A 55,727-nucleotide genomic window follows, 5' to 3' on the forward strand; every position below is an offset into this window, starting at 1 on the left:
CGGCGCTTGTCGTGAGCGCGTGGGTGGGGGAAGTCTCCTACCGTCTGGCTTGCAGAAGCGGGTCTTGTCCCTCCACCCCCGACAGGTTCCTACCCTAACGCCATACAAGCGGGCCATGCCCGCGATCCGCCGGCAGGGCCGGCGCTTGCCTTGGCTCCTGTGTCGATTTTGTATCGCTGCTTTGACTTGTTTGTTTCCGCGCCGCTTCGGCGTACGCGCGGATTCTTTGTTTCGCCCCCTCGGGCGACCTTCTTTGGCAAACGCCCCAAAGAAGGCAAAGGTCTTGCCCCGGACATCCGGTTTTTCGCTTAGGCGACAAATTCCCTCGTTGAAGCGAAGTTTCAGGGGCACGAACTAGGCGTCCCCCTCGACGGGCCATCCCTGGCCCGACAGCGCTCTCGCGGCATCCATGCCGCTCAACCCCTGAAACTCCGCTTCAACGAGGCCTCCTGAACGGGGCATTCGGCGTGTGCGGGCATTTCTCTGGAAGACCTTAAGCGCCAAAGCCAAGGCCAAAGTTGGGGGCTTCGTAGGAGCGAGCTTGCTCGCGAACCACCCTGCACCGAACTTCCCATGAAGCCCGAGTCATCAGCGCAGTGGCGCGGTGCCCTGCTGGCTGTTCCCGCCGTCGTCGATCCACAGGTAGCGTACTTCGCCGGCGCTTGCCGGCAGAGGCTGGGTTGGCGACAGCGTGCGCTGCGAGAACGGCGGTAATAGTTCGGGCGGCAGCAGTGAGCCGGCGTTGCCCTGGCGCGCTTCGGCGCCGGCCAGGGTAATGAAGTAGGCGGTGGGGTTTTCCACCTGCACCGCATTGCCGGCCCTGCGGAAGAGCAGTTTGCGCGGAGCTTCCTCGGCGTCTTTCACCAGGGCGCGAGGGCGATAGATGACCTTCATTTGCGTGCGCAACGTAACGGTCAGACGCGACTGTCCCTCGGCCAGCGGCTCGCTGGATTGCGGCGGAATTTCGTAGAGGTTGAGCCAGTACAGCGACTCGCGGTCCTGTGGCAGGGCCACGCCGGTGTAGAGCAGGCGAAGGCTGCGCTGCTGGCCGGGGTTGAGGCGGAATACCGGCGGGAGGGGCATGATCGGCGCCTCGGCGGTCTGTGGTGCGGTGTCGAGATCGCCGTCGTCGATCCAGGCCTGCACGATGACCGGGTAATTGTTCTGGTTCACCAGCGCCAGCGAGGCTTCGCGCTGGCCTGCGTCGAAGATCACCCGTGTGCGTTCAGCCGTCACGCCGGCGTGCACCTGCGCGCTGGCCAGCAGCCCCAGGCCGAGCAGCAAGCCGAGCAGCCGTTTACTGCACACGAATCACCACCTGCGCGGTGGCTTCCACGCGACCCGGGGTGACGGTGGGCATGGTGCCGAGACTGAGCTTTTCCAGGCGAGCGCGGAAGGTCTCGGTGTACTGGGAAATGCCGCTCACCTCGCCAGTCTTGTTCGAGGCGCTGCCGATGGCGGGGTACCAGCCGACGGCCGCGGCGTTGCTGCCCTTGGCGGAGTCTTCGTTGGCCAGCAGGTTCATCGCGCTGCCATCGCGCAGCAGACGGATGCCCACGCCCTGGGCCACGCCGGGTTGGCCATAGCGGTCGGAAACCAGGTAGGACAGGCCGCCGTTGGCGTTGATCAGCCCCAGGCCCGAGGACGCCGCCAGCGCCCCGGCGGAGACCTTGATGCCCAGCGCCGTGCCGTTGGCGGCGGTGCTGTTGATCACGCCGGTCTGGCATTTGAAGTCGACCTGGAAGGGCATTTCACGATTGGCCCCGGCGTTGATCTCGCCGATGGAGATCGAGGGGAACACCACATTAGGCGTGACGTTGGTGACGGCGCAGGTGGGGTAGCGCTTGAGCGTCATCTTGTTGTAAAGCCCGATGGCGCCCGGCCAGTTGTAGTGCCAGCCAGGGTAGTTGCTGATGTGGGTCTGACCGACGATGGGGTAGGCCAGGCCGGGACCCTTGATGGCGATGTAGCCGGCCGGCTGGGTGTAGAGGTAGGCCTGGGAGGCAATGGTCGGCGAGTAATAGCGGGTGCTCTCCAGCGGCGCGCGGAACAATTCGGCGCGCACCGCGCTGAGGTTCTTCGCCTTGACCAGCTGATAGCCGCGCGAGTCGATATCCAGCCCGCTCAACTGGCGTTCGCGCCAGATGTCGGTGAAGTACGCGCCGGTTTCCACATGGGTCAGGCGCAGTAGCACGTTGGGCCAGGCAGTGCGGTAGGCAGACTGCAGGCCGATGGAATTGCCCACGCTGTCACCACCGTTGTAGTAGCCGCTGTAGAGGTCGTCGGCGTTGCTGGAGAACATCTCGTACACCACATCTTCCGGGGCGCAGCGGAAGAACACCCGTTCCGGATCGTGGCCGGCGGTGGCGCCGTACTGCGTAAAGGGCGCCACCGAACTGGCGATGATGCTGCCGTCTGGCTGGAAGCTGGCGTCGCTGACGTTGATCACGCTGGGCAGGCCGAGGGAGCCGTTACAGGTATCGCAGGCGCCATCCCCTGGCCAGGCTCCGGCCACGCCTTCGCCCGGGCGGATCTGGTAGGTGGCGGCGGTGGTGGCGGTGCCAACGCTGGTGACCTTGTAGCAGGTGGCCCAGGCGCTCGGCGCGAGTAGCAGGGCGAGCAGCGGCAGGCTGCGCAGGATAGGGGTCATGAAGCCTCCGGTAGGCAGGTTGCCTGCAGGCGGACCAGTACCTGGTCGACGTCGGCGCCCTTGAGGTCATACGGCAGCAGGCAGCCGTCTTCCGGGCGTTCGCCCCACTGCACGCGCAGGCGGCCTTTCTCGCCTTCCGCGCGGGCGTAGACCTGGCCGCCCTGGCCGACCATGCCAATGTTCACGCCCTGGCCGTCGAGCACGTCGGCGCCCAGCGGCAGCGGTTGACCATCGGGCAGCTTGGCCTGGATCAGCAGGGGGTGGCCGGTGAGGGTCTTGAACTCGACGCGCACGGCGGCGCCGGCGTAGGGCGCGATCTTGCGTTCGGTCTCCACCAGTTCGGCGTTCTCGTCGATGCCTTGCGGGTCGAGGCTGATGGGGTTGTAGCGGTAGGGCGACAGCGACGGCACCACGGCGTAGCCGTTGCTGTCCACCCGTGCGCCCTGGCCGCCGCGTACACCGGCGCCGCTGGCGCCCTTGGCTTCCACCAGGGCAAAAGTGTCGCCGACGTAGGGCCCGAGGGTCAGTCCGCCGCTGTGCAGCACCGCCGCACCGCGCATGCCGCCGTTGATTTGACGGTAGCTTGAGCTTTCGGCGTAGCCGGCGTTGAAGGTGGCGACCGAGGTCTGCTGCTGCACGCTGCCGTTGAAGTCGGTGCCCTGGCCTTCGCTGTCGCGCCCGGCGGAGAGGGCGTAGCTCAGGGTGCGGTCTTCGCCCAGGGTGCCGTTGAGTCCGGTCTGGTAGGTGCTGCCGCTGCTGTCGCCGGAGCGCCGCGAGGCCATGGCACTGAGGTTCGGTGCGCGGCTGGTGGAGCCCAGCGGCATGGAGAGGCTCAGGGTCAGGGTGTTGTTGCGGTTGCTGCCGTGCTGCAGGTTGTACTGCGGTGGTTGGGACGGGTCGTAGTCGTCGTTCACGTCGCGGTACCAGGTGGTCTGCTGGCGCGAGTAGGAAAGGTTGTAGCTGAGCTGGCGCCAGACGTTGGAGTAGCCGACCTGCAGTTGCGTATCGCGGCTCTTGCCGTCGTAGTAGTCGGCGGTGGAGCCGGACAGGTAGAGGTTGCCGTACTGCCCCAGGCCCTGGTTGACCAGCAGGGTGAACTGGTTGCGCTGCTTGTAGCTGCTCGAATCCCAGTTGTCGCCGTGTTCGTCGGCATCGCGCGCGGAGAGCGCATCGCCCAGGTCGCGATAGCCCTCGGTCGAGTAGCGGTAGCCGGCCAGGGTCAAGGTGGTCTGGGTCGGCTGGAAGGTCCGGCTGTAGTTCAACCCGACGCGCCAGCCCTGCTTGCGTTGGTTGTTCTCCACGGTGGCGCTGGAGAAGGTGGTGTTCATGCCGAAGGCGCCGTAGGGCGTGGCCAGCACGCCGCCGCCGAGCACGGCCAGATAATCCTCGGCGACACGGGTGCCGAGGTTGGCGGTGAGGGCGTTGGTCAGGCCGCGCTGGTAGGTCAGGTCGCCGAACAGGTCGTTGCCGTCGCCGTACTGGCGCGCCTGGCCGACCGTGGCGCTGTAGCGCGACAGGCCTGGGCGCATGGACTCGGGCACGGCGGAGAAGGGCACGGAGAAGCGCGAGACGCTGCCGTCGGCCTCGATCACCTGCACGTCAAGGTCGCCGTCGTAGGCAGTTCCGTAGAGGTCGTCGATGACGAAGGGGCCGGGCGCCACGGTGGTCTCGTGGATCTTCCGGCCGTTCTGGCTGATCACTACCCGCGCATTGGTGGTCGCGGTGCCGCGTACTTGCGGGGCGTACTGGCGCTGCGAGTCGGGCAGCATGCGGTCGTCGGTGGCCAGGCGCACGCCGCGGTAGCCCATGCTGCCGAACAGGTTGCCCTCGGTGTAGCTGTCGCCCAGGGTCAGTTCGCTGCGCAGGTCCGGCACTGCGCGTTGGGCGTAGGTGCGGATGCTGTTCCAGTCGCTGCGGGTGTTCCCCGCGTAGCTGGAATAGGTGTAGTTGGACTGGTGGCGCAGGCGCCACAGGCCGAGGTTCACGCCGCCGTTCAGGCCCAGGTAGCCGTAGTCCGAGTCACCGCCGCTGCCTGAGCCTTCGAAGGAGGAACGGTACAGGTTAGCGTCGTAGTTGACGAAGCCCATGGTTGTACCGGCGTCCCATTCGTCCGGGCTGACATAGCCGCGCGGCTTGATGTCGAGCAGCGCCTGGGGCACCGAGAGGTCCAGGCGCAGGCGTGCGGTGTCGAGGTTCCAGGTCGAGTCCGGCAGGCGCTCGGTGAGCCAGTGACAGATGCCCTGGTCGTCCTTGCCGGCCTTCGGGTCCGGGCGCGCACCCAGGCTCTGGCGCAGAAAACGCTCGCTGAAGCAGGGCTCGGCGCGCTCGCCGTGCTGGCGCATTTCCACTTCGGCGCGGGTGGCGTACTGGCCATTGAGATAGAGGTCGACGTGGTAGGTGCCGGGGTCCACCTGATCGGCGCGGTTGAAGCGCTCCAGGCTGCCGCCGGCCAGACCCGAACCCATCAGCAGGCTATCGTCGAAGCGGTAGTCCGCATCCCCCTGCGCCAGTCCCGCGACCACCATGGCGAGGGAACCGAGGGCGAAGGGCAGCAGCGGTCCACGGTGAGGGTCAACGCGACAGGTCATGGCGAAGTTCCACTCTTGCGCCGTAGTCGTTGATCAGCAGGGCGGACAGTCGCGGCGTGCCGGCGGGCAGCGCCGAAGGCTCCTGCGCCTGCCACTGGGCCTGGCCCATGGGCGCGATCATGCTCGGCTGCAGCTTCCATTGACGCGCGCCGACACTGAGCGTCGCGCCGCCGAAGGAGGCGTGGTAGCCGGTGGGGTTCTCCACCTTGACGCTCCAGCTGCTGCCGCTCTGCACCAGGGAGAAGCGCAGCTTCTCGGGCAACTGCTCCGGGCTGCCGGCAATGGCTGCCGGGCGATAGAACAGCTTCAGGCGGTTGCGCAGCATCAGCAGCATCTGGTTCTGGTCGGCCTTGGCGGCGTTGCGTGGCGGGATCTGCAGCACGTTGAGATGGAACAGCGATTCGCGGTCCTGGGGCAGGCCGGAGCCGGTGAAGAGAATGCGCAGGGTCTGGCCGCTGCCGGGTGCCATGCGCGACACCGAAGGGTTCACCACGAAGGGCGCCTTGGCGGTATCGGGTGTGGAGGCTGGGTCGTCGACGTCGATCCAGGCCTGGATGACGTTGGGGAAGCCGTCCTTGTTGGTCAGCTGCACGGTCTTTTCCCGCGCATCGCCGGGATAGATGACGCGGGTGCCGGTGATCACCACGCTGGCCTGTGCGAGCGGGGCGGTGAAGGCTGCCAGCAGGGCGAGCGCAAGCGTCGCCGCGCGAAGCGGGCGCAGTGGGAGGGCGTTCATCCGGTTCACCTGTCCTGCCGGATCGTTCGGGGCTCAATCACCTCGACCGACGCGGCGCAATGCGAAAAAGCGGCACCGGGGGGCGGTGCCGCGGGGTGTCACTCGTAGCGCAGGGTGTAGGTCACCGAGCCGAGTACCGGACCGGGAGTCACGGTGGTGGCTTCGGAGATGTACTGCACCGCGTAGTCGTAGCTGGCGCTGGTTTCACCGTCGGCGAGGACGATGTCACCGGCGGCCACGGCCGCGCCGCCTGCCAGGTTCACCGGGGTGCCTGCCGGGCCGTCGAGCAGTTGCAGGGCGACGCCGGTGGCGCCACTGGCAGCGGTGTTTGTCAGGTTGCCCGAGGCGGTGGCGTTGGTAGCCTGGAACAGGGTGGTGAAGTGCTCGGCGGCACCGCTGGGAGCGGCGCAACCAGTCAGTTGCAGGGTGAAGCTGGTCTCGCCGGTGGTCTGGCCAACGGAACCGTTCAGGGCACTGACCGGCACGCTGTCGAGGATGACGGTCGGGTCGGTGTTGCCGTCGACCACGGCCGAACAGGTCTGGTCGGTCACTTCGCCACTGAAGTTGATGGTGTTGGCAGCGAAAGCAAAGCCCGGCACAGCGAGGGCAGCTGCGACAGCGAGGGCGGTTGCGTGAAGTTTCATTTCTCTTGAGCTCCATGGTCAGGGGTTTTTCCCCACGGCCATCTTCGCCACGTCCCGCCCGTAAGGCTCTGAGACGAATCTGAAAGCGCTGGTGCGCCGCTGACGAACGGCGGAAATGACGGTTGCAGAGCGTTTCGCCGCGTCTGTCCGAGGGACCGCCGGAGCCTGCGAGGAAAAAATCTTCACCCGGCTGTCGATTCCTGGCCGCGCGCTTCGACTAGGAGATAACAGCCAGCGCGATGCGGGAGACGAGCATGAAGTACCTCTGCCTGATCTATGTCGATGACCAGCGCCTGTCGAGCCTGTCCGATGTGCAATACCGTCATCTGATGGATGAGTGCTTCGCCAACGACGAATACCAGCGCCGGGCGGGGCGTGTGCTGGCGTCCGAGGCGCTGGAAGCGGTGGAAAGCGCTACTACGCTGCGTCATGGCGCGGCGGGGCTTTCGATCACCGACGGGCCCTTTGCCGAGACCCGAGAGTACCTGGGCGGCTTCGTACTGATCGACGCCCGCGACCTCAACGAGGCGCTACAGATCGCCGAGCGAATTCCCAGCGGCCGTCTCGGCGCCGTGGAGGTCCGCCCGGTGCGCGACTGGAACCGATACTTCGCCGGGCGCTGAAGCCCGGCGCTTCTAGAGAAAGCAACGTCAGGAGAATGGAATGCTCAAGTGGATTGCGTTGGTGGTGGTACTGGCTGTGGCGGTGGTCCTGGTGCTGGCTGCGAATCGGCCAGGCACCTTCCGCGTGGAACGGACGCTTCACGTGCAGGCACCGCCGGAGAAGGTCCAGGTTTACATCGAGGACTTCCACCTGTGGTTGCAATGGTCGCCCTTCGAGAAGCTCGACCCGCAGATGCAGCGCAGCTTTTCCGGCGCCGACAAGGGCCCAGGCGCGGTATACGCCTGGGAAGGCAACGGCAAGGCAGGGGCCGGGCGCATGCAGATACTCAAGAGCGACCCCGGCAGCCGCGTGACCATCGCTCTGGACTTCTTCAAGCCGTTCAAGGCCAGCAACACCGCCGAATTCACCCTGGTGCCGCGCGACGGCGGCACCGACGTGACCTGGGCGATGTTCGGCCCGGTGCCCTTCGTGGCCAAGATCATGCACCTGTTCTTCGACGTGGACAGCATGGTCGGCAAGGACTTCGAGGCGGGCCTGGCCAACCTCAAGGGGCTCGCCGAGAAGGGCTGATTTCACCCGCAGCCAACCGTGGAGGTGAGCCATGTGCCCACTGTGCGTATCGACCCTGACGCTGGCGGTGACCAGCGTCCTTTCCGCCGGCGGCGTCAGTGCCTTCGCCGTCACCCGCCTGCGCGGCAAGCGCCGCGCCCGGCTCAACGAGCAACGGGAACATCCCCAGGAGCGTGCGACATGAAACTGGCCAACCAGCATTCCTCATTCCCGGATATGCCTCGCGTGGTATCCCAGGCCGCCTGGCGACAAGCGCGTATCCGCCTGCTGGAGCAGGAGAAGGCCGCCACCAAAGCCCGCGACGCGCTCAACGCCCAGCGTCGCGAGCTGCCGGTGGTGCGCATCGACGAGGACTATCGCTTCGAAGGCGCGCATGGCCCGCTACGCCTGCTCGACCTGTTCGAAGGGCGGCCGCAGCTGATCGTCTACCACTTCATGTTCCACCGCGACACGGGGCTGGGCTGCGAGGGCTGCTCCTACCTGATCGACAACCTCGGCCGGTTGGAGCATCTGCACGCCCGTGGCACCACCTTCGCCATGGTGTCCCGCGCGCCTCTGGAGGAAATCGCGCCATTCCGCGCGCGTATGGGCTGGCAGTTCCCCTGGTACTCGTCGTTCGGCAGCGACTTCAACTACGACTTCCATGTCAGCGTCGATGAATCCGTCGCCCCGGTGGAATACAACTATCGTGACAAGGCTGAGCTGGAGCGCCTCGGCCAGGGCTACCACGTGCGCGGCGAGCAGCCGGGCATGAGCGTGTTCCTGCGCGACGGCGACCAGGTCTTCCACAGCTACTCGACCTACGGCCGTGGACTGGAGGCGCCGCTGTTCACCTACCACCTGCTCGACCTCACCCCGCTGGGACGAGGCGAAGGCTGGGGCGGCATGCCCGATTACCAGGGCAAGGGCATGAACTGGACGCGCTTCCACGATGAATACGACGATGCCGCACCGGCGCACAGCTGCTGTGGCTCCTGACCCGTGACGCGGAGGAAAATCCTCATGACTGCCGCTGAAAAGAACGCCACCCACAGTGAACTGCACGCGCTGCTGGAGAGCTGGCTGAAGTCCGTGCGCGCCTCTGACGTGGACGGCATCACCCGCCACTACACCCAGGACATCCTCGCCTTCGATGCGGTGAAGCAGTTGCAGTTCAAGGGCGTGGGGGCCTACGCCAGTCATTGGCGCGACTGTACGCAGATGTGCAAGGAACCCACTTTCGAGATCCATGAGCTGAGCTTCGAGAGCAGCGGCGATACGGCCTTCGGGCACTACCTCGCCTACTGCGGCGGCACCGACGACAAGGGGCAGCACAACGCCTCCTGGGCGCGGGTGTCGGTCGGGCTGCGGCGAGAGGCAGGGCACTGGAAAATTGCCCACGAGCACTTCTCGATTCCCTTCGATCCGGCGACGGGGCAACTGCTGTTCGACGCCAAGCCCTGACCTCGACCTCTGCACGAAACCTGGCCTGGGCCTCGACTTGTAGGAGCGAGCTTGCTTGCGAACCGCCTGACGCCATGGGTGCCACGTGAGGTTCGCGAGCAAGCTCGCTCCTACGAAAGGCCACCATTACCGGCTGATGCGATGGCGCTGATCTGCCCTCGCGCCAGCTCGGCATTCCCGGCCCAACGAAACACCCCGCAACGATCCCCCGTCGCATCCGTCCGGCCACCTCCCACCCCGACGCGAATCCGTGCAGGATAGGCAGACCTCTCCACGCCAAGGACCTTCGGCCCATGCACGAGTACGCCCCCCAGCCCCTGCGCGATGTGGTGGACGAGGTCTATCGCCGTGAATCGCGCCGGGTACTGGCTACGCTGATCCGCCTGCTGGGTGATTTCGACCTCGCCGAGGAGGCGCTGCACGAGGCCTTCGTTGCCGCCGTGGACCAGTGGCGGCGCGATGGAGTGCCGGCCAACCCGCGTGCCTGGCTGGTCTCCGCCGGACGCTTCAAGGCCATCGACGGCCTGCGCCGGCGCTCGCGCTTCGATGCCTCGCTGACACAGATCGCCGAGCAACTGGAGATCGACGCGCAATCGGTGGAAGAGCTGGCCGACGAGAGCGTCGAGGACGACCGCCTGCGGCTGATCTTCACCTGCTGCCACCCGGCGCTGCTGCCGGATTCGCAGGTGCCGCTGACCCTGCGCGAAGTCTGCGACCTGAAGACCGAGGAAATCGCCCGCGCCTACCTCGCCACGCCCTCGACCATCGCCCAGCGCATCGTCCGCGCCAAGGCGAAGATCCGCGACGCACAGATTCCCTACCAGGTGCCGGAAGCCGCCGAGCTGCCAGAGCGTCTGGCCAGTGTGCTGCGGGTCATCTACCTGGTGTTCAACGAAGGCTATTCGGCCTCGGCCGGCGATTCGCTGACCCGCACCGACCTGTCCGCCGAAGCCATCCGCCTGGGCCGGCAATTGCTCGAACTGCTGCCCGAAGCCGAGGTGATGGGATTGCTGGCGCTGATGCTGCTGCACGAGTCGCGGCGCGAGGCGCGCACCGGCGAGGACGGCGAACTGGTCTTGCTGGAAAACCAGGACCGCGCGCTCTGGGATCGTGCGTTGATTGCCGAGGGCCAGCAACTGATCGGCGCTGCGCTGGCTACCCGGCGTGTCGGCCCCTACACCCTGCAGGCGGCGATCTCCGCTGTGCACGCCGCTGCTGCGGACATGGCCAGCACCGACTGGGCGGAGATCGTCGGTCTCTACGACCTCCTGCTGGCGATGCAGCCCTCGCCGGTGATCGAACTCAACCGCGCGGTGGCCCTGTCCATGCGCGATGGCCCGGAAGCGGGGTTGGAGCAGGTCGATGCCATCCTCGCCCGTGGCGACCTGCAGGATTACCACCTGGCCCATGCTGCGCGCGCCGATTTTTGCCGCCGGCTGGAGCGCCGTGAGCAGGCGCGTGGCGCCTACGAACGCGCACTGGAACTGGCGAAGCTGGAGCCGGAGCGGCGCTTTCTGGAGCAGCGGATTCGCGAGCTCGACCGCTGAGTTGCAGCGCACTCTCCAGCGGTCAGCCGGCCTGGCAGCCAGACGGCGTCACTGGAGCTACGTTCTACAGGCTGCTCACCAGGTGCCCGCCGTCCACGGCGAGTACCGCGCCGGTCATGAAGGCACCGGCGTCGCTGGCCAGCAGCAGGAAGGGTCCTTCCAGCTCCTGGAGCTGGCCCAGGCGGCGCATCGGTACCGTGTCGCGGATGTAGGCCTGGCCCTTGTCGCTGTCAAAGTAGGCGTCGTTCATCTCGGTCTTGAAGTAGCCCGGTGCGATGGCGTTGACCCGCACGTTGAAGCGCGCCAGTTCGAGCGCCAGGGATTTGCTCAATTGCACCACGCCAGCCTTGGCCGCGCAGTAGTGGCTATAGCCGCCGCCCACGCGCAGGCCGAGGATCGAAGCGATATTGACGATGCTGCCGCCGCGCCCGGACTTGGCCAGACGCTGCGCCGCGCACTGGGCGACGCGCCAGACGCCGTCCAGGTTGGTGGAGAGCATGCTGCGCCAGTCTTCCTCGCTGACTTCAAGCGCCCGCTGGCCGTTGCCGATGCCGGCGTTGTTGAGCACTACCTCGACCACGCCGAACTGCGCTTCTGCGCTGTCGAAGGCGGCCTCGACGCTGGCGCGGTCGGTCACATCCAGCGCCACGGCATGGGCTTCGCCGCCATCAGCGCGGATGGCTTCGGCCAGTTGCGCCAGGCGGTCGGTACGCCGGGCCGCCAGCACCACGCGGGCACCCGCACGGGCGGCCACACGTGCCAGGTGTGCGCCGATGCCGCTGGAGGCGCCGGTGACCAGCACGGTCTTGCCGGCGAGAGAGAAGAGGTCGTTGCTCATGGCTGCACCTTGTTCATCAGAGCGAATTCGCTGACCGCCAAGGTTATCCCGAGGCGCCCTCAAGGGCGTGCAGGGTGCGCCATTCGCAGCGCGAATGACGGGCGCTCCTACACAAAGCTGAAACGAAAAAGCCCGGCGGATGCCGGGCTTTTCATGACGCGGGAAGTGAATCAGGCAGCGAGTGCGCGAGCCTGTTTCTTCTTCACCTGCGCACGGCAAGCATCGCCGAACGCCTGGAAGATCTTCACCGAGTCCGGGTTTTTCGCCGCCTGCCATTCCGGGTGCCATTGCACTGCGAAGAGGAAGGGGGAAAGCGTCGGGGCGTGGATGGCCTCGACCAGGCCGTCTTCCGCATGGGCGATGGCTTCGATGCCCTTGCCCAGGTTCTTCAGACCCTGGCCATGCAGCGAGTTGACGCGGATCTCGTCACCCAGCAGCTGCTGCAGCCAGCTGCCCGCTTTCGGGCGAACGCCGTGGGCCGGGCTGTACTGCACGTCGACCGGGTCTTCGGGATTCTCGCGATGATCGTTGAAGCCGGGTTCGGCGTAGACCTTCTGGTAGATATCGCCGCCCAGGGCCACGTTGATTTCCTGCATGCCGCGGCAGATGCCGAAGATCGGCAGGCCCCGCGCAATGGCGGCCTTGATCAGCGGGATGTCGAAGTTGTCGCGGTCCTTGTCCTGGCCTTTGCCGGGAGTCTCGTTCTCCTGGCCATACAGGGTCGGATCGATGTTGCTGCCGGCGCCGGTCAGGTACACGCCGTCGGCCATGTCCAGGTATTGCTCAAGGTCTTCGATGCCGCAGCAGGTCGGTACCAGTACCGGCACGCAATCGGACTGTTCGACCAGGGGCACGATGTATTTGTGGGTCATTACCTGATAGTCGTGGCCTTTGCGCTCTTGGCTGCCCATGGACATCAGGACGACGGGTTTACGGAGAGTCTGTTTCTTGTTGCCAATGTTGCTGTTGGACATATGTCACCTTTGGACGGGCTGCAGCCCATCGTTTTTGTGCAGGCGCGCAGCGGAAAGGCGCGCTACCTGAGGTCCCGAGCACTGCCGGGAGCGCACAGAAGGCGAAGTTTCCCGGTCGAAACCTGCCTACCAGCCTGCCAGAGCCGTTAAATATGTCAAACGAATTCGGTGAAGGGCGTCAAAAATATTGGCCGAAATCCTGTCTAACAATTCCTCTATCTAATTGTTTTTAAAGGATTTATTGAAATATCCAGGCGTGCTGAAAAGTCCATTATTTAAAACGCAGAGTCATAATGGTGAAAAATTCTGCACGCTTTTTCATGGGAGGCGTTCAGGATCGGCAACGCCCTCGCAGGCGGCACGCTCTGCCGCGCGGGTTTGCCCTCAGTGGCACTCGATGCGGTTGCGACCGTTCTGCTTGGCCCGGTAGAGCGCGCTGTCGCTGCGGGACAGCCCGGCCTCGGCGGAGGCGTCGCTGGCTTCCAGCGAAGCGATACCGATGCTGATGCTCAGCGGGATGCGCTGGCCTCCCTGCATCAGCGGTTGCTCCAGCAATTGCTGCTGCAGGCGTTGGGCGAAGACCTGCGCGGCGGCGACGTCGGCATCCCCCAGCACCACGGCGAATTCTTCGCCGCCCATGCGCCCGGCGAAATCCACGCGGCGGATGTCACGCCCGAGGATGCAGGCGAAATGGCGCAGCGCCTCGTCGCCGACGGCGTGGCCCCAGCGGTCGTTGATCGCCTTGAAGTGGTCGATGTCGCACATCAGGATCGCCGCGCGGTGTGTCGTCGAGCGCTGCACGCGGCCAAGCTCTGCCTCGATCAGGCGCATGAAGTGGCCACGATTGGGCAACTGCGTGAGGAAGTCTGTGGTAGCCAGGACCTGCAACTCGGCTTCGATGCGCTTGCGTTCGGTGATGTCGGTGATGAAACCATGCCAGATCAGGGTGCCGTCCTCCATCCGCTTGGGATGCGCGTTGCCCTGGCGCCAGAGCGTGCCGCGCCCGGCGATCTGCACGCGGTATTCGTGGCGCCAGGGTTGCAGCAGGGTGGCTGATGCTTCCAGCGAGGCGAGGCAGGCCGGCAGGTCCTCGGGGTGGATGAGGTCGCGCAGGAACACGGAGTTGTGCGCCATTTGCTCGGCAGGAATGCCGTAGATATCCATCACCCCGGCGCTGACGTAGGGGAAGGTGCCGGTGCCGTCGGGCAGGCGGCGGAACTGGAAGACCATGCCGGGGATTTCATTGGTCAGGTCGGTGAGCAGTTCCACGCTTTCGCGCAGTTGCTCTGCCATGCCGCGCAGAGCGGTAATGTCGGTGGTGGTGCCGAGCATGCGCACGGCGTTGCCGGCGGCGTCGCGCTCGACCACCTTGCCGCGGCTGCAGACCCAGAGGTAGTGGCCGTCCTTGTGGCGCAGGCGATGCTCCACCTCATACGCCTCGGTGCGCCCCTCGAAGTGATCGCGCATGGTGTTCTGCACGTACTCGAGATCGTCAGGATGCACACGGGTGTAGGCGTCCTCGATACAGCTACCGATCTCCTCCTCGGTGTAGCCCAGCAGGGACTTCCAGGCGCTGGAATAGTGGATCTCGCCGGAGGGCACGTGGCGGTCCCAGATGCCGGTTCCGCTGCCGTCCACCGCCAGGGCCATGCGCTGCGCGTTCTCCCGCAGCGGTGCGCGGGCGCGGTCGAGCAGGGCCTCGCCCAGCTCCAGTACATCGGCCAGCAGCGTCTGCTGTTCCGGGCTGAGCGCCTTGTCGCCGTTGCCCAGTAAGAGCAGGCGCGCCTGGGGGAAGCCTTCCTGGTCGCGCAACGTCTGGCTGGCCAGCAGGTTCAGTAGCTGGCCCTGGTGGCTCAGAGGGCTGGTGGCGGCGTTGAGCGATAGCAGGGTGGCCAGGGAGAGGGCGCCGGCACCGTCGATGCCGAGCTGGCCGAGCAACTGGCCGCGCATGTCGATGAGCAGGACGGCGCAATCGCCACCCGCGTGGCGGGCGAGACGCAACAGGCCGTCGTATCGCCCGTACTCCTTTACCCCAGGATTACTGGAAGTTCGCATCCGATAGCAGCTTCTTCAACGGAGGATGGGCGTGATTCTGGAAGGTGCTCCGCGCCGGACATGCGGCAGGCGGACGCAGCTGGCTTTATGAAATCACGGCAGTTGAGCGGCCACAATCTCCAGCTGCGACACGGGCGACGAGCGCGCCTCGCCCGCCGGGTTTCCGGCGGGCGAGAAGGGCGTCAGTTGATGAGTTGGTCGATCAGCACGGCGTTGGTGTAGATCAGGCTGCCGTCGCGGGCGGCGTGGCCGACCAGGTGGAACTGGCCGCGCCGTTCGGCACCGCCCAGATACACGCGGAACATGCAGTCGGCCAACGGGCCGATGCTTTCGGGCATGTGCAGGTCGAGGGTGTCGAGATCGGCATCGACCATCATTTCCCGCTGGCCGTTTTCCTGCAGGTAGACCTCAGCCTGTTCCAGGTGCAGGCGATCGTCGTTGGTCAGGTAGAAGCGGATGTCTTCCAGTGGAGTGGGCTTTTGTTCGGCAGTGGTCTTGCACCAGCCTTCGAGGGTCATTGCGCTCATGGTGAGGTGCCTCCGTGGTTCGCGCGGGAATACAGCGCGTCGTCGCAGAGTAGGACCGCTTCGCTGGGCGGTTCGATCATTTTTTGTTCAGATCGTTTTTCAGGCGATTGTTGGGACGACCAATGCCGGGCATAAAAAAAGCCGCTCCAGAGGAGCGGCTCGAAGGACGTCGAAGGAGCAATCACAATATCAACGTCAGGAGTTGTCTTCCGCAGGGAAAGTGCGGAAGCGGGAAGATGGGGTAATTCTAGAAAGTTGCAGCGGCGGGATAAACCTTTATTCCGGGAAGAGACTTTCTGCACGGGCGTAATAATCTCACCGGGACACGGGGCAAACTTTAAGACGAATCCGAAAGTTGCCCCGGTCAATAATTCCGCCAGATATCCGTGCTGAATTACAGGATCGACAGCGGATATTCGACGATCAGGCGCAGCTCGTTGTTGTCGGCTTCACCCTGGTCGGCGTTGGCGCGGTGGAAGGCCTGACGCACTCGGAAGGAGAGGTCCTTCGCCGGGCCTTCCTGGACTACGTACTTGGCTTCCAGGTCGGTCTCGTGGTGGCTGCCGTCTTCGCCGTACATGCCGGCGTAGCTGCCATCGACGTCGGCGTGGCTGCCGTCGATGCCGGTCCCGGTGATGTAGCGGGCCATGAAGCTCAGGCCCGGTACGCCGTAGGTGTCCATCGCCAGATCGTAGCGTACCTGCCAGGAGCGCTCGCCCGGACCGTTGAAGTCGGAGTACTGCACGGAGTTGGCGAGGAACACCGAGTCACCGGTGGCGCCATCGCCGTCGTCGCCGAAGCCGACATAGTCGAAGGGCGTGTCGCCGTGGACCTTCTGATAGGCCAGGGTCACGGTGTGCGCCTGCAGGAAGGAGTAGGCGGCTGCCAGCGACCAGGTGGTGTTGCTGATCTCACCGGCCTTGGCCTGGCCTTCGTCGTTGGTGCGGTAGATGTTGAAGTCGAACGCCAGCGACTGGTCAGCGGCGACCGGCAGCACCCAGTTCAGGTTGCCGTAGTACTGGCGCCAGATGTCCTTGAACTCGGAGCCGTACAGCGAAACGCTGAGGTTGTCGTTGATCGCGTACTTGCCACCGAGGAAGTCGACGTCGCTGGTCTCGCGGCCGGCGTAAGCCGCCCACAGGCCGCCGTCGCGGGCGGTGGTGACCGGGCTGGTGCCGGAGGTGAAGTGACCGGCTTCCAGGTCCAGGCCTTCGATTTCGCTGCTGAACAGGTTGAAGCCCGACGCGGTCTGCGGGATCAGGCGGGTGCCGCCGGCGGCGAACACCGGAGCGGTCGGCTGCATGTCGCCGAATTTCAGTTCGGTCTTGGAGATGCGCACCTTCAGCGCGCCACCGGCCTTGCCGTAGTCGTCATCCGGCTTGCCGTCATTGCCGACCGGCAGGTTGCCGGTGCCCGCGCGGCCACGGCCGGCGTCGAGCTTGATGCCCAGGTAGCCGAAGGCGTCCACGCCGAAACCGACGGTGCCCTGGGTGTAGCCCGAGGAGAAGTTCGCCAGGAAGCCCTGGGTCCAGTCGCGGTTGTCGGCTTTGCCGTTCTTGCCGTCGTGGTCGTAGTAGTAGTTGCGCAGCAGGACGTCGAACTTGGCGTCCTCGACGAAACCCTTGGCATCGGCCTGATCGGTGACGAAGGGTTCGGCGCTGGCGAACTGGCTGGCGGCGGCGGAAACAGCGAGCACGATGGCGCTGCGTTTGAGGTGCTTCATGGATATTGCCCCTAGAGTCTTGGAGGACCGGCTCGATGAGTTGCGTGAGAACCGGACGTTTTTATAGGCAGGCACAATGAATCCGGACGTGGATTGACCACGGCGGAAAGTCGCAGGAAGTTGCGTTGGCATTGTTGCAGTTAACTGGCTTTGTATTCCCCCACGAATTGCTCCAAGCATGGGGGAGCCGACGTCATAATGCCGAAAGAGTTCGCCGTTTAAATCACGGATTATGAAAAGGTCTATGTCTCAAATTGTAATAATCCGGACTTTTGTCCAATTGCCATAACGCATTCGGAAGTTTCTTGTATATCAGCAATGTCGCTATTTCCGTGGGCTGCGGGCACGGTGACATGGCGCGAATCGGGGCGATGCGGCTAAGCTGCGCGACCCGGCCGCCGCACCCCATGCGGCGACGTGCCCCATTCACCGACAGCAGAGATTTGTCCCATGACGCCTACCTTCATCCCCGACGCGGACCCCGAATCCATCTCCTCCGACGTCGCCGGCTTCGGCGGCCTGCTGGTTTCCACGCAGATCCCCACCCTCGAGGACGGCAGCCTGGAACTGGGCGACATCAAGGCCCAGAGCGTCGCAACCCTGCGCAGCCTGCAACTGGCCCTGGAAAAGGCCGGCAGCGGCCTGGACCACGTACTGCACCTGACCATCTACCTCACCAGCATGGCCGACCGCGCTGCGTTCAACGAGGTGTACTGCAGCTTCTTCGCCAAGCCCTACCCGGTGCGCGCCGCCGTCGGTATCTCAGAGCTGGCCGTCGAAGGCATGAAGGTGGAAGTCACCGCCATCGCGGCGAAGCGCGCGGGCTGATCTTCCCGTTCTGCAGGAAAGGGCCGCATTGCGGCCCTTTCTTTATGTGTTCCGCTTCTTTGACCTGAGCACGTCTCTGGTTCGCGAGCAGGCTCGCTCCTACAGGTCCACGCCATGCTGCTCTGCGTAGGAGCGAGGGGGACGCCTAGTTCTTGCTCGCGAACCGCCCCCGCTCCGGCCCTCCCGAATGTATTGCTTTGTATCCGCCGCTCCCTGAGCGGACACACGCATACAAAAGCCTTCTGTCGCCGATACGCCCGCGATACATCGCCAGGGCGAAATAGCCCTACCCGAACGACACGGCGCTTCGGCAGGGCAACCTCCAGCGCTTCGTTCCAGGGATTCGCCCTTGCGGCATGACCCGGCGCACAACGCGCCACAGTATCTGGAGAAAAACCATGACTCGTACTCTGCGCTCGAAATCCCAACTGGGCCTGCTCGCCGTCGCACTGGCTGGCGGTTTGAACCTCGCGTCCTCCGCCTTCGCCGTCGAAGCCCTGCCGCAGGGCTACCAGCTGGCTTCCGCCGCCAAGGCCGGAGAGGGCAAGTGTGGCGAGGGTAAGTGCGGCGCCGCCAACGAAGCCAAGACCAAGGCCAAGGCGAACCAGGGCGAGGGCAAGTGCGGCGAAGGCAAATGCGGTGCCGACGGCGCCCAGGCTAAGGCCACCGGCGCCGAGGGCAAGTGCGGTGAAGGCAAGTGCGGCGATGCCTCCTTCGCCCGTACCGACGCCGATCACGACGGCCGTGTCTCCCGCGCCGAACTGCTGGCCGTGGCACCCAAGGCTGGTGCGGAGTTCGACGCCATCGACGCCAACCACGATGGCTACCTCTCCGAGGCCGAGGTCTACCAGTTCCGCAAGAACCAGTTCGATTCCAACGGCAAGCCTTTCCCGTCCGACTTGTACAGCAAGCTGAGCCAGGCCAAGAACTGAGCCACGCCGATGCCTCCCCGCGCCATCAGCCGGGGAGGGCACCTCGCCAAAGGAGATCGCCATGACCACTACCGCATCCCTGCAGGGAGCCGGCCTAGGCCTGCGCCGCGCGATGCTGCCCGACCTGCTGACAATGGACGATTCAGCCGTGGACTTCCTCGAAGTGGCGCCGGATAACTGGATCGGCGTCGGCGGTACCTATGGCGAAGGGCTGGCCCGCCTGGCCGAGCGCTTCCCGCTGTCCTGCCATGGCCTGTCGCTGTCCCTGGGCGGCCCCGAACCGCTGGACCATGTATTCCTTGGCCGTATCCGCGAATTTCTCGATCAGCACAGGGTGCCGCTGTTCAGCGAACACCTGAGCTACTGCTCCGACGAAGGCCATCTCTACGACCTGATTCCCATGCCCTTCACCGACGAGGCCGTGCGCCACATCGCCAGTCGCATCCGTGAAGTGCAGGATGTCCTCGGCCGCCGTATCGCCGTGGAGAACATTTCCTACTACGCCGCGCCCTACCAGGCGTTGAGCGAGATCGACTTCCTCCGCGCCGTGCTCGACGAGGCCGACTGCGATCTGCTGCTGGACGTCAACAACCTCTACGTCAACGCTCACAACCACGGCTACGACGCCGCCGGCTTCCTGGCCCGCATACCGGCCGAGCGCGTCGTCTGCCTGCACGTCGCCGGCCACTACGACGAAGCGCCGGACTTGAAGGTCGACACCCATGGCGCCGCGGTGAAGGGCGACGTCTGGAGCCTGCTGGCCAGCGCCTACCAGCACCTGGGCAGCGTCCCGACCCTGCTGGAGCGCGATTTCAACCTGCCGCCGCTGGCGGAGCTGCTCGGCGAAGTGGCCACCATCCGTCACCTGCAAAGATCCGCGCGCCAACCGGAGGTGCGTCATGGCTGAGACCTTGCGCGAACAGCAGTTGCGCATGACCCGCTACATCCGCGATCCGCAGGCCAACGAACCGCTGCCCGGCATCGAGGCGCGGCGCCTGGCGGTCTACCGGCAACTGTTCTTCGGCAACCTGCAGGGGTTGCTCGCCGGCAACTTTCCTGTGCTGCACGCCAGCCTGCCGTGCGAACAGTGGCAGGCGCTGACGGAAGACTTCTACGCTGGCTTCCGCTGCCAGACGCCGCTGTTCACCGAGGTTGCCGGCGAGTTCGTCGACTACCTGGAGGGCCGCGCCGAGCAGCCTGGCTGGATTGCGGAACTCGCGCACTACGAATACATCGAGACCTCGCTGCTGCTCAGCGACAACAGCGAGCCGGCCCATGACCCGGACGGTGATCTGCTCGAGGGTGTGCCGCTGCTGTCCGCGCTCGCTACACCGCTGGCCTATGCCTGGCCAGTAAGTCACATCGGTCCCGGGCACATCCCGTCGCAGGCGCCGGCCGAACCGACCCTGCTGCTGGCCCGCCGGGATACCGACCTGAAAGTGTACTTCTCGCGCCTGGCCCCGCTGGCCCATGCCCTGCTGGTGTGGCTGCAACAGTGGCAGCTCACCGGGCGCCAACACCTCAAGGCGCTCGCGGAAATCGCCGGTGTGGAACCGGCCGCCATCGAAGGGCAGGGCATCGCCCTGCTGCGCAGTCTGAAAGAACAGGGCGTTGTGCTCGGCACCCGCCCGAATTGCACCACTCCACGTCGTCCCCCCTTGCATCGCCCCTGAAGGAGAAGCGTCATGACCGACACCCTGGCAACCGTGATCTACACCGCCCACACCCACACCACCGGCGGCCGCGACGGCCGCGGCCAGACCACCGACGGTGAGCTGGACCTGCCCCTGAGCCCGCCCGGCTCAGGCCGCCCCGGCACCAACCCCGAGCAACTGTTCGCCATCGGCTGGTCCGCCTGCTTCATTGGCGCCTTGCGCCGCGCCGGGCAGAAGCTGAACGTGCGCCTGCCGGCCGATGTGGCGGTGGACGCCGAAGTATCCCTGGGCAACACCGCCGACGGCGGCTTCGCCCTGGCCGCCCAGCTCACCGTGCATCTGCCGGGGTTGGACGCCGAGGACAAGGCGAAGCTGGTCGAAGAGGCTCATCAGATCTGTCCGTATTCGAAGGCGACTCGCGGCAATATCGAGGTGGGGTTTGTGATTCCCTGATTGATCCCTTGTCCACAGCGCAGCCCGCGCACCGTCATCGGTGTGCGGGCTTTTTTATGTCCTATCGGCGCGCGAGGTGCTTCCCTGTGGGAGCGGAGCTTCTCCGCGACGTTCTGGCTCTAGCTTGGGGTTTGGTGTGTCTACGCCGCTTCGGCGTACGCGCGGGATTCTGGTTTCGCCCCCTCGGGCGAGTTCCTTTTGGCAAACGTCGGATAGCCGCCCTCCCAAAAGGAACCAAAAGGTCTTGCCCCGGACATCCGGTTTTTCGCTTAGGCGACAAATTTCCTCGTTGAATCGAAGTTTCAGGGGCACGCGCTGAGGGGCCGTCCCTGGCCCGACAGCGCTCTCGCGACATCCATGTCGCTCAACCCCTGAAACTCCGCTTCAACGAGGCCTCCTGAACGGGGCATTCGGCGCACGGACGTTTCTCTGGAAGTCTTTGAAGCCAAAGCCAAAGCCAAAGCCAAAGCCAAAGCCAAAGCCACACGTAGGGCGAATAAGCCGGAACGGGTTATCCGCCGCTTGCTCTGCGGCGCGGAAGGAAAACCGCACGCCTTGCAGGAGCGGACCATGCCCGCGAACAACGGACAAAGTCCGTGTTCACCCCCCTGCACCGACTTCCCGCAGACAAACAAAAACGCCCTCTCCAAAAGGAGAGGGCGTCGTGGGTCGATCAGATGAATCGCTGGCCGATCAGACGTTCCGCGAAGCTCCCATTAACCGCCGCACCAGCCCATCCACACTCAACGCGCCCGAGCCCTTGAGCATCAGCGGCACCAACGCCACCAGGTAGATCAGCGGCAGCTTGTAGTTACCGAAGCCATGGTCGGTGATGGAGTAGCCCTGGGCCAGTTCCGCCAGGCTCGACCACTGTGCCGGCCAGTGCACCGCGGCGATGGCGACGATGGTGACGACGATCAGCGAGGCCGAGGCAAATCGCGTTGCCAGCCCCAGGAGCAGCAGCACTGGCGCGATCAGCTCGGCCCACATCGATACCTGCCAGTCGAAGCCGGCGGAGAAGTGGTTGAAGGGGAAGGGGAAGTTGGCGTGGATCTGCTCGAACCAGTTGTCGCCGTGCCATTTCTCCAGGCCCGATTCGAAGAACTCCCAGGCCAGGAACAACCGCAGCGGGATGTCCCAGCCCCAGGCGGCGAGGCGGTCGAGTTGGTCGAAAACGGTCTTGAGCGGGTTCAGGGTCAGCAGGGTCATGGCGTACCTCGTGGGCAAGGTTGGGGGCAATCGATCGTGGGCAAGATTTTGTGCAGCCGGACGCGGGGGCGCCCGGTGGCGGAGAAAGTCGGGGTCAGGCGTTCGGCAGCGCCGGGCGCGCGCTACGGCGCAGGTGCACGGCCAGCTTGGCGATGAACTTGAAGGCGATGGCGCTGAAGATCAGGCCGAAGCCCAGCGGGTACCAGGAGCCCATCGGCAGGCGCTTGTAGAAGGACAGGAAGAACACCCCGGCGATTACCCAGGTGCCGGTGCTGTGCAGGCCCTTCCAGACGCGGGCACCGAGGAGCTTCATCGCGTAGGGGAAGGAGGTAAGGGTCAGCAGGATGATGAACAGGTAGCCGACCGAGCCGGGAATGTTCGCGGCGACACTGCGGCCGTGCCAGAAGGTTTCGGGGAAGAACTTCACGTAGAGAATGATCAGCACCGCGTGCACCGCATGGGAGAAGGCGAAGGCCAGCCCGAGGAAGCGCCGCTCACCCAGCAGGCCGCGGGTGAAGTTGCTCGGCACCAGCGCCGCCAGGGACGAGGCGAGGAAGGTGGCGAGGAACAGCGCGAAAGAAGTGCGGGCGGTGACGCGGATCGAGCTGCGCAGAGCCTCTACCCACTGCGGCTGGGACCACAGGGCCAGCGCGGTGACGATCAGGACTAACAGCGACAGCAGGGAAAACAGGCGCCAGCCATGCAGGCGGGCAGATTCGGCGGGACGGTTCATGGCGGGCTCCTTTGGCGAACGCGGCGGGCGGGGGGCCGCCGCTGTTCATGGAGCCATCTTGTCGACGGGCCTTATCCCGGATGTGTCCGGGGAAGGCCGTCTTGTATCTCTGTGTACAGGTGTTTAGTTGGCCGGGCGCAGTTCCAGTTGCACGCACAGTCCGCCGCTGGTGCGGTTGGACAGGGTCAGCGTGCCGCCCAGCGCCTGGCTCAGTTGCTGGGCAATCGCCAGCCCCAGGCCGGTGCCGCCGGTGCTGCGGTTGCGCGAGCTTTCCACCCGGTAGAAGGGTTTCACCACTTCGGCCAGTTCGTCCTCGGGGATGCCGGGGCCGTCGTCGAGTACACGAACACACACAGCGCCCTGGGCATCGCGCCCGACTTCCACCTGGGCGGAGCCACCGAACTTCAGCGCGTTGTCCACCAGGTTGGTGAGCACCCGGCGCAGCGCGTGGGGGCGGGTTTCCAGCACGGCGTTGCTGATGCCCCGCAGCTCCACGGCCTGGCCGCTGTCCTGGTAGTCGAGGACGAGGCTGTCGAGGAAGGCGTCGAGGTTGACCTTCACCGCCGCCTCGCTGGCGCCGTCCATGCTGCGTGCGTAGGCCACGCCTTCGCGGACCAGATGCTGCATTTCTTCCAGGTCGCTCCACAGGCGCTCGCGCTCGGGTGAGTCATCCATCTGCTCGACGCGCAGCTTCATCCGCGTGATGGGCGTCTGCAGGTCGTGGGAGATGGCGGCGAGCAGTTGCATGCGTTCTTTCAGGTACGAACCGATACGGCCCTGCAGCGCATTGAAGGCACGGGCGGCGTAGACGACTTCGCTGGGGCCGCGTTCGTCCAGCTCCGGCGCCGGGGCGTCCGGGTCGAGATCATCCACCGCTTGCGCCAGTCTGGTCAGCGGGCGGATCGCCAGGCGCACGGCGATCCAGGTGCAGAACAGCAGCAGCGCCAGTTGCACCACCAGTACCCAGGGCAACCACTGCGCCACGGGTACGCCTTTGGGCGTCACGTCGATGGTTAGCGGGCTGCCGTCCTTGAGTTTCAGGTGCACCTGGAAATGCGGGATGGAGCCGGGAATGTTCTCGAAGCGCAGCGGGTAGCGCGGCCCGACGACATCGGCGATGGACAGGGCGGCCATCGGCGCCTGTGCCATATTCATCGGTTCGCCCGGTTCACCACCATCCAGCCGGTAGCGGTAGTTGGGCCGCTGCACCATCGGTAGCCAGGCCTCGCGCTCGTCCCTGGGCAGGCGGTCGAGCAGGGCGACGGCGGTGCTGACATCGGTCTCCAGGTTGCCCAGCATCATGCTGCGCGCACTCTGGTAGCGCTCGTAGAACTGCGAGCAGAACGACAGGCTGTAGGCAAACACCAGCCCGGCGAGGAAGATCAGCGCCAGGCGCGCGGCCAGCGTGCGTGGCCAGTGCAGGACGGATTTCATTCGTTGGGCTCGAGCAGTTCGACGGCCAGCGCAAAGACGTAGCCTTCGCTGCGTACCGTTTTGATGTAGGCCGGCTCGCGGGCGTCATCCAGCAGACGCTGGCGCAGGCGGCTGACCAGCAGGTCGATGGAGCGGTCGAAGATGTCCGCCTCGCGCCCCTGGGTGAGGTTGAGCAACTGTTCGCGGCTGAGCACGCGCTGCGGGTGATCGACGAACACGCGCAGCAGGCGGTACTCGGCCCCGCTGAGGGCAACCAGCGTGCCGTCTTCGTCGAGCAGGTGGCGCGCGGTGGTGTCGAGCTTCCAGCGGCCGAAGCCGATCAACCGGCTGGCCTCGCTGACCTGCAGGTTCGGCGGCAGCATGCGGGTGCGGCGCAGCACGGCGTTTATCCGCGCGAGCAGCTCGCGGGCGGAGAAGGGCTTGGTGAGGTAGTCGTCGGCGCCCATTTCCAGGCCGATGATGCGGTCGGTCTCGTCGTTGCGCGCGGTGAGCATCAGCACCGGGGTCGACTTGTGCTTACCCACACGCAGCTCACGACACAGCTTCAGGCCGTCGTCGCCGGGCATCATGATGTCGAGGACGATCAGGTCGACGCTGTTGGCATCGAGGAAGGTGCGCATCTGCCTGCCGTCTCCCGCCAGGCTCACGCGAAGGCCGTTCTTCTTCAGGTAATTGCCGACCAGCTCGCGGATCTCGCGGTCGTCGTCGACGATCAGTACGTGATCGACATGGTCCATGCCGGTTCCTCATTCGTAGTGGGTTGAGGCGAGTTTATAGCGCCGCGCCGCGCTTGCCTGCCGTGCTTTGTATTCCACTGTATCTACAGCCGCCGCCGATACCCGGCGCGGCAAACCCTGGCCTTGCGCGACACAAGCCCGATACCTCCTGAACGTGAAATGGGCACCGACGGCGAGGCACACAGTCCCCGCCGGCCAAACCCGACACAGGACAGGAGAACCACCATGAAAGCCATCCAACTCGCCAACGCTTGCCTCTTCGCTGCCGTCGCCGCCTTCGCCAGCTTTGGTGTACAGGCTGCCGATTCCCAGCCCACTGAGACTTACCACTACGGCCAGAAACTTGACGTGAAGCGCGTCCTGGCCATTCACGAAGAGAACGCCTCGCCGTTCGACTGCGGCATCGTCAACGCCCGCATGGACTACCTGGATTCCAGCGGCCAGCCGCACAGCCTGGCTTATCGCAAGTTCGCCACCAACTGCAACGAGGGCGGCTGATCGCCCTGGGCTGCGGCCATGGACGGCTGCGGTGCTGATTTTCCCGGCGCTCATTCATCGCGACCGTACGGGCCATCGGCCCACTGAGGTTTCCATGTTGCTCATCGCCTTTCTCGGCGGGGCGCTGACCCTGCTCAGCCCCTGCATCCTTCCCGTGCTGCCTTTATTGCTGCAGCGCGCCGGCGGCCCGGCGTGGTCGCCGTGGGTCACGCTGCTCGGTCTGGCCAGCGGCTTTGCCGTGCTGGCGAGCCTGGCGACCGTCTCCAGCAATTGGGTGATCGCCGCCAGCGAGTGGGGCCGGTACTTCGCCCTCGCGCTGCTGTCGGTTTCCGCCGTTGCACTGCTCTGGCCGCGTTTCAGCGACGCACTGGCCAAGCCCTGGGCGTGGATCGGTGATCGTCTGCACGGCGAATCGCGCCGCTTGCCGCCGGCATTGTCTGCATGGATGCTGGGCTTCGCCGCCGGCCTGCTGTGGGCGCCCTGCGCAGGGCCAGTGCTGGGGCTGATTCTCTCTGGCGCCATGCTGCAAGGCCCGAGCGCGCAGACCAGCCTGCTGCTGTTCGCCTACGGCCTGGGGAGTGCCTCGGTGCTGGGCGTCGTGCTCTTCGCCGGCCGCCGGCTGATGCAGCACCTGCGGCCGCGCATGGCCGTTATCGAAGGCCTGCGCCGCGCTACCGGCGTACTCGCCCTGCTGGCCGTGGTCGGCATCGCTAGCGGCACCAGCGCGCAACTGGCTTCCGGCAGCTCGTCCACACTGGTGAACAGCCTGGAACGCAAGGTCATCGACGGCGTACCTGCGCTCGTCAGCCAACTGATGCCCGGCGACATGGCCCACGGAGCCGAACGCCTGCCGGACCTCGGCCCGGCTCCGGAGCTGCAAGGTGCGGTGGAATGGATCAACAGCCCCGAACTGAACCTGCGTGATCTGCGCGGCAAGGTCGTGCTGGTCGACTTCTGGACCTACGACTGCATTAACTGCCAGCACAGCCTGCCGTACGTGAATACCTGGGCGAAGAAGTACGCCGACCAGGGACTGGTGGTGATCGGCGTGCACACGCCGGAATACCCGTTCGAGCGCGTGCCGGCCAACGTCCGCGCAGCGGTGAAGCAACACGACATCCACTATCCGGTGGCGCTGGATAACCAGTACCGCATCTGGAACGCCTTCGCGAACCAGTACTGGCCGGCGCACTACTTCATCGACGCCCAGGGGCGGATTCGCCACCTGTCGATCGGCGAGGGAGGGTATGAGGAGCAGGAGCAGGTGATCCAGGCGTTGTTGAAGGAGAGGGATGGGGTGAGGGCTGGGGCCTGAGTGAGCGAAGGGGCGGGTGGTGCATCCGTCTCTTTTCTCTTTGGCGAACAGGTTCCAAGAAATGCCATGCCGGGCTTGGTTTAAATTCAGACCGAATTCAGGCTATAGTGTTCAGGCCGAGGGCGCCCTGGACTGACGCTCTTCACCACCGGAGGAATGTCTCATGCGTGTCGAGACTATTAGTTACCTGAAACGCCATGCTGCCGACTTGGACCTGAGCGAGCCCATGGTCGTTACGCAGAATGGTGTGCCTGCCTATGTTGTCGAGTCCTACGCCGAGCGACAGCTGCGCGACGAGGCGATTGCCTTGGTCAAGCTCCTGGCCATGGGATCGCGGCAGTATGCCGACGGTAAGCACTGCTCAGCTGACGATCTGAAGGCCCGGCTTGCCAAAAGGTTCTCGCAGCCTGACTGAGGATCGATCGTGTCCGAGTTGGTCGCTCGATTTACCCATACTGCAGAGCAAAGCATCCAGGATCAGATTCATCATCTGGTTCCTTTCATAGGGCAACAGAGTGCACTGGATTCGCTGCTCGAACTGATCGTCGAGGTGGAAGAGAAGCTACCGCAAGCGCCGGTTGGTTACCCGGTCAGTGAGCAGGCCAGTCTTCTGGGGGTGCTTCATTACCGCGAGTTCAATACGGGGCCATACCGGGTGTTCTATGAACTGCATGAGCACCGGCGCGAGATCGCAGTCATTCTGGTTTTGCGGCAGAAGCAGAGTGTCCAGCAGCAATTGATTCGGTACTGCCTTGTCGGGCCCTTTGAATAGGCTGTCAGCTCACGACTTGATTCCGCCCCTGCTTTTTTGCTTCATATAGCGCCGCATCAGCCCTTGCCACCAGCGCCTCGGCAGAGGCTTCCTGCCCCGGCAACGCTGCTGCAATGCCGATGCTCACACTCACCCGCCCCAACGGCGAAAGCTCGTGGGGCAGGGCGAGGGCTTCCACCGCCTGCAGCAGCTTGTTCGCCATTCCACGCACTCCGGTGAGGTCGGTCATCGGCGCGAAGAAGACGAACTCTTCACCGCCATATCGCGCCACCAGATCGGTCGAGCGGCTGACCGTCGTCGCCAGCGCCTGGGCAATTTCGCGCAGGCAGGCGTCGCCGGCCAGGTGGCCGTAGTGGTCGTTGAAGCGCTTGAACCAGTCCACATCGACTACCGCCAGCGCCAGGGACTCGCCAGAGCGACGCGCATGAACCCATTCCTGTTCCAGCACCTGATCGAAGCGGCGGCGGTTGGCGATGCCGGTAAGGGCGTCGGTCAGGCTCATGGCTTCCAGCTGGTTGTTCAGCTCGCGCAGCTCATCGGTGCGCTCGGCGACGCGCAGCTCCAGTTCGTGCTCGGAGGTGCGCAGGTTATCCACAAGCTGCTGCTGGGTGCGGATCAACTCCTCCTGCACCCGCGTCTTCTCCCGGCGCATCACGTTGAAGCGGTCGGCGAGGGCAAAGGCCAGCACGATCATCTCCATCGCCGAGCCCAGTTGCAGGCCGTCCACGGTGAACAGATTGGTCGGCACGATGCCCATGGCGCGCAGTGAGGTCATCGCCCCGCCCAGCATCAGCAGCGCGAAGGCGGCGAGGAAGAAGAACGCACTGCGCTGGCGCTTGAAGGCGCAGATGATGGCCGCCGCCAGCAGCACCACTGCAGTTGCGAAATTCAGCATTATCCCGGCGCGAGAGACATACGGCAGTGCGAACGCATAGGCGACCAGGCTGAGCAGGTACAGCACGATCATCCCGCGCAGCACCCAGTCCAGGCGCGGCAGGATGCGCTCGAGCTGCATCATCCGCCGCGCGAATAACAACAGTGCAGCGAGGGCCAGCGACACGCCGGAGTAATAGACGATGTTCGAGTTGAGCGGCACGGCGAAGATCGCCCAATCCGGAGCCAAGCCGTTCTTGATTGCCAGCGCCGAGGCCGTGCAGCCGACGAAGGCCACGTAGAGCAGATAGATCGGGTCGCGCAGCGCGAACAGCAGCATCAGGTTGAAAAGGATCATCGCCATGGCGATGCCGAAGTACCACGCCTTGCCTGTGTAATCGTCGCGCTCATAGGCGTGGAACACCTTCACCGGCCACAGCTGCAGCGGCACCAGCAAGCCGATGCTCGACTCCACACGCAGGTACACCACCTGCTCGGACTGCGCCGACAGGTTCAGCGGAAAGACGAAATTACGATTCGGGTAGACCTTGCTCGACTGCGGCACATCGCTGCCGGTGTTGATGGTTCTGTACGAACCATCCGCCTGCGGGATGTTCGCCTGCACATGGGAAACGCGCGGGTTTTCCACCACCAGCAAGCGCTGCAACGGCGCGTCACTGGAGTTTTTCAGCTGCAGCTTCAACCAGAACGCCGAGCGGGTGAACCCCATCGCCAACGCACTGCCTGGCGGCTGGTCGCCCTTGAAGCGCGCCTGCTGCTCGGGGGATTGCACGTCCGCCAGCGTCAGATTGCCGGTTGGGTCCTCAAGGACGGACACGTAGGTGGTTAGTGTCAGCGGCTGCGTGGTGACGCTGGCAGCGTCGACCATCTGATCGGCCCAGGCTGGGCAGAGCAACAGAAGAAGGAGAGGGAGCAGAAGCCAGGACAGGAATTGCCGGTGCGGGGCGAGGGCGGGCATGCGGCGGGTCCGGGGATGTAGGTGTGCCACGGAGTTTACAAGACACGCTTTGGTGACGCCAAAAACACAAAAGCCCCCGGCAATTCAGGTTGCCGGGGGCTTATGTTTGGGATTCTGGAGCGGGCGAAGGGAATCGAACCCTTGAGAACAGTGCTTTGATGCATCGCTATGTGTGCCAATGCTACTGCTTCCGTCCCTTCGGTGACTCGTTCCGTGCCTTTCTGTGCCATTGATTTCGACACATTTTCGACAAGTGTCGGATGACCGCAATCGGGCAGAAACGGACACGCGCTATTCCCAGAATAGTACATAGCATGACGCTGAATGCGGACTAATACTTCGAGATGTCGGTGCCGAAGACGCTTGAATTCGTGCTGGCGAACACCGGCATCGTGGTCTCGGATCGTGTCCGCGTGGGGGATAGAGCGTTGCCGCTTCTACTCCAGTACTCCAGACATGTTCACCTGCGCTGGCAACGGCGGCAATCTAGCGCTGTACACCACCTCCATTCGCGACTACATGCAGAACCGCCCAGCTGAGGACGAGTGGGCAGTGCGACGAAAACGATCTCGAAGCTCCTTACTTGACCAACGCCTTTCCGCTTATGACTTTGCCATCGGCTGACATCACTGGGAAATCTAAGCCGGGCGCGTACACCTGGCGGTAAACCGACCCCAACATTGCAGAGTTGAGACTGGCCACAATAGTTCGTGTCGCCCCCATCTCCGCTTGACGCTCAGAAAACTGCCCGAGGAGGGAGACATGCTTCGAAACGGGGAAGTAGAGGTAGGTCTTGTCTAAGCCAAAGCCCGGAGACCTGCGGTAGAAGGCGGGGATCTTTTCCGGCTCCTCAAACTCCAGTACGACCGGACGATCAGTAGTAATGAAGGAGCCGCTGTCATTATCGGAGCGAATCAGAGACCAGTTGCGTGCCGAAAGCAGAGGGACAATGGTCTGGAGCATGCCCATTTCCATTCGAATGTGATGCTCCCTCGCCACTTGGATTGTGTATGCCTTGCTCTCATGGAAACGTTTTACATCTTCGTAAGTGACGCTATCGAGGACTTTTCCCCCACTCGCTCGCAAATCTTCGATTTGAGAATCCCAGCGTTCTTTCGAGTCCAAGCTGAGATCCATCATCTGCTCAATGATCTGTGCTTGAAATGCACGCATCTGCTCGCGCCGCTGCGGTGAGCGCACCGCAAGCAGTCCGATGAGATGTAGGACGATTTCCCGCCTTTCTCCTGAGAAATCCTCCCCTTCGACTAAGGCCTTTATCGCTGTTGCGGCTTCTCCTTCAAAATCAGCTAGCGATTTTTCAAGGATGTTCTGGTCAACGCCTTCAGCGTCTATCCTGTTGAAGTCGCGTATCCCGCCGACATTCCTCGGCTTCGTTTCGAAGTGGGTCCCATCCGCGACGTTTATGACCCTAAGGTTTGATTTCTTACCCCCGTTATTGGTGAAGCCTCGGAGATAGCATTGCGAGAGAAAGTGATGATGCCTTGCCGTCATGCAACCCCCTGGATGCGAGTGTCCTGAGCCAATCTCAACCGAGCTAGCTACGACAGAATATTAGGCAGCTTCGCGTAGTTTTAGAAATCGCGGCTCAGCGTCCACTCCAGCTATTTCCCCTCTCGGAAGGATCCGTTAAGCCGTCAATGCCGTTTCTCCGTAGGAGCAGCAATCGGCCAGTAGCAGACGTGCCAAGAGCGATAAATCCTTGCTTTGTAGGAGTGGCCGTGCTCAGCATTTTAGATGTAATTCGCTTAGCTTTTCTGACAGCAAAGAAATTGGGTCATGCCCTATTGCTAGTAAGTCAATAAGTCTGATCAAATCATTCTCGTCTAGTACAATTATCTCATCATGCTTGCTAAGCATTCTATAGAGTATGTGGGTTTTTGCATTTTCTTTAACTCCTTTTCGGCTGATTATTATCCCGAAACTTCCAAATCTTGGTTGCTCTTGGATATAACTAAAAAACGTATCTAGGTCATTGGTGGCGAGGGGCTTCTCATAGTTTTTGGCGTCGAATAGTATATATTTTACGCCGCTTTTCCTAAGGTCGGCTAACCATGGGTGTTTGGGAGAGATATTATCTATTATGAAGTCTCTGCGACGAACTCCTTGGTGGGTAGGGACTTGTTTACGTAGTTTTAAGTTGTCATAGGCTGAGGAGAAAATATAGGCCAGAATTTCTTCGCAGATGCTCTCAAATGCTAATCCGTCACTTAATGGCGTTTCAATTAGTCTTTTTTTCAGTAGGTAGGGCGTGGAGTCTTCTCCGGGATTCAGAGTTTCTATTATGTTTAGAATGGTTGATGTTTTTTTAACGCCAAGCGCCTTCTTGTAAATGAAGTCGCTGTGGGTGAACGCTGGAGGGATTGAGAGGGCTGAAATTAAGTTGTAGCGATTAAAAGATGTTTTGTGTGTTTTGCAGAAATAAGTTATGTTTCCGATATGGTCTGGTTTGTATGAAAAATTATCTACGTCGAAGTCGTCGGAAAAAAATATTAAGGAGTTTTCCTTAAGGGTCGTAGCGAAAATCCCACTTGTTGTATCGAATTTTATTGAGCTGTACTTTATAATTGTATGGTCTTCTTTTCCTTCTATGCTGAAGTGCTTGTAAAGTGCTGATATAGATTGTAGGAAGTATGAGGCTAAATCTCTGTAGCTTAATAAGTCGGCGACAAGGTATAAGAAGGCGTATCTGGCTAGCTCTATTGCGTACGGTTCTACGTGAGGAGTGTTAGTGGATATGGTGATTATTTCTGTTTTGTTTCCTTCTGAATCTGTGTGAGATAGTGTGTGTTTGTGTTGATTGGTGCTGCCTTCTTGGAATGAGTAGATTAGTTCGAGGCTTTGGAGGAATGCCTTCTGCTTTGGTATGAGTTTAATAAGTGATTTTCTAATTGAGTTGAATTTTTCTGATTCGATTTTCACTGATTCTTCTCATTTTGTTTGAATATGTGCTCCTCCAGAGTTTGGCGCTCACGTTGCCGATCCTCGTCCGTAAAGGAGTTTACATCTATACGGCCATTGTTCCCTCTCGTTAACGACTCTACCCATTTTGCAATCTTTTCAATGTTAGTCGCAATTTTGTAATTGGGAGATCCGCCACCGATTTCAATTACACCTCGGAATGAGGACATGTCAATTAAGATTATGTCTTTGTATGGGGTGTCTTGCATGTCTGTATAGCTTATTTCTATTGAGAACTTCGTGGAGAATACTGCTTCTTCTCCAATTTCCGAGAGGACGTCTAGAAAGCTGAAAACAAAAGTTTTATAGACCTGTTCTATTCCTAGGTGCGAAATTCCATTTGAGATTGCGCCAAGTCCAAGGATGCTGTTAATTATTGGATTTTTAGTGGGTTCGTTATTGTTTCTGTGCTGGTTTATTATTTTGAATTTTATGTTTTTAGCAATCCCTCTCCCGTAGTTTGCTATTTTTAGTTCGATGAAGTGTATGCCTACAATACTGTGGGTCAGAGAGAGGTCTATGTGTGGTCTTATGCTCTCTCGCTGCATCTCTGCGATCTGCTGATTCTGAGCGGCGCGTAAGTACCAGGTTTCTTTCGCAAGAATAAAGGTAAGCACAGCTATTGCGGCAGTAGCAATGGCGGATATCCACGATGAAATAGAGTCAGCAGTTAGCGTGAGTTCAGTTTGAAGAGAGTTTGCTAATACCATTCCAGCCATGAATGCCATTGGCAGTAGTAATGCTAATATTACTATTGCTAGTATTTTGCTGTTTTCATTTTTCATGATTTAGATTGCGCCGAGGGTAGCGAGTGTTGATATATAATAATGACATTCCGAGTGGGTTGGGTATCTTTTGGTTTGTCAGATCGCCTCTCAAGACTCTTCCTTCTCTTTTTATCAACTCCATTTGAATTTCCTTTGCTCTTTCGCCTTTACCGATCCTTTCGCCGGGCAAACCAGCGTCTAGTTACTTCTTTGGTAATCGCTATCCCGTATGCTGATCGGTCAATTTTGAATTCGCTTCGTCGTATTCGGGACTTGTTTGTCCTATCTCCGGGGCTATATCCCCACAAATAAGCCACAGCCGATAACTTGGGAACAGAGCTTGAAGCACCTCTAGTTCCTCAGTGCTCATTCGGACGCTTTTAAAGCGGACGCTGTGCCAGCGTTGGAAACCAATTTCGCTTTCCTTCACCAGCCTATCCATGCCTGCTTTAGATATTAATGTTCTAGCTCTGCTTTGTATTGATTCCATAAAGATCTAACAAGGCTCTTGTGAAATAGTTTCACTGGAAAATATAGTGGCAATACTCCAGTGTAATTATTTCACTGGATATGTTTAGCCATTGGAATGAATAGTGACGGAACAAGCATGGAACTGGAAGAGCTGAACCCCAGCGCCCTGGTAGGGCCGCAGCAAGATTTGGAGCGCATCGAAAAGTGGGCTGACCGAAACGGCATCAGCTACGGCATCGCCCGGGCGTGGGTGTACCGGGGCATCCTGCCTTCGGTGAAGCTCGGCAAGCTGCGCGTGGTGAACAGTGCATTGCTCCGCGCCTGGCTGCTGGAACAGGAGTGGACGGCATGAACGACAGAAAGGGAGAACGACTGTGAGCAAGGACAAATGGAATCTGGACCTGTGCGGCATAACCCTCTTCGCGGAGATGTGTGGCGTGACGTATGACGAAGCGGCCCAGTGGGCAGAAGACGGCACAGTCCCCAGTATTCAAATGGGGTGCTTCCGCATGATCAACCTCGCCCGTTTCCGCGACGATATGGATCGCGGAAAAACCATCTTCAGAGCAGGAGGTTACGGCGATGACTAACTCTCCCATCACCCTGGATGCTCAGAGCGCAGTGCGCTACCTGGGTCAGACCGTACTGATGGAAATGGTGTGGGACGAAGAACCGGAGCCCATCTGGCGTTGGGTCCGCGTTGTCGGCGTCGTCCTGCCTGCGGAAGGTCTGCGCGGCGGTCCGCACTTCCTCACTCTCAAACTCGGCACAGACAAAGCATTCGCGGATGAAGCGTTCTGGGAAAACATCCGCACGATCCGGGTGATGCGGTACCGCGACCGGCAGGGTTCCGGCAACGTACTGGGCCGCGTCACCCACCCTGACGACTCGCGCTCAAGGGCCGCGCTCCCGGCTCGTCGGAACAGCTCCACCGTTCCGGCGAACGGAAGCACGGGCGGAGCGAACCCTTGAACGCTTGCCCCTCATCAGCCTCGGCCGGTGAGTGTGGGGCAGCTTCTCCGCCCCGCGCTCCCGAGCCCTCGGCGGCAAGAGCGGGATGACAAGGGCAGCGCCCTTGGTGTGTTGGTGGCGTCAGCCATCAATGAATTTGATGACTCGGAACGCCTGCTCGTGACCTCGAATGTCGTTTCGTCACTATTCGTTCCAGTGCGTCTAGAACGGGCTTTCAGCCATCAAATCAAACGATTAGTCGCGCTGCCGGCTGTTTGATTCAATACCCATATCCCACTGCAAAACCTCAATAGCGCAGATGAACCGGCGAGCGCGCCCGTTTATCCGTGCCGGGCCAACTCATGCCTGCGAAAAGGTAATGGAGGCAGCGCGATGCAACTACCCGATTGGACCTATGACCTTGTGCTGGTGGCGCTGGCCTACCTGCTGGGCGCGCTCTCGGCCCTGGGTTCTTCCTCGCCTGCGGTGGCGTTTCCCTACTGATGAGCATGAGACGGGCGTGGGCCGCGACGCCGGCCGGGAGCGCAAGGCACGAGCGGTAGGCCGAAGGCGCGGCCGACGCCCCTGTAACACGTCGGATAACCCACTGATCACTGTTTCATTACGTAGCTATTTGGAGCACTTCAATGACCAAGCCAAAGCATCAAGTCCGTGTCACGGTTAAGTCCGCTGGCGAAATTTACGAGTCGCCCGAGGGGCGCCTGTTCTTCGACGACAAGCTGGCCAAGTTCACTGATCTGTCCGGTGTGCGCCTGCTGCGCTGCGGCGTCGATACGGTCCGTCAGTTGTACAACGGCATGATCCGGTTGGAAGTGATGGCGTTGTTCGATGAGCCGGAAGACATCGTGGAGTTCGCTGGCTACCAATGGGTCAAGGGCAGGGTAGGGCGCGACTCCGGCTACCAGTACCGCCTGCAGAACGCCGATACGGGCCTGATCCTGCTGATCAAGAATCACAACGTGAAGCTGGAGAACATCGGGCCGCACCTCAAGATCGAGGTGTCTCCACACGCCTTGGACGGAGCCGATCCTGCGATCCTGCAAGGCATGCTCGATGACCTGGCGAGCGCCGTGCTCGCTCACTGCGAAACGAACCAGTGCGCCGTGCATCTCGCGCTGGATGTGCAGGGCTGGACGCCGTCCGCGGACATCGTGGAGCGCATGCGCTGTCGTTCGACTCGTGTGCGGCAGATCAGCGGCATCGACCGTATCGAGTTCCACGGCAACGCCTCGGTGTATGGGCGTGGTGAGACCTTCATGTTCGGCTCGGCCAACGGCATGCAGCTCTGCATCTACAACAAAACGCTCCAGGCACGCGCCACCGACAAGCTCGATTACTGGAGCAACGTATGGGCGTCACTGAATGGCGATCCCTTTGGTGATGGGGAGCCCGCCTACAACCCGGAGGAAACGGTGTGGCGTATCGAGTTCCGCTTCCATCACTCGATAGTCCAGCAGTTCTCTGAAGGCTCCAAATTGTCCTCGGGTGAGGTGATCGGTTGCCGTACCTATGCCGGCCTATGCCCGCACCTGCAAGGCCTGTGGGAGTATGCCTGCGACAGCTTCCGCCTCCTGCTGAAAGACCCGAAGTGGTACGACCCGTTCTGGTCGCTGATCACCCTGGATACCAAGGTCCAAGTAGAGGCTGACCCGCTGATTGAGCGCACCGAATATCGCCGCTACTACAAGACCGCACAGGGCTTCTCCGGCAAGAACTGCGAGATGTTCCTGGGCCAGTTCGCCAGCCTGATTGCGCGGGAGCGCATCCCCTCAAAAAAGGCACTTGAGGTCGGGAGAACGCTCCCCTTCTGGCATGTGATCGAAGACCACTACACGGCCAAGGGCTACAGCACTCGCGACCTCGAAAAGCATATCTGCGGTTTGATCAATGATCGCTACTTGAGGCGTGGATACGCCATCTGATGAGCATCACCAAGCTCCCCGATGGCCGTTGGTTCGTCGATGTCGAGCCGATCAAGGGCAAGCGTTTCCGAAAGCGGTTCAAGACCAAGATGGAAGCGCAGCAATTCGAGGCCAATGCTCGCCAGAAATGCTCTGAGAATCCGAGCTGGACGATCAAGCCCAAGGACCGCCGCAAGCTCTCCGAGCTGGTGGAACTCTGGTACGAGCTGCATGGCCAGACTCTCGCGAACGGTAAGCGCTGTGTGGCGATTCTGCGGCTGATTGCGAAGGATTTGGGTGACCCAGTGGCGGTGTCCCTGGAGCCGGCGAAAGTGGCCCGTGTGCGTTCCTTGCAGGTCGCTAAAGGCATGTCAGGCAAGTACGCCAACAACCGCCTTGGCTACCTCAAGTCCATGTACAACGAGCTACGACAGCTTGGAACCATTGACTACGAGAATCCCGTTGGACGCATGCGCCCTCTGAAGCTTCAGGAGAAGCCGCTGTCATACCTGACCAAGCATCAGGTATCTGAGCTGCTGGCCGCGCTCGATGCTCGAACCACGTCGCCGCATCCGAAGATGGTTGCTCGCATCTGCCTCGCAACTGGTGCTCGATGGGGTGAAGCACAGGCACTTACCCTGGATCGCTTGAAGGGCAACACGGTGATCTTCGCCAATACCAAGTCGAAGCGTGTTCGCTCGGTTCCGATCTCGGAAGGGTTGGCCAAAGAGATTCGCCAACACTGGCAGACCCACGGGCCGTTCACCAATTGCCTTGGCGTATTCCGCATCGTGCTGCTGTCCACGTCGATCAAGCTCCCGAGAGGGCAGGCCAGCCACGTGTTGCGCCATACGTTCGCCAGTCACTTCATCATGAACGGCGGGCACATCGTGACGTTGCAGCACATTCTGGGGCACGCCTCTCTATCGATGACGATGCGGTATGCTCACCTCTCACCCGACCATTTGCAGGACGCTATAAGATTTGGTCCAGCTCTGCACATGGGATGAATCGAGTATTTCAGGGAAGGAAGATGCGAAAGTCAGTCGACGTAAGCAAGGTTGCTGGAATTGAGTATCACGGGAGCGACGGAATTACTCAGGATTGCATAGATGCTTTGGTTCATATCATCAACGCTGGAGAGAGGATCGAGTCAGCCTGGTTGCTGTCCTGCTTCCATTCTGATGGCACCGGTGGCCACGCATTCTTACTGAGCATTTTCCCTGCGCGGCAAGTTCTCATTAAGCCTGGATTTACTTCGGGATATTCAGGGGAGGGGCCGCGAGGGTTATCAACTGCTCTGAAGATATTGCAGCTTCACAACGTTGACATTGATGAGTTTGAGATTGATAGCTCAACAATGCAGAGAGCCGAAGCGGGCTGCTTGACGTCGAAGGACATTGAAAAGCTGGAAGCGGCGAGACCTATCCGACCTAATCGCTTTTACGACTACATTCAGCGAAACCCCGCACTGTTTCGAGAGGGTGATGCCAGGGAAGTGCAACGGTGTTTCCCAGCAACTCTGAATATCGGGCTGCTTGACGAGCGTTTGGTTGAGCTTGCGATAGGCTTTTTCGATAACCCTGATTTTGCGATTAGCACTGCTTTTCGGCGACTGGAAGACATCGTTAGGTCTAGAACGCAAATCTTCGATAAGAGCGGTTCGCATCTTTTTAAGAAGGCATTCGAAGGCGATAAGTCGCTCTTGCACTGGAACGACCAGGATGGCGGCGAGCAAGCAGGGAAAGCAGGGCTATTCGTTGCAGTTTTTCTCGCATACAGAAACCCGCGAGCCCATCGTGAGATCATCAGTAATCCGCGTGAGGCTGCGCGTGAGTTCATGCTGATCAATCAGCTCTATCTGCTGGAGGCTATGGCCGTCGAGCGCGTGGCTGACGTGGCGGTTCCAGACCAGTAAGGTCCGACACTTTTTCGACACCTTTTCCCACCCTGGAAAAGCAAAACCCCCGAAACGCTAGGCATTTCAGGGGTTCTGCAGGGTGTTCTGGAGCGGGCGAAGGGAATCGAACCCTCGTCATGAGCTTGGGAAGCTCAGGTAATGCCATTATACGACGCCCGCTTGGGGGTGCCTTTTTACCAGAAGGGCGGGGCTTAGTGAAGCCTTGACGGGCGAGCTGCTTGGGCTGTGCCGCTTCTGCTACGAATTCTGCGCAAAAAATAACCGGGAGCGGAGGGGCAGGGGCCGGCCCCCGGCTGTGTGCGCTGGCTGCATCAGCCCACCATGGCGGCGATGGGCACGCCCTGGCTGCTGGGCAGGTAGGGATTGGCCAGAACCGGGTGGCGCTGGGGCTGGAGGAAGGTCAGGAGGGCGTCCTGGGTGTCCTGCCAGGCCTTCTTGTGCTCAACATCGATGAAGTGGCCGGCGTTGCGGATGGTGCGGAACTCGCAGTCAGGGATCAACTGCTGGAACAGCTTCGCCTCGGCCGGGGTGGTGTAGATATCCAGCTCGCCGTTCATGAACAGCAGCGGGATGTCGATGGCCGCGAACTTCTCCATGTAGCTCTCCGCGCTGAGCTTGAGCACCTGGCAGATGTGGAAGTGCATCTGCTGGTATTCGTGCTCGTCGAGGCCGGCGACATGGCGGAAGTTGTAGCGCTTGAACAACTGCGGCAGGTAGCGGCCGATGGTGTCGTTGACCAGGTTGCCGATGTTGCTGCGGTCGCAGGCGGAGAGGTAGTCCAGGCCGCGGTGCAGGTAGTCGAGCATCGAAGCGTTGAGCATCGGCGAGAAGGAGTTGATCACTGCCTTCTGGATCCGCGCCGGGCGTTCGGCCAGGGCCAGGAGGGTGGCGACGCCGCCCCAGGAGAAGGACATCACTACGTCGGCGCGGTAATGCTCGATCAGGCCGAGCAGCAGCTGCGCTTCGTATTCCTTGGTGATGAACTCGCGGCAGTCGTTGTGGGCCTTGGACCGGCCGGCGTATGGCTGGTCGTAGCACACCACGTTGAAGTGCGGTTGCAGGTATTTCACCGTTTGCGCGAAGGAGGCGGTGGTCGCCAGCGAGCCGTTGACCAGGATGATGGTCTGGCGCGCTTCCCTGTTGGCGTGAAACTCCGTGTGTACCCGATGTTGCTGAATCTCGACGACGGCGGTTTCCGGCCTCATGTCGTATTCCTCCAGACGCAGGTCATGGTGCGCATCCAAGATCGGATGCGAAGAAAGTACCCAGGCAGAGGAAAGCGTCTTGGCGTGACAGCTTCATGTCACTCGACGAAAGTTAACAATCTCTTGGTTTTCAACTGGTTATGACATCAAAAGACAAGCCGTCCGACACGTTGAAGGTGTGGATGCGGGCTTTTGATCAGGCGTGGAAGGCGCGGCTGGGGGAACGGCTGCCGCGAAAATCATTGTTGGCTACGCTGCGTGACTCGGCGGTCACGCTTGAGCCAGAGTTAAGCAGGGTGGTTCGTTACCCGCAACCGCCGTTGAGCGCTTGAGTCACATCGTTTTGTCTAAATCCGACGAAATGACATTTCTCTGCGCGATTGTCCGGCGCTTTGGATAAGCCGGATTACACTCTTGTGATAGCTGTAACGCCCCCTGCCGAAGACGAGCGATCTCGCCGTGCTCCCCCTGAGGCCGATACCGCGTGCGGAGCGGTTCCATGGCACTTCACCGACAGTTCGTCCCACTGCTGGTTCTGGCTCCGGCCGCATGGCTGTGTGCGGAAGCCATGGCCGAGGATCGCTATGGCTGCGAACAACCGGTCACCGTCGCCTACACCCGCAACGTGGTGTTCTTCCATGACGACGTCGGCATCGACCCGGACCTGATCGCCGAACTCGGCAGGCGCACCGGCTGCCAGTTCGAAACGTCCATCCGCCCGCGCGACGAAATATGGCGCATGCTCGAAAGCGGTGACCTGCAGATGGGCACCAGTGGCGTCGCTACGCCGCAGCGCCGCGCTTACAGCTACTTGCTGCCTTACCTCTACATGCGCAACAAGCTGATCGTGCGCGACGATCTGGGCGAGATGAACACCCTGGACGCCTTCCACGACATGCCCGGCGCGCGCCTTGGGGTGATCGCCGGATACCGCCACGGCGCCTTCATCGACGGCATGCTGCGCATCCTCCGTTCCGAAGGCCGGGTAGTGGAATACAAGGACGACGCGACCCGGTTCAGCGCGTTGCTCAATGGCGATGTAGAGGGGGTGATCGGCCATGAGATGAATCTTCAAGGGGCGGTAAGCGATCGTCGTCAACGCGAACGCTTCCATGTGATAGATGTGATGCCCGGACCGGCGACACCCCACAACCTGATGCTCTCGCGCAAGCGCTTCACCCCGGCGCAAAGTGCCGAGTGGATGCGCCTGCTGGAGACGTTGTGGCTGGACGGAACCCTGGCCCGGATCATGCGTAAGAATGCACCGCCGCAAGTGGCGGAAGGACTGCTCGACAGCGGATATCGCTACAGCTCCACGGACAGAGGCTGGTAAAGGATGAAGGCATTCGAACGGGGTATTCCGCTGCAACTGCTGGTGGCCGGAGCCATCATTGCCAGCATGCTGGTGCTGGCGGGCGCGTTGCTGATCCAGGGATACCGCGGTGTGGAAGGGGCATTGGTGACGGCTGCCGGGGAATCGGCCAGCCAACTGGGCGCGACCATCAACGAACGGATTCGCCGCTTGATCGATCCGGCGGAAAGCGCGCTGCGCCTGCTGACCCACGACCCCATCTCGCAGACCGACAACCTGCCGGCGCGCCTCGATCGCCTGCCGATGCTGGTGGAGAACCTGCGCGCCAATCGCACCTTGAGTGCGGTGTACATCGGTTATCCGAACGGTGAGTTTCTTCTGATCCGCGCGCTGCGTGTGCCGGAGGTGAGGCAGACCTTGCAGGCGCCGGACGCAGCCAAGTACCTGGTGCAGAGCCAGACTCTCAACGGCCAGGGCGGGCTGCTCGGCGAGTGGCGCTTCTATGACAGCGAGCTGCGTTTGCTGCGCGTGCAGGAGCGCCCCGACTATAACTATGACCCCCGTCAGCGTCCCTGGTACAACGAGGCGCGCCTCACCAGCAAGACGGTGCTGACCCAGCCTTATGTGTTCTTCACCACGCGCGAGATCGGCCTGACCCTGGCGCACCGCAGCGTCGACGGCGCTGCGGTGATCGGCATGGATGCCTCGGTCAATGACCTGGGCGGCGAGATGGGCGATCTGCGCCAGACCGCCAATACCGAGCTGGCGGTGGTCGATGGCAAGGGCACGGTGATCGCCTATCCGGACCTGTCGAGGCTGATGATCCACGAAGGCAAGGAATTGCGCCTGGCCACGCTGGCCGAGTTGAAGGTGCCGGCACTGAGCGAGCTCAACTCCGAGAAGGTGCCTTCCGGTACTGCCCAGTCTTACCGGGTCAACGGCGAGGATTGGTACGGCATCTGGGTGCCGCTGTCGAACTTCACCAGCAACGAGGTGAAGGTGCTGATCGCGATTCCCGCCGTCGAGCTGCTGGCCGGTGCGCGGCAACTGTTGTTCAACCAGGCCCTGTGGAGCGGCACGCTGCTGCTGGTGTTGCTGCTGATCGGCTGGTACATCGGCCGGCGCATCGCCCGCCCGCTGACCGCGCTGGCCGATCAGGTCGGTGCGCTGGCAGCCTTCGACTTCGCCCGGCCGGTGGGTGTGGAGTCGAAGATTGCCGAGGTCCGCGATCTGAGCAGCGTGATGGGCAGCATGTCGCGCACCATCCACAACTTCCAGGCGATCACCCTCACCCTGAGCCGCGAGACCCGCCTGGAGAGCATGCTCGACGGCGTGCTCTCGCGCCTGGTCGAAGCCACTGGCGTGATGGGCGGGGCGGTCTACCTGCTGGACGACGAGGAGTGCCGACTGCGCCTGGCCTGCTCGGCAAACGGCGAGCAGTACCCGCAATCCATGCTGATCGAAGGTTTCACCGAGGCTGAGCTGGCGGAGCGGGTGGACCTGGCGCTGGCCAATCGCGGGCAGTACCTGGAGGTATCCCTGCGCAACCGCTCGGATGAGCTGCTGGGTATTCTCGTCCTGCAACTGGCCCAGGAAGGCGTACACAGTCGACAGCCGCGCAAGCCGTTCAAGCGCTTCGTCGAAGAACTCTCCGGCGCCGCCGCCGTGGCCATCGAAACACGCCAACTGATCGAGGCCCAGCAACGTCTGCTGGACGCGATCATCAAGCTGCTGGCCGACGCCATCGACGCCAAGAGTCCCTACACCGGTGGTCACTGCGAGCGCGTGCCGCAACTGGCCGACCTGCTGCTGCAGAAGGTCATCGACTCGCACGACGGCGAGTATGCCGGCTTCACCATGAGCGACGCCGAACGATACGAATTCCAGATCGCCGCCTGGCTGCACGACTGCGGCAAGATCACCAGCCCCGAGTATGTGGTGGATAAGGCGACCAAGCTGGAGACCCTGTACAACCGGCTGCATGAAGTGCGCACGCGCTTCGAGGTGATCTGGCGCGACATCGAGCTGGACTACTGGCGCGGCATCGCCGAGGGCAGCGACATCGGCCTGCTCGCCGCCCGCCGCGATGCGCTGCATGAATCGCTGCGCGACGACTATGCCTTCGTCGCTCAGGCCAACGTCGGTGGCGAGTTCATGAAGGACGAGGACATCGAACGCCTCCAGCAGATCGGCGAGCGCCGCTGGATGCGCTATTTCGACGATCGCCTGGGCATCTCCCACGACGAGGCCGAGCGCCTGCAGGGCCGGCCGCCACAACCGCTGCCGGCGGAGGAATGCCTCCTCGCCGACAAGGCCGAGCACCGCGTGATGTGGGGCGAGCGCAAACCACCGGTGGCCAAGGACGACCCGCGCAATATCTGGGGCTTCGACATGCGCCTGCCGCCCTACGCCAGTAACTATGGCGAGCTGTACAACCTGGGCATCCGTCGCGGCACGCTGAACGACGAGGAGCGCTTCAAGATCAATGAGCACATCGTGCAGACCCTGATGATGCTCACCACCCTGCCGCTGCCGCGCAACCTGCGCCGCGTGCCGACCATCGCGGCCAACCATCACGAGAAGATGGATGGCACCGGCTATCCGCGCAAACTCTCCCGCGAGCAGATGAGCATCCCGGAACGGGTGATGGCAATCGCCGACATCTTCGAGGCGCTGACCGCCGCCGACCGCCCGTACAAGGCCCCGAAGACACTCTCCGAGTCGCTGAAGATCCTCGCCTTCATGGCGCGCGACCAGCACATCGACTCTGACCTCTTCCGCCTGTTCATCAGCCAGGGCGTGTACAAGGAGTACGGTGATCGTTTCCTCAATCCCGAGCAGATGGACGCGGTGGACGTGCGCGCGATCCTGGAAATCCTCGACGGAGTGAAGGCCTAGGCGCCCCCGCGATCCCCTGAAATGCAAACCGCCGGCTTGATGCCGGCGGTTTGCATTTGCGGATTCAGATCAGCGCTTGGCGAGGTTGGTGGCGTAGCGGTTGATCTGCGGGTTCTTGGCCACAGTGCAGCTTTGTCCGGCGAGGAACTGCGAGGTCTTCAGGTACTGCTGCTGCGGGTAGTAGGCGAATACGTAGCTGCCGTTCTTCACCGTGTCGATCAGCTTCTGTGCCACCTGCGGGCGTACGGCCGGGCAACCCAGGCTACGGCCGAGGCGACCGAGGCCGGAGACGACCTTGGGGTCGGCGTAGGCGGCGGCGTGCATGACGATGGCGCGCTCTTCGCTGTTGTCGTTGAAGCCCGGCTCCAGGCCCAGCAGGCGCAGGGAGCGGCCGTGCTTGCCGCTGTAGGTCTGGCCGGTCTGGTAGAGGCCGATGGAGGACTGGTTGCTCTCCGGGCGGTTGGAGAAGGAGGTGGCCATGTCGTCGCCACTCTTCTTGCCATGGGCGACCCACTCCTCGAAGAGCAGCTTGCGCTGCTTCAGGTCGAAGACCCAGAGGCGCTTGTCGCGGGACGGCTTGGAGTAATCGATCACCGTCAGCAGATTGTTCTGGCCGCCCAACTGGGTGCTGGCGCACTGCAGTGCGCTGAGCGCCAAGCGCAGGGTTTCGGTATTGGTTGCCGGCGCGAGGCGGTGCAGTTCCTCGGCGGAGGGAAGGGCGGCAGCGGACGCAGCCTGCCAGCTACCGAGCGCGAAAAGCGCGGTACTGGCGAGCGAAATCCGGAAGAACCCCCGTAACTTCAAAAAAGTCAGCATGAATACAACATTCCCGTTGAATCGATATGGTTTTTTCTGGGAAACGCCGCATTGTGCGCGATTTTTGACCAGTGATGTGGTTGTTTTTTAAACAAGTATGGTTCCGCCCGTCGGCAACTACGAACTTTCCAGCGTGATAAATCGCCGCGAGGCGGTGAATTTCCCTGCGCTCAGGCGCAGGAGTCTCACCCCGGACAGGCGCCTTGACTCTTTGTGTTTCGAGATTCTTCGGCTGCTTGCACGGCTGGCTTGACGCCGTCTGTCCGGTGGTGAGTGCAGGCAGTTTGCGGGGGGCGAGCCAGAGGCGGTGCAGTAGAAGGATGAAGGCCCTGTAGGGGAAATCTGTAGCACCCAGGCGTCGCTCCGGTCCATCGGGTTACTGCACGCTCTGGTTCTTGACCGGCTTCTGCTCGGCCTTGCGGTCGTTGGTGGTGATCACGGTGAAGTCCGGGTTGCTGCGCATATCGCGGGTGGATGGTAAGTCGGTGATTACCAGGGTGCTGCCCACGTCCATGCTGGCGAGCAGGTTGCGCAGGAATTCGCGGTCGAGGCTGAACTTGCCCAGTTGCTCCGCGGGCGTCAGGCCGCGCTGTGGATCGCTGACCTGCACGCTGGTCCAGCGCAGATTCGGGCTCTGGCTGTCGATCTCGGCCTGCGAGGGTTTCTCCATGAGCGAGAAGGCGGCGATGCCAGTCCTTTCTTCCGGGTGTTCGAAGGCGACGGGCGCGGTGCCGATCTGCAGGCCGCCGCGGTAGACATAGAGGCGACGGTCGGCGCGGCTGACCAGCACGGAGACCGGGCCCTTTTCCGCCCCCGGGTCGCTCCAGAAGGGCACCACCATGCCGCTGTCATCATGCGGGCCGGCGGCGCGGCCATCACTGACGATGGGTGCGAGCAGGCCGGGGTGGTAGACCTCCACCGGCGAGCTCTTGGCATCGGAGATGATCACGGTGGTGGAGGTGAAGCCGGTGACTTCGTAGAGCTTCTTGGCAAAGGCCATGGGCAGTCGGATGCAGCCGTGGGAGGCGGGGTAGCCGGGCAGGTTGCCGGCGTGCAGGGCGATGCCGTCCCAGGTCAGGCGCTGCATGTAGGGCATGGGCGCGCTGTTGTAGAGGTCGGAGTGGTACTCGACCTTCTTTTGCAGGATGGAGAACACGCCGGTGGGGGTTTCCTTGCCTTTCTTGCCGGTGCTCACCGTGGCCACGCCGATGGCGATGCCGTTGCGGTACACGTAGGCGCGCTGCTCGGTGAGGCTGACCACCAGGGTGACCGGGCCCGCCGGGGAGATTTCCGGGTACCAGAGGAACTGGCCGGGCTTGAGCGTCTTCAGCGCGGCCTGCAGGTCCGAGAGCGGCGAGGGCTTGCCCGGATTGGCAAAGGCGACGCTGGCGCTCAGGGCGATCAGCAGGGCAACCGACAGTTTCTTCATTACCTTTCCTTGGATCGCGGGCATGGCTGGGAGATTAGCCAAGCGGCGAGGCGGGCTGCAAACCGCTGGGCCGAACGGTCTGCGCAGGGTGTTTCAGGACGTGACCTGGATCGCGAAGCCCGGAGGAACGGCTCAGCCCAGCTCGGCGATTTCCTGCGCCGTCAGGGCGCGGTACTCGCCCGGTTGCAGAGCCGGGTCGAGTTGCAGGCTGCCCATGCTTTCGCGGTGCAGGCGGGTCACCTTGTTCTGGAAGTGGCCGAACATGCGCTTGACCTGGTGGTAGCGGCCTTCGTGCAGGGTCAGGCGCGCGGCATGGGTGTCGAGAATCTGCAGCTGGGCGGGCAGGGTGGTGAGGTCTTCGAAGGCGAAGTACAGGCCCTGCTCGAAGGTCGCGATGTAGCGCTCCTCGATCGGGTCTTCGGTCTCGACGTAGTAGACCTTGGGCAGCTTGCGCCCCGGCAGCGTCATGCGCCGCGACCATTGCCCGTCGTTGGTGATCAGCAGCAGGCCGGTGGTGTTGTAGTCCAGGCGGCCGCCGATGTGCAGCTCGTGCTTGTCCGGCTCGTCCAGCAGGTCGAGCACGGTGCGGTGCTCGGCGTCGCGGGTGGCGCTGACGCAGCCGGCGGGCTTGTGCAGCATGAAGTAGCGTGCCGGCTTGCCGACCTGCAGCACGTCGTCGTCCAGCTCCACGCGGGAAAACTCGCGCACCTCGTGGCGAGCATCGCGCACCACCTGACCATCCACGCGCAGGCGGCCCTCGGCAAGCAGCTGACGGGCCTGCTGGCGGTTCAGGTGAGGCAGGTTGGCAATGAAACGGTCCAGGCGCATCAGGCGTTCCCGGCATCCTTCAGCCCGGCGGCGCAGCGCGGGCACAGGCAGGCGCGGTCGACCAGCTCCGGCGGAATACGCTCCAGCGCCGCACGGTCGATGGGCGTGCTGAAGCACCAGCAGTCCTGGCCCTGCAGCGCCGGATCGGCCTGGGTGCAGCGGTTGGACTGGCCGCAGAGCGGGCAGCGGCTGGGATCGGGAGTGGCGTCGTTCATGGCCGGTCAGGGCGGAGGCTGGTGGTGAGGCGGGCGCACAGGGTGCAGCGCCGACCCGCATCGCGCAAGCGGATTCGGATCGGCGCGGCGGGTGCCGGTCAGGGGATTTCGATACGCTCGATCCAGGGCTCCAGGCGCCGGCCGAAGGCCACTTCGGCGACGAAGGGCTGGGGCAGGCCGTCCGACGTCCGGTGGGGCTGCGCCGTGATCTCGTCCAGGCGCCCGCGCCACTGGTAGGGCACGTTGATGCTGTCGGAGCCGATGCCATTGGCGGTGCCGCCCAGTGTCCAGATGTGCTGGTAGTAGTTGGAAATGGGGCGCACGCGGCCATGGATGATCAGGTAGCGCTGGCGGTCGGGGTATTGGGTGCGCAGGGCCTGGAGATCCAGGCCGACGTCCTTGAGCAGCAGGCGCGTGTCGGTTTTCTCTTCGCTGTCCAGTTCGCGGCGGATGAAGTCGCGCTCGTCCGCCAGCCGCGCATTCTGCGGCGCGGCGTCGGCGGCCTGGCGAGCCTCGTCGAGGCGCTTGCGCGTCAGCTGTACTTCGCGCTCGTACAGCGGGCCGGCCAGCTCCAGCACCAGCAGGGCGTCGCGCGATTGCTGGCGGCCGAAGTGCTGGGCACTGTCGTCATCCACTTGCGCGGGCATGTTGAAGCCCAGCTTCGCCATCTTCTGCGCGTCGATGGCCGGCAGCCAGCCACGATTGTGCCGCGAGCCCTCATCGCGCGTGGGAGTCCGCCAGCGCAGCCGCAGGCTCAGGCCGCTGTTCTCGTTGTGCCAGGTGGTGTTGCGGATCAGCTCGCGCTGGCTGAGGGGCAGTCTGCTCTCGGGCTCGGCCGAACGGTTCCAGGCGACACCGCCCAGGGCCACGGCGTTGACCAGCAGGATCAGGCCGGCTCCGCCGACCAGGGCATGGGTGCGCGTCCAGTTCATGACGAAGTCCCTCCCAGCAGGCCATGGGCACGGCGCAGGCGCCGCAGCACCAGCAGGATCAGCACGGCGCACAGGCCCAGCACGAGGAAGAACAGGTACTTGGGCATCACCTCCCACCACCAGTCGAAGAACTTGGTGTAGAGGAAGATCACGAAGAAGGTCAGCCCGGTGTTCACCACTTCCGGCCATTCGCGGCGTGCGCCCTGCCAGATGACCAGCGCCGAGGCAATGAAACCGAGCACCTGGTAGAGGTTCTCCACCGTGGCGAAGCCCAGTGGCAGGTAGCTGCCGCCGCCCCAGTTGGCCAGCACCAGCATGGGCAGGAACAGACCGAGCAGGCCGAATACGCGGTAGATCGCGGCGAAGCCGTCGAAGCGGTTCTGCGCGATGAACGAGGGGACGAGGAAGATCAGCAGTGCGGCGGGGAAGAAGTTCTCCGGGCGCTCGCCCACATCCAGCCAGTAGACGCCGCTCCAGGTGCCGACCCGCGCGGCGACGTAGCCCATCACGCAGATCAGCGCGGCGGCCAGCAGCAGGCGGGTGTTGCAGGTGTAGGCGAGCAGCAGGGCGTAGGCGGCCCAGGGCAACAGGGCCTTGTCCGAGGGCGTGATGTTGAAGATCTGCCCGACCATCACGACGTTCAGCACCAGGCCGGCGAAGGCCAGCATGGCGCCGAGCTTGGCGAAGTAGCCGGAGGCGTCGCGGCGTTGCAGGAAGAATGTCAGCACCAGGCTGATCAGCGATGCGGCGATGAGGGTGAGCACCTGGGCGGTTTCCGCGAACAGGCCCCAGAACTGGTAGAACAGGAAGAACAGGCTAGCGGCCAGGGCCAGCGCGCCGAGGAAGGAGGCGATGCGCATGCCCAGGGAGAGGCGATGGTCCTGGCTGTCGCGGTCGATGTCGAAGCGTGTGCGGTAGTCGGCGAGCAGGCGTTGCTGGTGGTCGTGCAGGCGGTCGCGCTGGGTGGTGTCGAGGACGAGGGCGCCTTCGTCGTGCAGGCGGCGCAGCTCGCGGTCGAAGGCCAGGATATCGTCGACGCGGTGCTGCGCCTGCTGGTGGCTGAGGTCGGGCATGACCGGTCCTTGCGGCGGGAGATGCTTGAACTCTAGCTGTCGGCGGGGCGGGGTTCCATGGGCAGCTTCGCAGTGTGTATGACGCGTGACGTCATACGCCATCGCGGGCATGGCCCGCTCCTACAAGGGGGGGCCAGCCACCGCCGATGGGCGCGTGCTCACTGTAGGACGGGTGGAGCGGAGCGATACCCATGCTGCCGGTGCACGGGGTTGATGGGTATCGCTGCGCTCCACGCCATCCTGCGGCCTGCCTTTCGCCGATCTTGCGCGGCGGATGACGCTGGCGCGTTATCCGCCCTACGAAATCCCGCCGCGATCAGCTACGGCTCTGCAGCCAGGCCCGCCAGCCGCCGAAGCGGCTGATGTCCTCGGCGCCCTCCAGGCCCCAGGGGTCGCAGATGAAGCCGGTCTCCCAGCTGCCGTCTTCCAGCTGCACCTTGCCCAGCCCCAGCGGCGCCGGGATGCCGGTGAGGAAGGAGCCCAGTTCGGCGCTGGGCAGTTCCCAGACTTCCACTTCGATGGCCACGCCTCCGTCGGCCACGCGCAGCATGCCGGGGCGCAGCGGCGGGCCTCCGGCCAGGGCATAGAGCTTGTAAGCCGGGGCACTTTGGGTGGCGCGCAGCAGGCGAGCGCCGCGCTGGCGCAGCTGCCAGTTCAGCGCCAGGCCATTTAGATGCGCGCCGCATACCACCAGGCGCGCGCGGTCGTTGCGCGCAGCGTTGGCGGAGGAGGAGGGTGCGATGGCGTTGCCGCCGGAGAGCGGCAGGTTGTGCCGGCGCTGCAGGGCGTCTGCCACGCCGAGCAGGTACTGGTCGGTGAAGGCGCGGCCGAACAGCGTCACGCCCCAGGGCAGGCCGTTGCCCATGATCGCGCTGGGCACGGCGACGGCGGCGTAGTCCAGCAGGTTCATGAAGTTGGTGTAGTAGCCCAGATCGGAATTGCGCTTCACCGGTTCGGCGTGCAGCTCGTCCAGGGTCACCGGGCGGCCGATGGTGGGCGTCAGCACGCAGTCGAGATCGGCGAGGATCACGTCGCACTGTGCCTTGAGCTCCTGCAGCCGGTACTGCGCGCGGAACGCCTGCACGGCAGTGGCGCCGGGAGCTTTCGCCAGCACGTCGCGGATCACCGGCAGCACGGCTTGTGGGTCGCGCTCGATCAGCTCGCCCGCCACGCTGTAGCGCTCGGCCACCCACGGACCTTCGTAGAGCAGGCGCGCGGCTTCGAGGAAGGGCGCGAAGTCGATTTCCCGAGCCTCGCCGCCCAGCGCCTTGAGCTGGTCGAGGGCGTCGGTGAACAGCACCGGGCCTTCGTGGCAGCCGAAGAATTCCAGCTGGTCGGCACGCGGCACGCCGAAGCGGAAGGGTTTCGGCGTGCCGAAGGCGCTGGTGTCGTTCCAGGCGGGATTGGCGCGGCTGTAGCCATCCAGCGGATCGAGCCGGGCGGTGAGGCCCAGCAGCTCGCTAGCCTCGGCGGCGCTGGCGGTGAAGTAGGTGATGCAGTCAAGGGTGCGGCAGGCCGGGACCAGTCCGGTATTGGACAGCAGGCCCTTGCTCGGCTTGAGCCCCAGCAGGCCGTTGAGTGCCGCCGGCACACGGCCGGAGCCGGCGGTGTCGGTGCCCAGGGCGAAGCTCGCCACGCCCAGCGCCACGGCCAGCGAGGAACCGGCGCTTGACCCGCCGGAGGGGTACTCCGGCAGCACGCTGTTGCGGCATTCGCCATAGGGCGAGCGGGTGCCGTTGAGGCCGGTGGCGAACTGGTCGAGGTTGGTCTTGCCCAGCGGGATGGCGCCCAGGTCGATCAGTTGCTGCACCAGCGTCGCCGAGGTCTTCGGCGTGTAGGCGAAGGCCGGGCAGGCGGCGGTGGTGGGGATGCCGGCGAGGTCGATGTTGTCCTTGATGGCGAAGGGGATGCCGTAGAGCGGCAGCGCTTCGGGGGACTTCTCGTCCAGCGCAGCGAGGTAGGGCTCCAGCTCCTCCAGGCTCAGCAGGTGGATGAACAGGTGGTAGTCCGGGTTCAGCGCGGCGGCCTTGTTGCGCAGCCCGGCGATCAGCTGGCGCGGCGAGGCGCGGCATTCGCGGTAGGCGGCGCGCAGGGTGGCGAGGCGGAGGTCGAAGGTGGTGGGCATGGTCGGTGTTCCTTTGGGCCTGTCAGTTCTTCGCTCGGATTGCCCTCACCCCGGCCCTCTCCCGGAGGGCGAGGGGGAGGAGCAGTCCGGCGTGGTGTTGGGTTCGAACCACGACTCGCTCGGCGGAGAGAGCGGTGGATTCAGGTTGATCCCGTGCTGAGCCTCACTCCGAACTGTCCCCTCTCCCCCTGGGAGAGGGTTAGGGTGAGGGGCTCTTCGCAACGTAGGCTCACTTCAGCTCAAGCCTCCTCCATCACCACCACCCGCTGCCCGGCGCGCACCGGCGAGCCGGGCTGCACGCGGACCTCGCGCACCACGCCGTCGCGCGGGGCGGTGAGGGGGATTTCCATCTTCATGGATTCGAGGATCACCAGGATGTCGCCGGCCTTCACGCTGGCGCCAGCTTCCACCTGCACCTGCCAGAGGTTGCCGGCGATGTGGCTTTCGACGGCGTGCTGGCCGGCGCCGAGCGGGGCGTCCTCGCCTGTGTCGACGGCAGCTTCCTCGCTCTCGAAGTGCGCCTGGCCGGAGGCGATCCAGCGCTCGCGCTCGGCATCGAAGGCGGCGCGCTGGTGGTTGCGGAAGGCGGCGATGCTGTCGGCGTCCTCGGCGAGGAACTGCTGATAGTCAGCCAGGCACAGTTCGCTGTGCTCGATGCGCAGCGGGTAGCGGCCGAGCGGGAAGTCGCGGCGGATGCGCAGCAGCTCCTCGGCGGACACCGGGTAGAACCGTACCTGGTCGAAGAAGCGCAGCAGCCAGGGCTTGCCATCGAACGCCGCGACTTCGCGGTAGCGGTTCCACATCTGCAGGGTGCGGCCGACGAACTGGTAGCCGCCGGGGCCCTCCATGCCGTAGACGCACATGTACGCGCCACCGATGCCCACGGAGTTTTCCGCAGTCCAGGTGCGTGCCGGGTTGTACTTGGTGGTCACCAGGCGGTGGCGCGGGTCCAGCGGCGTGGCCACCGGTGCTCCGAGGTAGACGTCGCCCAGGCCCATCACCAGGTAGCTGGCTTCGAAGACAGTGCGGTAGACCGCCTCCAGATCCGGCAGCTCGTTGATGCGGCGGATGAATTCCAGGTTGCTCGGGCACCAGGGCGCGTCCTTGCGCACGGTGGTCATGTACTTCTCGATGGCCAGCTGGCAGGCCGGGTCGTCCCAGGACAGCGGCAGGTGCACGATGCGCGAAGGCACCTTGAGGTCCTGCGCGGCGCAGACGGCGTCCCACAGGCCGGCGACGGTTTCCAGCAGGCTCTGCAGCGTCAAGGTCTCCGGCTGGTAGTGGACCTGCAGCGAGCGGATGCCGGGGGTAAGGTCGATTACGCCGGCCAGGGCTTTCGCTTCCAGCGCCTGCATCAGCGCGTGGGCGCGGAAGCGCAGGACCAGGTCCAGCTCGGGCTGGCCGATTTCCAGCAGCAGGTGGGTGTCGCCGGAGAGGCGGGCGACCAGGCGGGTGTCGTCCTGGCCGAGGTCGAGAACGATGGGGGAGGTGAGACTGGCGCTCGGGCCGCCCTCACCCCCCGCCCTCTCCCGCAAGCGGGAGAGGGGGCTGTCCGTGTGGCCGGATAGCACGGCAATCGCCGGCAGCTCCGTACTGCCCCCTCTCCCTTTGGGAGAGGGTTGGGGTGAGGGGGAACCGGCGGCAGCGGAGTTGGGCTGCTCTGTAGGAGCGAGCTTGCTCGCGAACCGCATGTCACTGGAGTGCCAGGCGGAACTCTGTTCGCGAGCAAGGGCTGAGGCGCCCCCCTCGATCCTACGAAGAGCCGCCAAGTCGCGAGCCGTGGCGATATCCACCGGAAGGAACCGCACCTTGTCCCCGGCCTTGAGCTGGCCGAGTTGCCAGAGGTCGGCTTCGATCACCGTCACCGGGCAGACGAAGCCGCCCAGGCTCGGGCCATCCGGGCCGAGGATCACCGGCATGTCGCCGGTGAAGTCCACCGCGCCGATGGCGTAGGGATTGTCGTGGATGTTCGACGGGTGCAGGCCTGCCTCGCCGCCGCTCTCGCGCACCCACTCCGGCTTCGGGCCGATCAGGCGCACGCCGGTGCGGCTGGAGTTGAAGTGCACTTCCCAGTCGGTGGCGAAGAAGGTGTCGATGTAGGCCGGAGTGAAATATTCCGGCGCACCGTGGGGCCCATAGATCACACGAATCTGCCGCACGGCGGGCAGCTCGGTGCGCAGCTCGGGCGGCAGGCTGGCTCCGTGGCTGTTGTCTGCCAGTTCCGCCAGGTGCAGCACATCGCCGGCGCGCAGGGCGCGGCCGCCGTGGCCGCCGAACTGGCCGAGGGTGAAGGTGCTCTTGCTGCCCAGGTAATCCGGCACCTGCAGGCCGCCGCGCAGGCACAGGTAACTGCGCGCGCCAGCGCCGCCAACGGTGCCGAGGCTGAGGGTGGAACCGGCGGCGATGAACAGCGAAGTGTTCATCGGCTGCTCGACGCCATCCAGGCTGATCGGCAGCGCCGCGCCGGTGATGGCTACCACTGCGTCGGTGTTGAAGCGCAGGGTCGGGCCGCTCATGGTGATTTCCAGCGCGGCGGCGCCTTCGGAGTTGCCCAGCAGGGCGTTGCCCAGGCGCAGCGCGCGGTCGTCCATCGGCCCGGACGGTGGCACGCCCACGGCCCAGTAGCCAAGGCGGCCGGGGTAGTCCTGCACGCTGGTCTGGGTGCCGGCGCTGAGCACTTCGAAGGTCTGCGCGCGGTAGCGCAGGCCTTCCAGGCAGCGGGTCCAGGGCGAGCCGCCGGCGAAGGGAGCGTCCGCCAGAATCTGCCGCAGGTAGTCGCGGTTGCATTCCACGCCGTGCAGCTGGCTGTCGCCGAGGGCGCGATCGAGGCCTGCGCTGGCCTGCTCGCGGCTCGGCGCCCAAGCGATGAGCTTGGCGATCATCGGGTCGAAGTAGGGCGGAATCTCGCAGCCGGCTTCGACCCAGGTGTCGATGCGCAGCGCCTTGCCGTCGGCCGGCGGGAAGTGCACGGCGGTGAGCAGGCCGGGGCAGGGCTGGAAGTCGCGGCCGGGGTCTTCGGCGTAGAGGCGCGCCTGGATGGCGTGGCCGCTGGGTTTCAGCGTGGCCGCGAGTTCGGCCAGGGGCGGCAGGTCGCCGGCGGCCAGCTCGATCATCCAGCGAACCAGGTCGACGCCCCAGACCTGTTCGGTGACGCCATGCTCCACCTGCAGGCGGGTGTTCACTTCGAGGAAGTAGAAGCGCTGCGCCTCGCTGTCGTAGACGAATTCCACGGTGCCGGCGCTGCGGTAGCTGACGGCTTTCGCCAGCTGGATCGCCGCCGCGCACAGGGCTTCGGCCATGCCGGCGGGCAGGTTGGGCGCCGGGGTTTCTTCCAGCACCTTCTGGTTGCGCCGCTGCACCGAGCAGTCGCGCACGCCGAGGGCAATCACTTCGCCCTGGCCATCGCCGAACACCTGCACTTCCAGGTGGCGGGCGCGCTGGATGTACTTCTCGATGAACACGCCGGAGTCGCTGAAGTTGTTCTGCCCCAGGCGCTTCACCGCATCGAAGGCGTCGCGCAGCTCGTCCGCCGAGCGGCACACGCGCATGCCGATGCCGCCGCCGCCGGCGGTGCTCTTGAGCATCACCGGGTAGCCGACTTGCTCGCCGGCAAGCAGGGCGGCGTCGAGGTTTTCCAGCAGGTCGGTGCCTTCGAGCATCGGCACGCCCTGTTCACGAGCCAGCGCGCGGGCGGTGTGCTTGAGGCCGAACAGGCGCAGCTGTTCCGGCGTCGGGCCGACGAAGGCGATGTCGGCGGCCTCGCAGGCTTCGGCGAAGGCGGCGTTCTCGGAGAGGAATCCGTAGCCGGGGTGGATCGCTGTCGCGCCGCTGTCGCGGGCAGCCTGGAGAATCTTCTCGACCACCAGGTAGGTGCTCGACGCGGGGCCTTCGCCGAGGCTGATGGCCTGGTCGGCCTGCTGGATGTGCAGGCTGGCGGCGTCGGCTTCGGAGTAGACGGCCACGCCCTCTACTTGCAGCTCACGAAGGGTGCGCAGGATGCGGCAGGCGATGGCGCCGCGGTTGGCGATCAGGAGCTTGTCGAACATGAGGGCGTCCCCATGGGGTGGCGGGCCGTCCCGCCGTCATTCGGTGCGCGCCATGGTCGTCCGTGGCGCTGAAGTGCTCTTCGTAGGAGCGAGCTTGCTCGCGAGCCCCGCCTAGCTCCGGCGCTCGGGCGAGGTCTGTTCGCGAGCAATAACGATGGCGTCCCCCTCGCTCCTGCAGGTTCTCAGCGTCGGGCTGCATTGGGCGCTGCGGCTCTGGCAGAGCGCGAGCAGCCACTGGCGCAGGCGCGCGGTCAGTCCCATACCAGCAACTCCGCCGGGGTCGGGTTCCAGCCGTTGCAGGGGTTGTTGAGCTGCGGGCAGTTGGAGATCAGGACGATGACATCCATGTGCGCGAGCAGCTCGACGTACTTGCCGGCACCGGAGATGCCGTCTTCGAAGGTCAGGCCGCCTTCGGCGGTGACCGGCACGTTCATGAAGAAGTTGATGTTGTGGCTGATGTCGGCCTTGGTCAGGCGGCCATCGTGCAGGCTGGCGCGCAG

At 63.4% G+C, this 55,727-nt stretch carries 51 protein-coding genes and 1 tRNA gene (1 of these 52 running past the window's edge); 23 read left to right on the forward strand and 29 right to left on the reverse strand.

Translation table 11 applies throughout. From position 1 onward, the window contains the following. Positions 1-588 precede the first annotated feature (588 nt). The 5 genes from IB274_RS28360 to IB274_RS28380 all read right to left on the reverse strand — a co-directional run bounded on the left by IB274_RS28360 (position 589) and on the right by IB274_RS28380 (position 6,618). Positions 589-1,308: a molecular chaperone gene (locus IB274_RS28360; protein WP_192436116.1), complete on the reverse strand. Its 720-nt coding sequence runs from the start codon at positions 1,306-1,308 to the stop codon at positions 589-591. Then, positions 1,298-2,650 (reverse strand): fimbrial protein, encoded by a 1,353-nt coding sequence (locus IB274_RS28365; protein ID WP_192436117.1) that lies wholly within the window; start codon positions 2,648-2,650, stop codon positions 1,298-1,300. Before IB274_RS28365 ends, IB274_RS28360 begins: the two co-directional genes overlap by 11 nt. Next, a complete protein-coding gene (locus tag IB274_RS28370; protein WP_192436118.1) occupies positions 2,647-5,238 on the reverse strand; it encodes a fimbria/pilus outer membrane usher protein in 2,592 nt (863 codons plus the stop codon). The genes IB274_RS28365 and IB274_RS28370 overlap by 4 nt, the downstream gene beginning before the upstream one ends. Beyond that, a complete protein-coding gene (locus tag IB274_RS28375; protein WP_192436119.1) occupies positions 5,222-5,974 on the reverse strand; it encodes a molecular chaperone in 753 nt (250 codons plus the stop codon). Before IB274_RS28375 ends, IB274_RS28370 begins: the two co-directional genes overlap by 17 nt. 98 nt (positions 5,975-6,072) lie before the next feature. Further along, positions 6,073-6,618, reverse strand: a complete 546-nt coding sequence (locus tag IB274_RS28380; RefSeq protein ID WP_192436120.1) for a fimbrial protein — start codon at positions 6,616-6,618, stop codon at positions 6,073-6,075. Between the two features lie 254 nt (positions 6,619-6,872). Here IB274_RS28380 and IB274_RS28385 point away from each other — a divergent pair, with 254 nt between their 5' ends. The 6 genes from IB274_RS28385 to IB274_RS28410 all read left to right on the forward strand — a co-directional run bounded on the left by IB274_RS28385 (position 6,873) and on the right by IB274_RS28410 (position 10,802). Further along, positions 6,873-7,241, forward strand: coding sequence for a YciI family protein (locus IB274_RS28385; protein WP_192436121.1), 369 nt, complete (start codon positions 6,873-6,875; stop codon positions 7,239-7,241). 40 nt (positions 7,242-7,281) lie between these two features. Further along, on the forward strand, positions 7,282-7,812 hold the full coding sequence (locus IB274_RS28390) for an SRPBCC family protein (RefSeq protein WP_192436122.1): 531 nt from the start codon (positions 7,282-7,284) through the stop codon (positions 7,810-7,812). A gap of 31 nt (positions 7,813-7,843) precedes the next feature. Next, positions 7,844-7,996 (forward strand): hypothetical protein, encoded by a 153-nt coding sequence (locus IB274_RS28395; protein ID WP_192436123.1) that lies wholly within the window; start codon positions 7,844-7,846, stop codon positions 7,994-7,996. Next, the gene (locus tag IB274_RS28400) at positions 7,993-8,790 is read left to right on the forward strand and encodes a DUF899 domain-containing protein (protein WP_192436124.1); all 798 of its coding nucleotides are present in this window, start codon (positions 7,993-7,995) and stop codon (positions 8,788-8,790) included. Before IB274_RS28395 ends, IB274_RS28400 begins: the two co-directional genes overlap by 4 nt. A 24-nt stretch (positions 8,791-8,814) precedes the next feature. Continuing rightward, a complete protein-coding gene (locus tag IB274_RS28405; RefSeq protein ID WP_192436125.1) occupies positions 8,815-9,255 on the forward strand; it encodes a YybH family protein in 441 nt (146 codons plus the stop codon). A gap of 293 nt (positions 9,256-9,548) precedes the next feature. After that, a complete protein-coding gene (locus tag IB274_RS28410) occupies positions 9,549-10,802 on the forward strand; it encodes an RNA polymerase sigma factor (RefSeq protein ID WP_192436126.1) in 1,254 nt (417 codons plus the stop codon). A 64-nt stretch (positions 10,803-10,866) separates the two neighbouring features. On the opposite strand, the gene IB274_RS28415 is transcribed toward IB274_RS28410, so the two are convergent. The 5 genes from IB274_RS28415 to IB274_RS28435 form a co-directional block, all read right to left on the reverse strand. Continuing rightward, a complete protein-coding gene (locus IB274_RS28415) occupies positions 10,867-11,640 on the reverse strand; it encodes an SDR family NAD(P)-dependent oxidoreductase (RefSeq protein ID WP_192436127.1) in 774 nt (257 codons plus the stop codon). A gap of 170 nt (positions 11,641-11,810) precedes the next feature. Then, complete coding sequence (locus IB274_RS28420; protein ID WP_192436128.1) at positions 11,811-12,614, reverse strand: gamma-glutamyl-gamma-aminobutyrate hydrolase family protein; 804 nt, start codon at positions 12,612-12,614, stop codon at positions 11,811-11,813. A 384-nt stretch (positions 12,615-12,998) separates the two neighbouring features. Further along, positions 12,999-14,669 (reverse strand): sensor domain-containing diguanylate cyclase, encoded by a 1,671-nt coding sequence (locus IB274_RS28425; protein ID WP_192436129.1) that lies wholly within the window; start codon positions 14,667-14,669, stop codon positions 12,999-13,001. Between the two features lie 182 nt (positions 14,670-14,851). Then, positions 14,852-15,196, reverse strand: a complete 345-nt coding sequence (locus IB274_RS28430) for a hypothetical protein (protein ID WP_192436130.1) — start codon at positions 15,194-15,196, stop codon at positions 14,852-14,854. Positions 15,197-15,590: 394 nt separating this feature from the next. Then, on the reverse strand, positions 15,591-16,919 hold the full coding sequence (locus IB274_RS28435) for an OprD family porin (protein ID WP_192436131.1): 1,329 nt from the start codon (positions 16,917-16,919) through the stop codon (positions 15,591-15,593). 450 nt (positions 16,920-17,369) lie between these two features. Between IB274_RS28435 and IB274_RS28440 the strand changes: the two genes are divergently transcribed. The 5 genes from IB274_RS28440 to IB274_RS28460 all read left to right on the forward strand — a co-directional run bounded on the left by IB274_RS28440 (position 17,370) and on the right by IB274_RS28460 (position 20,787). Next, entirely contained in the window at positions 17,370-17,747 is a 378-nt protein-coding gene (locus IB274_RS28440; protein WP_081517570.1) for a RidA family protein, read from the forward strand. Positions 17,748-18,145: 398 nt separating this feature from the next. Continuing rightward, the gene (locus IB274_RS28445) at positions 18,146-18,679 is read left to right on the forward strand and encodes a hypothetical protein (protein WP_192436132.1); all 534 of its coding nucleotides are present in this window, start codon (positions 18,146-18,148) and stop codon (positions 18,677-18,679) included. Between the two features lie 61 nt (positions 18,680-18,740). Next, positions 18,741-19,586 (forward strand): DUF692 domain-containing protein, encoded by an 846-nt coding sequence (locus tag IB274_RS28450; protein ID WP_192436133.1) that lies wholly within the window; start codon positions 18,741-18,743, stop codon positions 19,584-19,586. Then, the gene (locus IB274_RS28455; RefSeq protein ID WP_192436134.1) at positions 19,579-20,352 is read left to right on the forward strand and encodes a DUF2063 domain-containing protein; all 774 of its coding nucleotides are present in this window, start codon (positions 19,579-19,581) and stop codon (positions 20,350-20,352) included. The genes IB274_RS28450 and IB274_RS28455 overlap by 8 nt, the downstream gene beginning before the upstream one ends. A 12-nt stretch (positions 20,353-20,364) precedes the next feature. Beyond that, positions 20,365-20,787, forward strand: a complete 423-nt coding sequence (locus tag IB274_RS28460) for an organic hydroperoxide resistance protein (protein ID WP_192436135.1) — start codon at positions 20,365-20,367, stop codon at positions 20,785-20,787. Between the two features lie 693 nt (positions 20,788-21,480). On the opposite strand, the gene IB274_RS28465 is transcribed toward IB274_RS28460, so the two are convergent. The 4 genes from IB274_RS28465 to IB274_RS28480 form a co-directional block, all read right to left on the reverse strand. Continuing rightward, entirely contained in the window at positions 21,481-21,996 is a 516-nt protein-coding gene (locus IB274_RS28465) for a DoxX family protein (RefSeq protein WP_192436136.1), read from the reverse strand. A 94-nt stretch (positions 21,997-22,090) separates the two neighbouring features. Beyond that, a complete protein-coding gene (locus tag IB274_RS28470; RefSeq protein ID WP_192436137.1) occupies positions 22,091-22,729 on the reverse strand; it encodes a hypothetical protein in 639 nt (212 codons plus the stop codon). Positions 22,730-22,852: 123 nt separating this feature from the next. Continuing rightward, on the reverse strand, positions 22,853-24,163 hold the full coding sequence (locus IB274_RS28475) for an ATP-binding protein (protein ID WP_192436138.1): 1,311 nt from the start codon (positions 24,161-24,163) through the stop codon (positions 22,853-22,855). Beyond that, complete coding sequence (locus tag IB274_RS28480; protein WP_045209716.1) at positions 24,160-24,900, reverse strand: response regulator; 741 nt, start codon at positions 24,898-24,900, stop codon at positions 24,160-24,162. Before IB274_RS28480 ends, IB274_RS28475 begins: the two co-directional genes overlap by 4 nt. Before the next feature lie 225 nt (positions 24,901-25,125). Here IB274_RS28480 and IB274_RS28485 point away from each other — a divergent pair, with 225 nt between their 5' ends. The 4 genes from IB274_RS28485 to IB274_RS28500 all read left to right on the forward strand — a co-directional run bounded on the left by IB274_RS28485 (position 25,126) and on the right by IB274_RS28500 (position 27,485). Continuing rightward, on the forward strand, positions 25,126-25,398 hold the full coding sequence (locus IB274_RS28485; protein ID WP_192436139.1) for a DUF2790 domain-containing protein: 273 nt from the start codon (positions 25,126-25,128) through the stop codon (positions 25,396-25,398). 94 nt (positions 25,399-25,492) lie between these two features. Next, positions 25,493-26,713, forward strand: a complete 1,221-nt coding sequence (locus IB274_RS28490) for a cytochrome c biogenesis protein DipZ (RefSeq protein ID WP_192436140.1) — start codon at positions 25,493-25,495, stop codon at positions 26,711-26,713. Between the two features lie 163 nt (positions 26,714-26,876). Then, positions 26,877-27,128 carry a type II toxin-antitoxin system Phd/YefM family antitoxin gene (locus IB274_RS28495; RefSeq protein WP_192436141.1) on the forward strand — a complete coding sequence of 84 codons (252 nt, stop codon included), beginning with the start codon at positions 26,877-26,879 and terminating at the stop codon, positions 27,126-27,128. A 9-nt stretch (positions 27,129-27,137) separates the two neighbouring features. Further along, complete coding sequence (locus tag IB274_RS28500) at positions 27,138-27,485, forward strand: type II toxin-antitoxin system RelE/ParE family toxin (protein ID WP_192436142.1); 348 nt, start codon at positions 27,138-27,140, stop codon at positions 27,483-27,485. A 4-nt stretch (positions 27,486-27,489) separates the two neighbouring features. On the opposite strand, the gene IB274_RS28505 is transcribed toward IB274_RS28500, so the two are convergent. From IB274_RS28505 to IB274_RS28520, 4 genes are all read right to left on the reverse strand, one after another. Next, positions 27,490-29,337, reverse strand: a complete 1,848-nt coding sequence (locus IB274_RS28505; RefSeq protein WP_192436143.1) for a diguanylate cyclase — start codon at positions 29,335-29,337, stop codon at positions 27,490-27,492. Positions 29,338-29,916: 579 nt separating this feature from the next. After that, on the reverse strand, positions 29,917-30,849 hold the full coding sequence (locus tag IB274_RS28510) for a DUF4238 domain-containing protein (RefSeq protein ID WP_023084894.1): 933 nt from the start codon (positions 30,847-30,849) through the stop codon (positions 29,917-29,919). A 231-nt stretch (positions 30,850-31,080) separates the two neighbouring features. Beyond that, positions 31,081-32,277 carry a hypothetical protein gene (locus IB274_RS28515; protein WP_126570102.1) on the reverse strand — a complete coding sequence of 399 codons (1,197 nt, stop codon included), beginning with the start codon at positions 32,275-32,277 and terminating at the stop codon, positions 31,081-31,083. Then, a complete protein-coding gene (locus IB274_RS28520) occupies positions 32,274-33,101 on the reverse strand; it encodes a hypothetical protein (protein WP_192436144.1) in 828 nt (275 codons plus the stop codon). The genes IB274_RS28515 and IB274_RS28520 overlap by 4 nt, the downstream gene beginning before the upstream one ends. Before the next feature lie 589 nt (positions 33,102-33,690). On the opposite strand from IB274_RS28520, the gene IB274_RS28525 reads away from it, so the two are divergent. The 6 genes from IB274_RS28525 (at position 33,691) to IB274_RS28550 (ending at position 38,345) form a co-directional block, all read left to right on the forward strand. After that, positions 33,691-33,906: a hypothetical protein gene (locus IB274_RS28525; protein WP_023084896.1), complete on the forward strand. Its 216-nt coding sequence runs from the start codon at positions 33,691-33,693 to the stop codon at positions 33,904-33,906. Positions 33,907-33,928: 22 nt separating this feature from the next. Further along, positions 33,929-34,144, forward strand: coding sequence for a hypothetical protein (locus tag IB274_RS28530; RefSeq protein ID WP_023084897.1), 216 nt, complete (start codon positions 33,929-33,931; stop codon positions 34,142-34,144). Next, positions 34,137-34,526, forward strand: a complete 390-nt coding sequence (locus tag IB274_RS28535; RefSeq protein WP_023084898.1) for a hypothetical protein — start codon at positions 34,137-34,139, stop codon at positions 34,524-34,526. The genes IB274_RS28530 and IB274_RS28535 overlap by 8 nt, the downstream gene beginning before the upstream one ends. Before the next feature lie 626 nt (positions 34,527-35,152). Beyond that, positions 35,153-36,448, forward strand: a complete 1,296-nt coding sequence (locus tag IB274_RS28540) for a hypothetical protein (protein ID WP_017520619.1) — start codon at positions 35,153-35,155, stop codon at positions 36,446-36,448. After that, positions 36,448-37,437, forward strand: coding sequence for a tyrosine-type recombinase/integrase (locus IB274_RS28545; RefSeq protein ID WP_192436145.1), 990 nt, complete (start codon positions 36,448-36,450; stop codon positions 37,435-37,437). The genes IB274_RS28540 and IB274_RS28545 overlap by 1 nt, the downstream gene beginning before the upstream one ends. A 23-nt stretch (positions 37,438-37,460) precedes the next feature. After that, on the forward strand, positions 37,461-38,345 hold the full coding sequence (locus tag IB274_RS28550) for a TIGR02391 family protein (RefSeq protein WP_192436146.1): 885 nt from the start codon (positions 37,461-37,463) through the stop codon (positions 38,343-38,345). Between the two features lie 88 nt (positions 38,346-38,433). Here the strand turns inward: IB274_RS28550 and IB274_RS28555 are convergent. Continuing rightward, positions 38,434-38,507, reverse strand: a tRNA-Gly gene (locus IB274_RS28555). Positions 38,508-38,659: 152 nt separating this feature from the next. After that, positions 38,660-39,553, reverse strand: a complete 894-nt coding sequence (locus tag IB274_RS28560) for an alpha/beta fold hydrolase (RefSeq protein WP_192436147.1) — start codon at positions 39,551-39,553, stop codon at positions 38,660-38,662. 499 nt (positions 39,554-40,052) lie between these two features. On the opposite strand from IB274_RS28560, the gene IB274_RS28565 reads away from it, so the two are divergent. Further along, positions 40,053-40,886: a substrate-binding periplasmic protein gene (locus IB274_RS28565; RefSeq protein WP_192436148.1), complete on the forward strand. Its 834-nt coding sequence runs from the start codon at positions 40,053-40,055 to the stop codon at positions 40,884-40,886. A 3-nt stretch (positions 40,887-40,889) separates the two neighbouring features. After that, complete coding sequence (locus tag IB274_RS28570) at positions 40,890-43,763, forward strand: HD domain-containing phosphohydrolase (protein WP_192436149.1); 2,874 nt, start codon at positions 40,890-40,892, stop codon at positions 43,761-43,763. 69 nt (positions 43,764-43,832) lie between these two features. On the opposite strand, the gene IB274_RS28575 is transcribed toward IB274_RS28570, so the two are convergent. The 9 genes from IB274_RS28575 to IB274_RS28615 all read right to left on the reverse strand — a co-directional run. Then, the gene (locus tag IB274_RS28575; RefSeq protein ID WP_192436150.1) at positions 43,833-44,579 is read right to left on the reverse strand and encodes a murein L,D-transpeptidase catalytic domain family protein; all 747 of its coding nucleotides are present in this window, start codon (positions 44,577-44,579) and stop codon (positions 43,833-43,835) included. 376 nt (positions 44,580-44,955) lie between these two features. Beyond that, positions 44,956-46,008 carry a L,D-transpeptidase gene (locus IB274_RS28580; RefSeq protein ID WP_192436151.1) on the reverse strand — a complete coding sequence of 351 codons (1,053 nt, stop codon included), beginning with the start codon at positions 46,006-46,008 and terminating at the stop codon, positions 44,956-44,958. Between the two features lie 132 nt (positions 46,009-46,140). Continuing rightward, a complete protein-coding gene (locus IB274_RS28585; RefSeq protein WP_192436152.1) occupies positions 46,141-46,836 on the reverse strand; it encodes a pseudouridine synthase in 696 nt (231 codons plus the stop codon). Further along, positions 46,836-47,051 carry a cysteine-rich CWC family protein gene (locus IB274_RS28590; RefSeq protein ID WP_151189601.1) on the reverse strand — a complete coding sequence of 72 codons (216 nt, stop codon included), beginning with the start codon at positions 47,049-47,051 and terminating at the stop codon, positions 46,836-46,838. The genes IB274_RS28585 and IB274_RS28590 overlap by 1 nt, the downstream gene beginning before the upstream one ends. A 98-nt stretch (positions 47,052-47,149) precedes the next feature. Then, a complete protein-coding gene (locus IB274_RS28595) occupies positions 47,150-47,983 on the reverse strand; it encodes a DUF4824 family protein (protein ID WP_081517594.1) in 834 nt (277 codons plus the stop codon). Next, on the reverse strand, positions 47,980-49,056 hold the full coding sequence (locus IB274_RS28600) for a DUF2157 domain-containing protein (RefSeq protein ID WP_192436153.1): 1,077 nt from the start codon (positions 49,054-49,056) through the stop codon (positions 47,980-47,982). The genes IB274_RS28595 and IB274_RS28600 overlap by 4 nt, the downstream gene beginning before the upstream one ends. A 316-nt stretch (positions 49,057-49,372) precedes the next feature. After that, entirely contained in the window at positions 49,373-51,181 is a 1,809-nt protein-coding gene (gene atzF, locus IB274_RS28605; RefSeq protein WP_192436154.1) for an allophanate hydrolase, read from the reverse strand. 239 nt (positions 51,182-51,420) lie between these two features. Then, the gene (locus IB274_RS28610) at positions 51,421-55,227 is read right to left on the reverse strand and encodes a 5-oxoprolinase/urea amidolyase family protein (RefSeq protein WP_192436155.1); all 3,807 of its coding nucleotides are present in this window, start codon (positions 55,225-55,227) and stop codon (positions 51,421-51,423) included. 251 nt (positions 55,228-55,478) lie between these two features. Beyond that, positions 55,479-55,727 carry the end of an urea amidolyase associated protein UAAP2 gene (locus IB274_RS28615; RefSeq protein ID WP_081517598.1) on the reverse strand. It continues 387 nt past the right edge of the window, so the window shows 249 of its 636 coding nt (coding positions 388-636); its start codon lies off the right edge, out of view — the gene reads right to left on this strand; its stop codon occupies positions 55,479-55,481.

It is taken from the genome of Pseudomonas sp. PDM18, from assembly GCF_014852585.1.
Taxonomy (GTDB): Bacteria; Pseudomonadota; Gammaproteobacteria; order Pseudomonadales; family Pseudomonadaceae; genus Pseudomonas.

What these genes read in the sequence shown, in the direction of transcription:
- IB274_RS28365 (WP_192436117.1), bottom strand. Translation starts at nt 2,650, where the DNA reads ATGACCCCTATCCTGCGCAGCCTGCCGCTGCTCGCCCTGCTACTCGCG.
- IB274_RS28370 (WP_192436118.1), bottom strand. Translation starts at nt 5,238, where the DNA reads ATGACCTGTCGCGTTGACCCTCACCGTGGACCGCTGCTGCCCTTCGCC.
- IB274_RS28375 (WP_192436119.1), bottom strand. Translation starts at nt 5,974, where the DNA reads ATGAACGCCCTCCCACTGCGCCCGCTTCGCGCGGCGACGCTTGCGCTC.
- IB274_RS28380 (WP_192436120.1), bottom strand. Translation starts at nt 6,618, where the DNA reads ATGAAACTTCACGCAACCGCCCTCGCTGTCGCAGCTGCCCTCGCTGTG.
- IB274_RS28385 (WP_192436121.1), top strand. Translation starts at nt 6,873, where the DNA reads ATGAAGTACCTCTGCCTGATCTATGTCGATGACCAGCGCCTGTCGAGC.
- IB274_RS28390 (WP_192436122.1), top strand. Translation starts at nt 7,282, where the DNA reads ATGCTCAAGTGGATTGCGTTGGTGGTGGTACTGGCTGTGGCGGTGGTC.
- IB274_RS28395 (WP_192436123.1), top strand. Translation starts at nt 7,844, where the DNA reads ATGTGCCCACTGTGCGTATCGACCCTGACGCTGGCGGTGACCAGCGTC.
- IB274_RS28400 (WP_192436124.1), top strand. Translation starts at nt 7,993, where the DNA reads ATGAAACTGGCCAACCAGCATTCCTCATTCCCGGATATGCCTCGCGTG.
- IB274_RS28405 (WP_192436125.1), top strand. Translation starts at nt 8,815, where the DNA reads ATGACTGCCGCTGAAAAGAACGCCACCCACAGTGAACTGCACGCGCTG.
- IB274_RS28410 (WP_192436126.1), top strand. Translation starts at nt 9,549, where the DNA reads ATGCACGAGTACGCCCCCCAGCCCCTGCGCGATGTGGTGGACGAGGTC.
- IB274_RS28415 (WP_192436127.1), bottom strand. Translation starts at nt 11,640, where the DNA reads ATGAGCAACGACCTCTTCTCTCTCGCCGGCAAGACCGTGCTGGTCACC.
- IB274_RS28420 (WP_192436128.1), bottom strand. Translation starts at nt 12,614, where the DNA reads ATGTCCAACAGCAACATTGGCAACAAGAAACAGACTCTCCGTAAACCC.
- IB274_RS28425 (WP_192436129.1), bottom strand. Translation starts at nt 14,669, where the DNA reads ATGCGAACTTCCAGTAATCCTGGGGTAAAGGAGTACGGGCGATACGAC.
- IB274_RS28430 (WP_192436130.1), bottom strand. Translation starts at nt 15,196, where the DNA reads ATGAGCGCAATGACCCTCGAAGGCTGGTGCAAGACCACTGCCGAACAA.
- IB274_RS28435 (WP_192436131.1), bottom strand. Translation starts at nt 16,919, where the DNA reads ATGAAGCACCTCAAACGCAGCGCCATCGTGCTCGCTGTTTCCGCCGCC.
- IB274_RS28440 (WP_081517570.1), top strand. Translation starts at nt 17,370, where the DNA reads ATGACGCCTACCTTCATCCCCGACGCGGACCCCGAATCCATCTCCTCC.
- IB274_RS28445 (WP_192436132.1), top strand. Translation starts at nt 18,146, where the DNA reads ATGACTCGTACTCTGCGCTCGAAATCCCAACTGGGCCTGCTCGCCGTC.
- IB274_RS28450 (WP_192436133.1), top strand. Translation starts at nt 18,741, where the DNA reads ATGACCACTACCGCATCCCTGCAGGGAGCCGGCCTAGGCCTGCGCCGC.
- IB274_RS28455 (WP_192436134.1), top strand. Translation starts at nt 19,579, where the DNA reads ATGGCTGAGACCTTGCGCGAACAGCAGTTGCGCATGACCCGCTACATC.
- IB274_RS28460 (WP_192436135.1), top strand. Translation starts at nt 20,365, where the DNA reads ATGACCGACACCCTGGCAACCGTGATCTACACCGCCCACACCCACACC.
- IB274_RS28465 (WP_192436136.1), bottom strand. Translation starts at nt 21,996, where the DNA reads ATGACCCTGCTGACCCTGAACCCGCTCAAGACCGTTTTCGACCAACTC.
- IB274_RS28470 (WP_192436137.1), bottom strand. Translation starts at nt 22,729, where the DNA reads ATGAACCGTCCCGCCGAATCTGCCCGCCTGCATGGCTGGCGCCTGTTT.
- IB274_RS28475 (WP_192436138.1), bottom strand. Translation starts at nt 24,163, where the DNA reads ATGAAATCCGTCCTGCACTGGCCACGCACGCTGGCCGCGCGCCTGGCG.
- IB274_RS28480 (WP_045209716.1), bottom strand. Translation starts at nt 24,900, where the DNA reads ATGGACCATGTCGATCACGTACTGATCGTCGACGACGACCGCGAGATC.
- IB274_RS28485 (WP_192436139.1), top strand. Translation starts at nt 25,126, where the DNA reads ATGAAAGCCATCCAACTCGCCAACGCTTGCCTCTTCGCTGCCGTCGCC.
- IB274_RS28490 (WP_192436140.1), top strand. Translation starts at nt 25,493, where the DNA reads ATGTTGCTCATCGCCTTTCTCGGCGGGGCGCTGACCCTGCTCAGCCCC.
- IB274_RS28495 (WP_192436141.1), top strand. Translation starts at nt 26,877, where the DNA reads ATGCGTGTCGAGACTATTAGTTACCTGAAACGCCATGCTGCCGACTTG.
- IB274_RS28505 (WP_192436143.1), bottom strand. Translation starts at nt 29,337, where the DNA reads ATGCCCGCCCTCGCCCCGCACCGGCAATTCCTGTCCTGGCTTCTGCTC.
- IB274_RS28510 (WP_023084894.1), bottom strand. Translation starts at nt 30,849, where the DNA reads ATGACGGCAAGGCATCATCACTTTCTCTCGCAATGCTATCTCCGAGGC.
- IB274_RS28520 (WP_192436144.1), bottom strand. Translation starts at nt 33,101, where the DNA reads ATGAAAAATGAAAACAGCAAAATACTAGCAATAGTAATATTAGCATTA.
- IB274_RS28525 (WP_023084896.1), top strand. Translation starts at nt 33,691, where the DNA reads ATGGAACTGGAAGAGCTGAACCCCAGCGCCCTGGTAGGGCCGCAGCAA.
- IB274_RS28535 (WP_023084898.1), top strand. Translation starts at nt 34,137, where the DNA reads ATGACTAACTCTCCCATCACCCTGGATGCTCAGAGCGCAGTGCGCTAC.
- IB274_RS28540 (WP_017520619.1), top strand. Translation starts at nt 35,153, where the DNA reads ATGACCAAGCCAAAGCATCAAGTCCGTGTCACGGTTAAGTCCGCTGGC.
- IB274_RS28545 (WP_192436145.1), top strand. Translation starts at nt 36,448, where the DNA reads ATGAGCATCACCAAGCTCCCCGATGGCCGTTGGTTCGTCGATGTCGAG.
- IB274_RS28550 (WP_192436146.1), top strand. Translation starts at nt 37,461, where the DNA reads ATGCGAAAGTCAGTCGACGTAAGCAAGGTTGCTGGAATTGAGTATCAC.
- IB274_RS28560 (WP_192436147.1), bottom strand. Translation starts at nt 39,553, where the DNA reads ATGAGGCCGGAAACCGCCGTCGTCGAGATTCAGCAACATCGGGTACAC.
- IB274_RS28565 (WP_192436148.1), top strand. Translation starts at nt 40,053, where the DNA reads ATGGCACTTCACCGACAGTTCGTCCCACTGCTGGTTCTGGCTCCGGCC.
- IB274_RS28570 (WP_192436149.1), top strand. Translation starts at nt 40,890, where the DNA reads ATGAAGGCATTCGAACGGGGTATTCCGCTGCAACTGCTGGTGGCCGGA.
- IB274_RS28575 (WP_192436150.1), bottom strand. Translation starts at nt 44,579, where the DNA reads ATGCTGACTTTTTTGAAGTTACGGGGGTTCTTCCGGATTTCGCTCGCC.
- IB274_RS28580 (WP_192436151.1), bottom strand. Translation starts at nt 46,008, where the DNA reads ATGAAGAAACTGTCGGTTGCCCTGCTGATCGCCCTGAGCGCCAGCGTC.
- IB274_RS28585 (WP_192436152.1), bottom strand. Translation starts at nt 46,836, where the DNA reads ATGCGCCTGGACCGTTTCATTGCCAACCTGCCTCACCTGAACCGCCAG.
- IB274_RS28590 (WP_151189601.1), bottom strand. Translation starts at nt 47,051, where the DNA reads ATGAACGACGCCACTCCCGATCCCAGCCGCTGCCCGCTCTGCGGCCAG.
- IB274_RS28595 (WP_081517594.1), bottom strand. Translation starts at nt 47,983, where the DNA reads ATGAACTGGACGCGCACCCATGCCCTGGTCGGCGGAGCCGGCCTGATC.
- IB274_RS28600 (WP_192436153.1), bottom strand. Translation starts at nt 49,056, where the DNA reads ATGCCCGACCTCAGCCACCAGCAGGCGCAGCACCGCGTCGACGATATC.
- atzF (WP_192436154.1), bottom strand. Translation starts at nt 51,181, where the DNA reads ATGCCCACCACCTTCGACCTCCGCCTCGCCACCCTGCGCGCCGCCTAC.
- IB274_RS28610 (WP_192436155.1), bottom strand. Translation starts at nt 55,227, where the DNA reads ATGTTCGACAAGCTCCTGATCGCCAACCGCGGCGCCATCGCCTGCCGC.